Origin of the sequence: Thiohalocapsa marina, assembly GCF_008632335.1 — a bacterium.
Classification (GTDB): Bacteria; Pseudomonadota; Gammaproteobacteria; order Chromatiales; family Chromatiaceae; genus Thiohalocapsa; species Thiohalocapsa marina.
In genome coordinates this window covers 167,831-224,682 of the sequence record NZ_VWXX01000001.1, presented here as the reverse complement: position 1 = coordinate 224,682, position 56,852 = coordinate 167,831, and the positions used below count along the sequence as shown (strand labels likewise).

The window sequence follows — 56,852 nt, the reverse complement described above, 5'->3', positions numbered from 1 at the left end:
ACTGCGAAGAAACGCGTCGTCGCCCAGGTGAGCAACACATCGATGTTTACCGTCGGACTACGATAATCGGTAAAGGCGTCGCGCAGGCGCGTCCGAAACGCCCGCAAGGCACTCACCTGCCGAGCATTCGCCGCCCCCATCGCGCCTTCCAGCGCCAGCTTGGTGATCTGCGAGGCCAGGTCCCGCAGCAGACCGTGCTGCTCCTTCTCCGGCGGCCCATAGACCACATCGAAGCCTTCATTCAGCTTGGCCAGGAGTTTCGGAATCTCTTCGGGCGGATGCTGCAGGTCGTCATCGAGGGTGACGATGGTCTCGCCACGGGCCTCGCGAATGCCGCAGAGTAGCGCATTGTGCTGTCCGTAGTTGCGGCTCATGCGATACCCACGCACCCGCTGATCGACCGCAGCGAGCTGCTGTATGACCGGCCAGGAGGCATCCCCGCCACAGTCCTCGACGAAAATGATCTCAAGATCCTGATCACCATCGCCAAAGACGGCGGTGATGCGTCGATGCAGCTCCGGCAGGCTCTCGGCCGAGCGGTAGACTGGAACCACGAAGGAAATCATTGACGAAAGACTCCAAGCACCAAGGCGCCCCATGGAAACCGCAGCCAGTGCCCCAAGGGGGTCTCGGCGACAAAGAGTGCGGTCAGCGGCAGATTGATCGCCGTTGTCGCCAAACGGCTACTCCTCGCTCGGCGCGGCACCCAGTAGGTCCTCGACACCGGTCGCATCGAAGATGGCATCGAGCCAGGCGTCCACTTGCGCCTCGGCTGCCGTGTCGATGCGCTTCTCGGCCCAGGCCGGCAGGATGGCGAAGCGGCGCTTCAGCAGGCGCTTGAGGGTGATGGCCTTGCCCTCGGTCTTGCCCTCGGCTTTGCCCTCGGCCTTGCCCTCGGCCTTGCCTTCGATCCTGCCCTTCGCCTCACCCTCGATAAAGATCGACTGATACGCCTTCGTCTCTTCCAGCGGTGTGAGCATGTTCAGCATGGCCCAGATCTCCTTCGCGCTCAGAGCGCGAAACCGTTCGAAAAACCAAAACTCCAGAATCTCTGACAGCGTCTTGCGGATGCTTGGCTCCAGCGCGGCCGTCTGCACCGTCTGCCAGAGCACCGGTGCCTGTGCGGCCAGCTCGCGCTCGTCGTCGATCAGCAGCGGGGCGAAGACGGCGATGTAGGGATTGTCCGGCTCGCGCGCGAGCCACTCGGGCAGGAACGTATCCAGGCCGATGCCGCGCACGGGCGAATCCGCGCCGCCGAGCCAGCTCGGATTCGCCGGCGCATGGCTGGCCCGCAGAAACACGCCCATACCAATGACGTCGCGCTGCGGGTGCTGCTCGCCGTAGAGACCGATCTTGGTGAGTAGGTTATACCAGGCCGTGGGCACGGCCTGACCCTGGAACTCGATGATGTAGACCGGTCCGTCGTGCCCCTCGGGCTACAGAATGCCGTCGATGCGTCGCTCCACGGCCTTAAGCGTCAGCGAGCTGAAGCGGTAGTCGCCCGGCAGGTCCTGACCACCGCTCAACACCCGAAAGGCCTCGGCGCCGGTGGAGAGGAACAGATAGATCGGGTGATCGGTCTTCATCGCCGTTGCCTCGCTGCGCCCAGCCCGGACGTTGCCGGACTGTCGCCGTCATTTAGACAGATACTCGGCATCCTAGCATGCACGCAGCGCCAGAAGCCGCCGATTCGGCACGAGGGCGGGCCTCCTACGGATGTTCGCCGCACACTACGAGCCGCTCTCGCTCAGAACATCCGTCGGACACCTCGTAGCCTTCCTCCAGCTTCGCAAAAGCAATCATCTGCGAAAGACTCCAAGCACCGAGGTGCCCCAGGGAAACCGCAGCCAGTGGCCCAAGGGTGTCTCGGCCGCGAAGATGGCGGTCAAGGGCAGATTGAGCGGCGCGGGCGGCACCTGGTGGGTCTTGTGCATCAATGCCATCTTCTCGTCTTCGGTCATGCCCTCGATCCCTTTGCCCTGCCGCGCCAGCCAGTAGAGCGGGCTGAGCAGGAACATGAAGTAGCGTGCGTCCAGCAGTTGCAGGCCGGCTTGCTCGCCAAGGCGAGCGAAATCGGCGCGGCTGTAGCGGCGCAGGTGGTGGGCGAGCTCATCGTTGTAGCTCCAGAACTGCTGCAAGGCCGGGGTGGTGACGAACAGTAGCCCGCCGGGCTTGAGCGCGGCACGTGCCTGGCGCAGGGCCTCCCGGTCGTCCGGCAGGTGCTCGATGACGTCGAGCAGGAAGGCGACATCCCAGTGATCGCGCCAGCCCAGGTTCATCAGATCGATCTGATAACGCTCCACGCCTGCGGGCAGCATGGGGCCGGCCATGCGCAACGCCGTGCGCGAGGAATCGGCCAGGGCGAGCGGTTGATACTGCCCTGGGCGACGGTCGGCGAGGTAGCGCACCCATCCGCCTACTCCTCCCCCGAGGTCCACGGCAGACAGCGTGCCAACATCCGCAAGGCGATACCGGTCGAGGGCATGAAGTAGAAAGCGATGCCGGCCGCGATACCAGAAGTGGCGCTCCTGCATGGCCCAGAGAGTAGCGAAGCCGTCTTCGGGATACTCGACGTCACGGTGGCGGACAGAGCTGTTTACTCGCTGGATACCCGCGTCTTGTTTTAAGTCATGCATACTTTAGATTTTGATTCGTGATCTAAAATCTTTTACGTATCGAGTCCATTAAAGAGTTATTTGTCAAGTTTCGGTTGATAATACGGACGGTGATGAAACAACTCGGGGTGATCCCGATACAAGCTTTTTAGGCATTCGATGGGTTGCGAATGCTTGAGGGTTCGCTGCGGGATGTGCTGAATATAGAGTTTGACATAGCGCGTCAGTGTCGCTGGCTTTTTCGCGAGTATGGGTCGAAAGGGCTTGCCCCAATTAATACCAAGTACTGGTTTGTCCTCATCGAACGTTTCTATATCGACGAAGCCGGCGGTATGTAAATCCCGCATTAAACGTTCTCGATTAAATTGCTTAATCTCTAATGTTGAGCCAGGTCCTCCGTGAAATCGAGGCTTATAATCTGTGGCTTTATGGTCATGTTCAAACACCAGTTCTGCAACCCACTGACCTAGAGTGTCTTTCTTCGACTTGTAACGCACGAGGCCCGGATAATGCTCCAAGCTGTTCTCGTGATTAATGTAAGGAACAGTCAAAAGCAAAAATCCATGAGGTCTTAGCAGTCGATATGCCCCGTCATAGGCTGCCTGTGATGGACCAATAACGTGCTCGAAAACCTCGGATGCAATTACTAAATCTGCTGGTTCAATCCAGTGCGGGTATGGGCCCCGAATGTCTAGTAATGGTTCCTTGTGGTAGAAGGTGCTGGTATAGTCAAATGTCTCTTTGAGACGCACTGAGTAGACTGGTTCGTCAGACAAGCCAAGAATGCGAAGCTCTTTTCGTTGGATTTGTTCGCATATGGCGTTGATCACGCTCCCGGCCTAACACTGGTGAAACCGCTACGCATGTTCCACCCTCCTTTACAAGACTGTCCGAGCTTTTGATCAAGGCCTTCATGATCCCGGTCAGCGCTCTAGCATATCAGTGACTCTGAAGATTCTTTTGTTTTATCACTTCCCATCGCTCACGGACTTCAGGGGGGAACGCAAGTGCATAGTCGTCGTCAGCCTGGGAGAGGTCAAAGCAGATTTTTTCCAGTGTGTTTGCAGCTCTGGTTGGCAGGGAGTCCGAAATGGCACGAGATAACGTCAAGGGCTCGAGATTCGATGGTGGATAAGATCCTGTTAACTCAGTATCGAGGTCTTTTGAATGAAGGGCGGAACCCAATTGGGGATATTCGTCAATTAGCTTTCTATTCATTGACTGAAAACGCGTCATAAACTCCGCACTTTCGGCAGCGCTTAAACGGGCTGGGGGCCCCGGAAATCGATTCGCAACCAGATTTAGTACCGTCCTCCAGTGTGATAGTAACGCCGTATCGTTTCGTTTTGATGCTAGGGCGCCAATGAGGATGAGGGAGCGAAATGCCGCATTTGGCAGCGAGAGGTTTTGCCGAGCAGCTTGTGATATTACTGGTAAAGAGGTTAGCCTAAGAGTGTGTCTAAAATCGGCTAGTACATCGAAGTCTGGCGAATCGATGAAAGGTCGAAGGACGAACTCGCTCTTTGGGAAAGCGGATTGGATGTTTTCAACAATTTTCGCGTAGTTAAACCTGTAGGGAAGGACGTGGAATGTGTGAATTGGATCCTTTAGGTTGTGAACATGAAAGAGCGAGTTCTTCAACGCTTCGCTCTTCATGCTCATGTAAAGACGATCTTGCCGGCGCAAGTATAAGACAATCTTCGTTATAGTACCGATGTTCCTGAGCAGCGCATGCAGGCGCTCTAGTATTTCGAGCGTGCACAAATGAACGTTGATGTGTTCGTCGCTGATTATAATTTTATTAGAGGTGCTTGTTGCAACCTCATTAGTCAGCCGCTTGAGGACCCTTTCGCGATGGCGTTCAAGTTGGGCATCCGACGCGATACCTAATGCTTTCAGTAACGATGCATTGGGGGAGAAATCTAAACAGCACGCAGTCAATTGAATGTGTGGACCAGAGCCTAGGGAGCTTGGGTAAAGCCAGCCGGATTCTTCCAGAGCGGGGCGTACAGCCGACAGGTACTCCTGGATCGAGGTGGTTCCTGTTTTTTCAGTTCCTACGTGCAGGATGATTTGCTTGGCCATGAATAGATGGGGTCTTGGCTATTTGTCGCGATAGACATGCTGCGTCCAGCCTTCACCCCATTTCGCCTCGTAGCGGGCGCGATTGTCATCGAAGAGGCGTTTGCGAGCCTCGTCGGGTAGGGTCCCAAAGCTTGCGGACAGGTGATGGTGTATGAAGACATCCTCGGCAATGGCGACGCCATAGCCGGCTTCGCGCACGCGGCGGCAGTAGTCGTCGTCTTCAAAGAAGCCCAGCTCAAACTGCTCGTCGAGCAGGCCGACCTCTTCGAGCAGGGAGCGGCGCCAGGCCACACAGAAGAAGGCGACAACATCGTTGGGGATGAGGTGCCTCGCATGTGCGGCGGTGTAGGCGCGGGCGGCAACGGCCATCTCGCTCATGTTGCTGTAGTGGATGTCGATCTTGGCCTCGTTGCCGATGTTGTTGGTCACCGGACCCACAAGCCCGAGCTTCGGGTCCTTGGCTAGATGCCGGATTAGTCCGTAGAGCCAGCCCTGAGTGACATAGGTGTCGTTGTTGAGCAAGACGACATAATCGCCCTTGGCGACGCGCAGGCCGCAATTGTTGCCGCCGGCGAAGCCCAGGTTGTCATCGTTCAGGATCAAGCGAACGTGGGACCGGCCGCCTGCGTAGTCCTGCAAGAATGCCGGCGTGCCGTCGGTGGAGGCATTATCGACGATGATGAGCTCCCAATCCGGGTAATCGGTGAATTGCTCCAGGCTTTCCAGGCAGGCCTTGGTGTAGTCCAGGTTATTGTAGGTCAGCACGATGACGCTAGCCTTTGGCAACTGTGCGCTCATCACGGTTTCGAACTGGCGCGCCCGTCCGAGCCAGTCCTGATCCGTTGCCCATGCCTGGCGGTTGGTGCGCAGGATGGCGTCGTCGTGCTCGTCCATGGCCGTTGCCAGGGCGGTGATGAACGCCTCGTGCGAGTCGGTCACGTGCACCAGGTCGGTCAAAGGTCGTAGCTCGGGCAGATTGGTGGCGACCACCGGCTTGCGGGCGCTGAGGTACTCGTAGGCCTTCACCGGGTTGGTCGCCTGGATCAGCTCGGTAAGCTGGAACGGAATGATGCAGACATCGAAGGCGGCGACCCGTGCGGGAATGCTGTCGTAGGGTTGCTCGCCCAGCAGCTGTACGTTCGGGCGCTTTTCGAGTGGGCGCGTATCGCAGCCATGGGTCGCGCCAACCAGCACGAAGTCCCAGTCCGGATAGGCATCGGCCGCGGCGGCCACTAGGGCGGTGTCGAACCATTCCGCGATGGCGCCAACGTAGCCCACGACCGGACGCGAGCCAGGGCTGGTGTTGTTCGCCGCCGCGGCCTCCTTAAACCGCTGCACCTCGGCGCCATTGCGGATGAGCACGTTGGTCGGCGCCTTGTGGGCGATGCGTTTGGAAAGCCAGTCGGAGGTGGTTATCACCGCATCGGCGAGTTGGAACAATCGATCCTCTTCCCGTTGCATCTGTGCCGTATGCGTCGAAAATCCAGCATGATAGTCCATGCAGTCGTAGATGACAGGACCGCCGGGGATGGCGGCGGCCAGTGGTCCCCAGAACGGCAAGTGAACGACGGAGACCGGGCAGTGCAGCATCCACTCTGCCTGCAGTCGCTGCAGTGATGACAGCATCGCGTCCCGAACGGCCTCGTCCATGGGCCGGTCGTAAATCGAGACGGCGGCACCGCGATGGGTCAGGCGGCAGAGATACACGTTTGTCGCGGGATTCTCCAGTATCTCGTAGCCAGCCTGTTCGGTCTCGGGCAGCGGGGTGGTTGTGAAGTAGAACACCCGATGTCCGAGCTCGCCGAGGCAGCGGGCGATGTGCTGCGGGCGCTGGATGCGGAAATGCCAGTCGATGATCGGGAAGATCAGCACGTCTGGCTTGCCTTCCGCGGCATGTGGAAGACGCGGAGTGAGAGGTGTGGCTGAGGCGGATGCAGAAGACCGCGGCGTCTGGACCGGCACTGAGCCAAGGTTGGCGCCAACAGGAGGTCTCAGCTGGATCTTCCAGACGCGACCCCAGGCGCCGCCGTCTTGTCGCCAGCGTCGGAACTCGGCCAGGACGGCCTCGATATGGTCGGTGGCCAAGGCCGGCTTGGAGCGTCGCATCAGGCGCTCCACCGAGCGCACGGCGGAGTCGCCCAAGCGCCAGCGCCAAGACCCCATGGCGGCGCGGAAGCTGCTGTCGATGCCGTCGAGCCACCTGCCGAGCAGCATGGTCTCCTGGGCGAGTTGTTCGGCCAGGGCGGTTTTGCTGGCGTTGTCGGCAAGTGTGTGGTCGACCTGCTGAGCCAAGGCCTCAGAGCGCCGTTGGACGGTGGTCAGGTCGGTGCCGAGCGCGGCGATCTGAGTGTCCTTGGCGTCGATCTCGACCAGGCTAGCATCAAGGCGCTCTTGAAGCTCACCGGCGCGCCGTTGGACGGTGGTCAGGTCGGTGCCGAGCGCGGCGATCTCGCGGTCCTGCGAGGCCACCTGCTCGGCCGCTTGCACACTTCGCTCGAGCTCTGCGTGCGCATCGACCAGATCCGCCTGCAGGCGCTGAAGACTGGCATGGACTTGCTCAGCATTGACACGCTGGGAGCGAATCAGCGCCAGCGTTTCGACAGCCCCGGCGCTGGGCTGAGGCACCTCGGTCCAGCTCAACGCAGATCCGTCGGCCATGGCCAGCGCCAAACGCTGCTGAGCGAGGTTCAGATAGCCATCCATGGATTCGACCGTGGTCTCATGATGTCGCAGTCCGTTGTCGAGGAAGGCGGCGACCTCGCGCTCCGATGGCAGCCGCAAGCCGCCGACCTCCGCCTCGCGGAGGAACTCGTAAAGCTCGCCGACCGTCTCCATGGGCCGTTCTAGCAAATGCGCGTAGGACAGCACCCTGCGGGGCAGCCCTGCCGAGCCTTGTAACGCCGAAAGCGTGTATTGTTCCCAGAGGGCGATGCCGTGCGTTAGCGAAAATCCGTTGCGCGCCGAAAGGGACTGCGCCACCTCGATCGGTGAGCGATGCATCAAGATGCAGACCGGAACCTCCAGATGGCGACGCCAGACCGGCAGCGTCAGGCACAGCCGCGGATCCTTCAACACCCAAGGCCGATGGGTGTCGAGCTGAAATAGCACCTGCTGCAGCCGGTCGAGAAGGGGCTCTGGCCAGAGCCGATCGAAGTCCTGCGGCGACAGATGAGCAATATCGTCCCAACGGCAGTCAAGTTCCCGGAGCAGGTCATCATTTAGACCCGAGACATCGGTGCGCTCCCAGAATCCTTTCGGATTATCGGCCGCGGGACCGCCGACGAGATGCGCCGGCCCCAGGCTTGCACCCATCATGTTGATGATCCGGGTGAGCGCCGAGGTGCCGGATCGGTGCATGCCCAGGACGAAAATCTGCATCAGGACTCCTTGCTCGTAACCCTCATAGCGCGCGGATGGCGTGCTCATGGCGTTGTTGGCGTCGACTCACTTCCTCATGGTAGGCCTGGGTCACCTCGTCAACGTTGCCTACGGCGCGCGTGACGCCCTCTTCGATCCAGATCGCCCGGTCGCAAAGCTCGCGTATCATACCGGGTACGTGTGAGACAAGCACAATGGTCTTGTCCGAGCGAATCCGCTCACGCATGGCCTGTGTGGATTTTTCCTTGAACTCGGCATCGCCCACGCCCAGCGTTTCGTCGATCAGCAGGATATCGGGCTGCACCTGATAGGCCACGGCGAAGCCTAGTCGTGCCCGCATCCCTGATGAGTACGCGCTAAGTGGTTGATCGATAAAAGTACCAAGCTCCGAGAAGTCGATGATCGCCTCCATGCGCGCCTCGACTTCGGCGCGTCGCAAGCCCAGCAGGATACCGCTGAGCACGGCGTTCTGCCGTCCCGTGAGGTAAGGCACGAAGCCGGTCTGCAGGGTGAGCAGAGAGATGCTCTGCGCCCGGTTGATGAACTGTCCCCGATCGTGCCGGATGATGCCCGCGAGCACGCGCAGCAAGGTACTTTTGCCTGCCGCATTGCGCCCAATCACCCCCAGGGTCTCGCCGCGATGCAGATCGAAGCTGATGTCTTTCAGCACCCAGAACGGCGCTCGACGGCGCAGCGCGAGGCCGCCCTGGCGAAAGGCAAGCCCCATGTGCTTAAGTGGACGAAGGGTCAACGAACGAAGGGTCTTGCGATCCAACACCGTTAAACTGAAATCGCCGCGTTCCCACGCGCGCCGCGTGGAACCTTGGGTTCACCAGATTCAGTTAAGCCAGCACCAGCCCTGAGGGACCAAGCGGCGCTTGCATCCGGCGTGATCAGCTGGCCGTGCTGGTCGGCGAGCCGGGTCAGAGGATTTACGACGCCCTGAACAAGGATCTCCTCTGTCACCAGATCTGGCATTTAACTTATACTGTGGCAATTTGATGGTTTTATGGCAAAGGAGGCCTTTATGGCCACTCCAGGAAACGAGATCCAGATAGGGCCGCAGGGGCGCCTGGTGGTGCCGGCTGCGTTGCGTCGCAAGCTCGGGCTCCATCCCGGCGAACGGCTCCTGATCCGGGTGAAAGACGGCGCACTGATTCTGGAACCACGCCAAGTGGTCGAGCGGCGTCTGCGGGAGCGATTTCGCAAAGTCGATCCACACGTCAGCCTGGTGGATGCCTTGATAACGGAGCGCCGCGCGGAGGCCGCTCGAGAAGAGATCCCGGGAGAGGGAGCGGGGTGACTGCATCAGTCTACGTGGTCGATGCATCCGCCTTGTTGGCCTATCTGCACGATGAACCTGGCGGCTCGCGAGTGGGCGACTGTCTTGACGGTGCGCTGATGTCCAGCGTCAATCTCTGCGAGGTTCTTCAGAAGGCTAAGCAGTTTGGGGCGGATACAACGGGCCTTGATGAGGATCTGACTGAGCTTGGCATCCGGATTGAGCCATTCAGCACGCAGCAGGCCTTGATCGCCGCTGACCTCTGGCAAACCACCCGAGCCTGCGGACTATCGCTGGCCGATCGCGCATGCCTGGCGCTCGCCACTGAGCATGAAGCGCCGGTACTCACGGCCGACCGGGCATGGGGAGCGCTCGAGTTGCCGGTCATAGTCGAGGTCATTCGCTGACTTCACAGACTGGCGTCATCGTCACCGATGAGCTGATCGACCATTTGCGTGATGTCGAAGGGCTCTGACCGGGCGTTGCTTGAAGTGATCGGCGAGCCGCACGGCAGGAGTGTCACCGACAGCAGATCCTCGGTGCTTAAGGATGACGCGGTGCTCTGCGTCGCTTGGCGCAGGCGTTCGCGCCAACGGTGGAAGATGCGCACGGCGATCCTCATAGCGCGCGGATGGCGTGCTCGTGGCGTTGTTGGCGCCGACTCACCTCCTCATGGTAGGCCTGGGTGACCTCGTCGACGTCGCCTACGGCGCGCGTGACGCCCTCCTCGATCCAGACTGCGCGATCGCAGAGTTCGCGTATTGTACCGGGAACGTGTGAGACAAGCACAATGGTCTTGTCCGAGCGAATCCGCTCGTGCATGGCCTGTGCGGATTTTTCTTTGAACTCGGCATCGCCTACGCCCAGCGTTTCGTCGATCAGCAGGATATCGGGCTGCACCTGATAGGCCACGGCGAAGCCCAGTCGTGCCCGCATTCCTGATGAGTACGCGCTAAGTGGTTGATCGATAAAAGCACCAAGCTCCGAGAAGTCGATGATCGCCTCCATGCGCGCCTCGACCTCGGCGCGTCGCAAGCCAAGCAGGATGCCGCTGAGCACGGCGTTCTGCCGCCCCGTGAGGTAGGGCACGAAGCCGGTCTGCAGGGTGAGCAGAGAGATGCTCTGCGCCCGGTTGATGAAGCGCCCTCGGTCGTGCCGGATGATGCCCGCAAGCACGCGCAGCAAGGTACTTTTGCCTGCCGCATTGCGCCCAATCACCCCCAGGGTCTCGCCGCGATACAGATCGAAGCTGATGTCTTTCAGCACCCAGAACGGGGGCCGAGGACGCAGTGCGAGCCCGCCCTGGTGAAAGGCAAGCCCCACGTGCTCAAGCGATAACAACGGTTCTTGACTGGGAAAGCTCATGTCATGGCTCATCGTATCGCGCGGGGATACTCGCGGTCGCGGCCGTGCACGAAGCTTATCGCCACCGCGAGCAATACCGTCGACCCCAGCGCGATCAGTCCCAGTCGACCCCAGTGGGGCCAGGTCCCGTGCAGCAGCACGCCGCGATAGTCCTCTATCAGCCCCGCCATCGGATTGAGATAGAACCACCCCTGGTACTGGGCTGGGAGGTCCTTGACCGAGTAGAAGATACCAGAGCAAAAGAACTGCAGATGCAGCAGGTGGTCGACCAAGAAGCGCAGGTCAGGCACAAAAGGCACCAGACCGGCCAGACAAAACGCCAGACCCGCGATGAGTAGCAGTTGCACGACGAGGAGGACCGGTAATGCCAGATAGCTCGCATTGACTGGATAGCCGGAGATCCAGAGAAAGACCAACAGCAGCACAAGCACCAACGCGAATTTGGTCAGGTCCGTCAGCAGCGTCACGGTCGGGAACACGAGCTTCGGCACGTGGACCTGATTCATCAGTCCTTTGCCGTTGAGGATCGAGCCACCCGCGTGGGCCACCGATTGCCGGTACCAATTCCAGATGACGAGGCCGCTGAGCAAAAAGGCGACAAAGCCCTCTCCGCCGCGCTGGAACAGCAGGCCAAACACCAGATAAAACACCAGCATGCTGAGGATCGGGTCGATGACCCACCACAGGTAGTTGATGTAGGTCTTGGCTGCCTCGGCACGCAGGTCGGCGTAGGTCTTGTAGAGAATGAGATCGATCACCTGATGGTCGATCGGACGATTTGTACTGAAAAAAGAGGATATCATCCAAGTAGTTTTGAGGATGCAAAGAGCAGTAAGAGGAGATACCTTTGGTGAGGCCAATTTATCGGCCATCCCAGCTAAAGTCAGCGCGGGGCCTCCTGCCCCCTGCCAGACAATGCTAAATCGATCAGTATTCTCCTAAACCCTGCAAATTTCGCCGGTCATGGTGCCTATAGGTTTCGCCGATGCCTCAGCGACTGATCGCTTTCATCTGTGTTGTCAAAGCCTGAACCTGGTGCTCAAGCTATTCGATACGCTGGTCACGCTGTTTCAGCTCGTGGACTAAGCCCTGAATGGCAGCAAGGGCAATGCCGTTGCTGTCAGCAACCGAAATGCTCTGACTCGGGCCGTCGAGTTGGAAGACTTCAGCAAAGTCTTCAGCCATGGGGCCGATATGTACACGATTAGAATCGTCGCTTTTGAAGCGCCACTGAGTGATGGGCAAAGAAGCGACTCTATCGAGAACTTTGCTTGTGTCTATAGTCTCAAAATCCGTCTTCATTTCTCGCGAGGAACTAAAAAGAATATTACTCGCTTTTACGCTTCCAAATACTTCAAGGGTGGGGATTCCTCCAGCATCATCCTTGGCAGAAACCTCTAGCTCGGGTCCACCTGTGCCTTGCTTGGAAATCCGGAACACATTTGTCTTGCCAAACCCATCTTCAGCAACAACTGAATAGGCCCATGCATTGTCTATACTTTGCTCCAAACGCATTTTCAGTTCCCCTGTTGTCCCGCCAACGATGTGGAGCTGTTCTTGCGGAGTATCCGTCCCAATACCAACGCTGCCGGATTCATCAATATAAAGTGCGTCCTGAGCAAAGGTAGGTGCATTTGATAACGCGAGCAGGATGGATGCAAAGGTTGCATTTCGCAAGGTCTTTTCAAGTGGGTACATTTTGATCTCCAATTTCTATCAGGAATACGACACATCGTTTTGCGTAACTAAGGAATCACCAGTCCCTCGAAGGAGACCCATGTTCCTTACTTTTTCTGATCTATTGGACCAGGGGACAAGATTTCAGTCTCTTTATGCTGTGCAGTTAAGTCACCACTTGGGTTGGGAACGCAAGACCTATTTCACATCGCCTTCATGGCAGAACGCACGCCAAGGCTTTACGTCTACCTTCCAGTCTGTCTCGAGCTGATCCAGGCCAGCACCATAGAGCTTGCACAGCGCTGAGCGCAGGCTGGGGCGCACCGAGGCACTGGTTCCGAAGTTGCCGCCGAACACTGGCTGCCGCAGTCTTTCCGTTGGTAAACACTCGAAGTGTTCCGCATCGATGGCCAGGTGCTCAGCGACGCGTCTCAGCAAGCGTTTGGGATCGTGGCGCAGTTCGTCGAACGTAAGTAGCAGCATTGTACTAGTATTAAAATGCTGTGTCCAAAGCGACAACGTGCGCAGGTAATCGCTGCGCAGCCGCGAGCCATGTGAGTGGAGCACTTCGAGAAACCAGGCGTCGGAGGCCTCCTCAAGCGTCATTGACGCCTTGTCGAGGGCCATCAACGCGGCAGACCAGGCCCGCTCCATAGGATTACGCAAAATGAAGATCAGCTTCAGCGCAGGCAAAAGCGCCGCGACGCGCGCAACGGTCTCCGGCTGTAGCACAGCATAGGCCGGCGTGATATCGCCCATCCGGACATCGGGCCTTGCCGGGTGCGTGAACTGTTCTAAATACCAAGTGCTTGGCTCGCTGCGCCGGCCCGACTCCAGCAGATCCCAGTAATGCACCTCCTTGCCGGCGGGAAACGCTATCTGTGGATGTCGCGACAGGTGCTGATAGAGCCAGGTCGTGCCGGCCTTTTGCGCGCCGATGCCGAGAAAATCTGGTCCGGACGTCGTCCGTGTCCGTGACGGTGTCGGCGGCACCTGCGAGACCGCAGCGCGTCTTGCGATCCTGGGGCTTGGCGTCGCTCCTGCGTCCGCCGACAGGGCCGCATGCAGCTCCGCCGTCAGTCGATCACAGTGAAATCGCTGGCGGCAGTGCTCGGCCGCCGCCTGACCGAGGGCGCCGCGCCAGGTCGGTGCCTGCAACAGCAATTCCAGCTTCTGCCGCCAATCCTCCGGGGATGCGGCCAGCAGGCCATTGCGTCCTGGCTGAATCAACGCGCGATAGGTCGGATTGTCGACGGCGATGCTGGGCACCCCAAGCAGCGCCGCCTCGAAGTACTTCAGTGGGCTCTTGCCGTCGCAAAAGCGGCTGCGCTCCAGCGGAATCAGGTTGATGTCAAAGCGCGCGAGCTCCGCGCCCAGGTTGATGTGCGGCACCAGAGGCCGGCGTTCCAGTTGGCCCTTGGGCAGGGCATCGAGTGCCAGGTCCAATGTGCCGACAACGCACAGCCGCGCCTGCGGATGGCGCGATAAGACATCCCGTAGCACGGGCACTAAGGGGGCGAAGTCGGCATCGTGGGTCGCGGTCCCGCTGGCATAGCCGATGCGCACTGGCGTATCTTCAGCAAGACGGCTGTCATCGGTGTCTGGCAGCCGCCAACAGCCCCCGGCGAGGGCCAGATTCTCCGGGCTGAAGCCGTTGGGCACCAGGATCACCCGCTGGCAGACGCGACGCGCATGCCGCGCCAGCGTCTCTGTCGGCACCAGCATGAAATCCACCCGTCGCGCGGTCTCTTCCAGGGCGGCGACGAGCGTCTGCCAGAACGGCAGTTGCGACGGCTCCAGTGCGTTGACGAAGCTGATGTCTCCGGCGGCCAGCACCTCGCCATCGAAGACAAGATCATCGATATCGAAGCCAATCTGCGCACCGGCGCTGCGGGCCAGCGCGCAGAGCTGCTCGGCCGTGTCGCTCCAGGGCAGCCGGTGCAGGATCAGCGTGCTCGGGCGATGTCCCCCGTCCAGCGCCTGCAGCGCCTCCGTAGGGGGCAGCCAGGCCGCCCGCAGCCCCAGTCGATTGAGCGCGTCCACCGGATTCCTGACCCGATAGATATGGCTGCGGCTGCTCGGATTGGGGCTGACGAAGAGGTAGCCCAGCGTGTGCGCCTCGCCACCGGTCGCGGGCCAGGGAATCGGCTGGGGATGCGCGCCGAAGAGCGTCTTGCGCAGCCCCTCACAGGCGGCACGAATGCAGCGCGACTGGTCCGCGACAGGCGGTGGCCAGGGTCCCGGCGGCACCCGTACCTCGAGCGCCGCCGCGTCCGGACTCGCCAATCTCGCGTCCGGCATCGTGTTCGGTGGCGCGGCGAACCGGGTATATTCCGCCTGCAGAAAGGCCTGCCAGCCGATGTCGCGCCGCGCCGACGGCACATCGTCCGCGGCATGGCGGGCGGGTCTTGGCTCCGGGGGCGCATCCGCTGGTCCGACGGGACGGGGGAGGGGAGCCAGAAACTGCTGCAACGCCAGCCACTGACCCGCGGGGTCCTGCTGCACCAGCGCGTAGTCAAGCGCCAGCGTAGGCAAGCCCGCGGCGTTCAGCATCGCCTCGTGGTTGTGGCGCCACCAAAGCAGATCGCTGTGCAGGGCGTCTTCGATCCCGGCGCCGCCCATGACCGGGTGCCGGGTGCGCCGCCAGAGTGAGCGGTACACGTCATCCGGGCTGCGCACCACGCGCACCACCCGCACGCGCCTCGCCGTCGCCTCCAGCGCATCACGCCAGAGTGGCAAGAGGCGGCAAAGCCGCGGATCCTTCAGCAACAGCGTCTTCTGCCGCTGCGCCTGTCGGCCCAGCCAGTCGCCGATGGCGCCGCGCGCCTGCTCGGCGGCCTCGCCCTCAAAGGCGCCGGCGGGCAGGCCGCCGGGATCCTGCCAGTAACTGCCGATGGCGCGCAAAAAGGCCGTGTGCAGGGCCATCACCGGCTCCGGCTCGAAATAGCCGCCGGGATTGTCTTCTCGATGCGCCGGCAACACCGCGTCGGGCAGCGCAAAACCCAAGGCATGCACGAGTCCGGCGACCCGCGAGGTGCCGGAGCGATGCATGCCGAGTACGATGACCAGCTCGTCAAGCATCGGTCTTGGCGGCCGCGTACGCCTCTGCGGTGCCTATGAAGCGACGTGCCGTCGACGGCATGCGACCCAGGTACACCGGATCGACGCCGTCGGTCGGCTGCCACTCATGGCCGCGAATGGCCCGGTATTCGGCCTGATATCGCGGCCAGGGGTGTTCCGCGGCGGGCGCATTGCTGGCAACGCCGCCATGGATCTGATGGAAGCTGCCCTCCCCGAGCAGGCACACCGGCTGTATCCCGGCGATCGCCAAGGTGCGCGCAAACAGATCGTGATTGGCCAGCCCGCCCCCAGGGCTCGCGAAGCGCTCATCGAAGCCGCCCAGGGCGTGGAAGGTCGCGGTGCGCATGGCAAAGCAGTTGCTCTCGGCGGGCATGCCGAAAAAGCCATCTTCGCTTGAGCCGGCGAGGGTGGAGATCTCGAACAGCCGATAGCCGTCGGCACGCCAGTCCGCCTCGCGCAGTAGCCGGTCTTCCACCGTCTGGTCATACCCCTCGAGCATGGAACGGTTTTGCAGATCCGGACCCAGATGCCAGCCAAGCGTGTAGACCAGGGGATCGGCAAACAACAGGCTGGCGCGCCGCAACCAGCCCAGCAGGCCGGGGCTCAGGATGCGCGCCCCGTCGATATTGAGCATGAGCATAGGGCTCACAACCTCCGCGGCGGCTGCGTTGATCGCCGCCACGGGTGAGACCGCGTCGGTATCGACAAAACGGTACTCGATCTCAGCATCGAACTGTTGCGCAAGCCCCGCTGGCAGCGGCTCGCGCGAGCCGTGATCGAGTACCAGCACCCGGTAGCGCAAGCCGTCCAACGCCCGTTGGTAGGCCCGACTCAGCGAGTACAGGGTGCGCGGCGCCTCGCGCATCATATCGTGCATGACGACGATGGCCGTCAGCTCCGGCTCGCCGCGATCGGCCTGTTGCCTTGGGATCGGTGTCTGTGCCGCCTGGATCGGCTTTTCGTCCGACACCGCCGCTGCGATGGTCTCCGCCGGGCGCAAGGCCGTCGCTGCATCAGGCGCAGGCCGCGTCCCGGCCCCTCGGCTGCCGTCCGCCACCGACGGGTAGCACTGCAGAAACGGATACTGCGCCATGCGCCCCTCGATGAACCGCAGCGTCTCGGTGTCCCAGTCGATCTCGGCCGCGCGGCGCCGTGGCGACGCATACATCAGCCCGCGGCAGGCCTCGATGAAGTCCGGCGGTACCGTCAGCTCCAGGTGGGCCAGCAAGGCCGTCAGGGTCTGCTCCGGCGCGTTGATCAGGTGCTCGTGGTGCACATCCAGCCAGTGCTCCGGATGCCGTGCACGCAGCGCACTGGCGGCGTCGCAATGCATAAAGTACCAGCGCGCGCGATCGAGCAACGGTGCGCCGCTGCGCGCATGCATGGCGGCAATGGCATCGAACGGATTGCGGATGCTGTGCACTAGCCGCACCGGGCAACCGAGCAGCTGCCCCAGATGCGCCAGCAGATCGGGCTTGCCGTGCAGCATCAGCAGCGCCGGGTTCCAGATCTTGTCGCCCAGCACCCGCACGGCGGAGGGGGCCTTTTCCGAGCCTTCGATGCCGTATTGGTAGCCGGCCGACGGCCGTCCGGCGTCGCGCTGCCGCGCGGCGTTCTCCAACAGCTCCGCGCACAGGGCCTCGCGATCATAGCCGTGCCAGAATTGCTCGGAGGCCTGGCTCTCATTGGCGCAGGCGACCGCTGGGTGACGGTCCAGCAGCGCCCCGATCAGGGTCGAGCCGCTTCGCGCGTTGCCGATAACGAGGCAAAGACTGCTTAATGGATCGTGCATGGGCGAGCGTTAAGCCGGTTATGACCAACTATAGCTAGATGGCTAAACTTTGGCTTTGGGAGGGTGAGGGAATCCGACGGTGACAATGTATTCAGCTCTAGTGAGTGTCCGCTCGAGCGCGTGTCCTAATCTTGGTCTCGATAATAACCTGCGCACAGTGAATTTCATGACTGCAAAGATCGTTATCCAGAGCGTGGGTGTTCCTTGCGAACGACCCGAATGACTTGGGAGATGGTTTGGTAATGGTAATACCAATCGATCTCGGGTTGCTCAATAAACACCAGAAAATTGACCGTGCAGCACGTGATCCAGTTGCAGCCAAACTAGGTCGGCTGCCAACGAAATGGTGATTAAGGCGGGTAGGCCTCTGATTTGCGGATGCAAGCTTCCTAAGAGCAACCGCCTTTGCACGAGTGCTTTATCAAATACACGATCCTTCGACTACATGCTGCGCACCAAGACACCGAAGCGGCGGGCCTCCTTGTCGTAACTCTCGATCAGGCCCTGGGCCTTGCGCAGCAGATGCGCCCAGCAGCAGCGCAGGCGCTTCGGGTAGTCGCGGTAGGAGAACCATCTATCGCTCATCAGCCACCCTTGAAAGCCGGCCAACAGGGACGTGACGGTGACCTTGCCGCGCCCGGCGACGACATAGACGGTGGTCGTGGTGGTGAGAAACACCCACAGGCGCTGGTCGCGTTGTGGCCAGGAGGTCTCATCGGCATGCAGCAGGCCACCGACGCCCTGTGCCGCGACTTCGGCACAGAGCTCGGCGATCAGCTCCGCCTCGGCGGGCGCGACGATCGCCCTCGTCTGGTGCAGCGTCTGATGCAGGGTGCCGATACTGACCTGCACCCCGAACCATCTCGTGCAGGAGTTCCTGCATGCGCGCCCGCGAGAGGCGTAAACGCAGGTTCTAGACCACAATGAAGCCTGCCAGCCCCGGACCGACCAGACGCCATTCACCCAGGGCGAGGCCTTCCAGCGTCTCTTCGACCGCGCCCTGCGCCGGCTGCGCTCGGGTGCTGTGGCCACAGCCGCAGGTCACCTCGAGGTAGCGATGGTCCACCACCTCCAGTTGCAGACCCGGCACGCTCGGGTCGCCCCGACGCAGATCGATCGACTGGAATCCGGTGTAAACCGTCCCCGGCACCCTCGGCTGTTTGCCGGACTTGCGTTTGGCCCGACAGCTCGGCGGGCGCGAGCTGTTGCCAGGGTGCTGCTGTAGGCGCTCGCGCCCTTCCTTCAGATCGGCCAGCAATGTCACCGACAACCGACGCAGCGTCGCCTCCAGCAATCCCTGCAGGTGGCCTTCGTCGAGTTGCTGCAGATCGTGCTGGCTGAGCTTCATGTCCGGCGGCGAAGGAGCGGTTGCGTCATCAGGACGCCCAGGCTGCTATGCAGCTATGTTCGCACATCGACTGCAAGCTGTCTTCCCGGTCGCTGATACCGCAGCAATTCCCGCTCGCCGCCGCCTGATCGCGCCCGGACGGTCGGCAGCGCTCGGCACTGGGTTGAGGACACAACTAACCCCTGCACTGTGAGTGGCGCTGTGTTGGTTGGCTGTGTTTTCCCCCTCATGAATTCCCCTCGAGCACGTTCGCTCACGGCGCTGCCCTACGAGGTGTTGTCGACGAGCGGGAGCTGAGGCGGGTGATGATCGAACGGTAGAGCGTCTCCCAGTCGGGGATCAGGCAAAGATCGAAGCGGCTGCGCAGTTTCTGCCGCAGCTGCTCGCGAAACCGGCTGTCGCTCGGTGCGCGCGCGACCCAGTAGAGGGACTTGAGGTTGGCGCGGGTGGTGGTCTCCTGGCGGCAGTCGTGATCGAACTGCAGCAACGAGGGGTACTTCAGCCCAAACAGCGCCAGAGCCGATATCAGGTGGTCGACCAGCGCGATGTCGTGCCCGGGCGCATCGGGCAGCGTCGCAAACACGCCGCGCGCGGTGCGCAGCAGTCTCTCGGCGCTCAGCGCCTTGCGGCCAGACGGTGTCCTCATCGCAACCTGCCTTGCAACCTCAAGTTTGCGCAGCAGTATACTGAATCGGCGTCAAAAGTTTACGAAGACCTTTTTTCTCGCTCAGCCTAAGCCACTGTTTCAGATAGGAATGTTTTTTCGGTGGGAATTGCTGCTCCCAGTGCTCCAGCGTGGACAGCGGCGCTGCCGTGTCGTCGAGGAGCTCTGCTGTCGAGTCTGGCGTGACAGGGACCTGGGCCGCGCCCTGGTTCAAGGCGGCCAACGGGGCCAGCAGCGCGGCGGTAAACAGCAGTGCCGGGCGCGAGTGGCGTCCGCTACGGGTCGCCGAAGGGGAGGGTGACTTGCGCGACATCGACATTCTTCCGCCCGGGCGGACGCCCAGCTATGTTGACGTGACTGGAAAGTATACGCGCCATGCATGTGTATGGCAAATTTACCGGCGCTGTCTGTGCTTCGGTATATCGACATGCGGCGGGTCAAAATTGCGCAAAATTAAAAAACAAACATAGCATTAATGTCACTTCCTGAAGCCTTCACGCAGACTAATCGTTTTCGTGTAAAGTCTTCGTGAGGCATGTCCCGGGTCGGCATTGAACCGTGTAATATTGGATTTATCCGTCTATTTTTTCAGGGAAAGTTGGGTTTTTTTCACAGCCGTTTCCGCGCGATGGTGCAATACTTGACTGTGAGGGTGGCGTTTTAGCGCATCGCGGTTCGCGATTCGGGCGCCGGCGCTTGCGGAGGACGTACTGTGCGACGGGTCATGAGGGGCTTTAGCGGGGTTGCCATGCATGGGACCGGTCCGGGTCGCGGCATCGGTCGGCGATTGGCGCTGGTGGTGCTTGCCTGTGTGCTTGCGGCGTTTCCGCTCGCCGCCTCGGCGCTGGAGATTGTTCGGGCGGACTCTGCTGCGGGCGGTGGCGGCGCGCTGGGCCTGCCCTTCAGCGCCCGGCAAGCCCCAGCGCGCGGGCGGCTGCAACTGGGCCTGGATGTGCTTTCGCGGGAATTCCAGGACTATCAGCAGGCGGTGGCGACCAAGCGGGTGGCGCCGGGCGGCTTCGTGTCACAGCGAACGCTGGCGCGCGTAGTGGAGGAGAGCGTCGTGATCGATGCCGTTGCGGCCGCCGATGCGGAGTCGCTCGCCCTGGATATCGAGGCCCTGGGCGGTGAGGTCTACGCCATTGCCGGCCGTCTGGTGTCCGCCCGCATCCCGCTGGCGCGTCTGGCGGAACTGGAGTTTCAGCCTGGGCTGCGCCTTGCGCGACCCGCCCTGGCGCTGACGCAGACCGGTTCGGTCAGCAGTCAGGGCGACGCGGCGCAGTATTCCGATACCGCACGGGCCGACTTTGGCGTTGATGGCAGCGGCGAGACCGTTGGCGTGCTATCGGACAGCTTTAATTGCCTGGGGGGGTATGCGGGCGATCAGCTGAGCGGTGATCTACCCGGCGATGTCGCCATCCTCTCCGACATCACCAGCGGTTGCAGCGACGAGGGCCGGGCCATGGCGCAGATCGTGCACGACGTTGCGCCGGGGGCGGCCCTTGCCTTTCATACCGCCTGGAACGGCCAGGCGGACTTTGCCCAGGGCATTCTGGACCTGGCCGACGCGGGTGCCACGGTGATCGTGGATGACGTGATCTACTTTGCGGAGCCCATGTTCCAGGACGGGGTGATTGCCCAGGCGGCGGACCAGGTGGCGGCGAACGGGGTGGCGTACTTTTCATCGGCGGGCAACAGCGCGCGGCAGTCCTACGAGGCGCCGTTCAGGCCCAGCGGGCAATATGTCAATCTCGGCTGGGGCGACCAGGAGTTGCATGATTTCGATCCCGGGGCCGGCGTCGCACCCTGGCAGCGGCTGGTGACCACCGGTGGCACCTTCATTCTGCAATGGGATCAGCCCTTCTCTTCCGTGAGTGGCGGCAGCGGATCGGCAGCCGACGTGGATTTCTGCGTGTCCTCAACCGCCAGTGCAAGCGGCCTGTTGGGATGCAGCTACAGCGACAACATCGGCGGGGATCCCATCGAGGGGTTTTCGTTGGGCAGTGGCACCTACTACCTCGCGATTCCGCACTATGCCGGGCCGTTTCCGGGCGTGTTGAAATACGTCTGGTTCGGCAGCGTGTCGAGTCTGGAGTACGACACGGACAGCCCGACCAGCTACGGGCATGCGAATGCGGCGGGGGCGAACGCGGTGGGGGCCTCGGCATATTTTCTGACGCCGGAGTTCGGCGAGAATCCACCGGTGCTGAACTACTTCTCGTCCGCGGGCGGGATTCCCATCCTGTTCGACACCAGTGGCAATCCGGTGGATGAGCAGCGCCAGAAGCCCGAGTTCACCGCGCCGGATGGGGGCAACAACACCTTCTTTGGCGGTGATTATGAGCGTGACGGCTGGCCGAATTTCTTCGGCACCTCGGCCGCGGCGCCACACGCTGCGGGGGTTGCCGCGCTGATGCTGGAGGCAACCCCGAGCCTGACGCCAGTCTGGATAACCGTTCTGTTGCAGCAGATGGCGATCGACATCGAGCAGCAGGGTGTCGGCGGGTTCGGCGGTGCGCTCAGATCGGTGGGTACGGGCTTCGATGCGGACAGCGGCGCCGGCCTCATCGATGCGGGGTATTCGCTGGTGGCGGGTTCCTGTACGCAGAACGACAGAACGATCACCGGGGATCTGACCGGGTTCCAGGTCCGAACTGCCTGCCGAACGCTGACCACCGACTCATCGGTGGTCGTGCAGACAGGGGCGGAGGCCAGCCTCTATGCCGGGGAACGGATCACGCTGCAGCCCGGGTTTCAAGTGAAGTCGGGCGCGCGCCTGCGGGCGGTGATCAATCCGACGTTGGTGCCCTAGTCGGGACGCCTTGTGAGACGCTGATGTAGTGGCCTCCCTGATTCGATCCAAGCCGACAATCGGCATGCGATTTGAAAGCGCGGTTTGCGTACCGCTCAATTTCCTCTAGTGAAAGATGGTTTCCGGGGTCTCGGCGCTCAGAATGCGGATCGACCACTGCAGCAACTGCTCGGGTTCGGCGGCCGTGATGCGCTCGCGGTAAGCGTCGGCGGTGTCTGGCCCGAATTTTTCTTGTAGCAGCGTCAGCAACATCATGGCTTCGCCCTGCTTGACGCCCTGCTTGACGCCCTGCTTGAGACCCTTCTCGATCCCCGCTTGCTCAACCGTGGTGACATAGGGCATACGCTGTTGCTCCTCGTAGGCATAGAGTTCTTGGCGAAAGTCTGCTTCCAGTCCTGCAGGCAGACGAATCATCCAGTCGATGAGCCGAAACAGCTCCAGGATCAGCGCGCGCTCGTAGCCGCGCTCGTACATCAGGCGGATCAGGCGGAATTTCCAACCCTTGAGCGTTTCGCCATCGTCGGTAACTTTGGCCCGGATCTGCGCCATCACCACCAGGGCGAAGACGTTGTCGCTGGCTTCCAACTCGGCCCAGCGCTGTGGCTCGGCGGAATCGAGCAGTTTCACCATGGGAAAGCGGAAGTCAACTCGGCAGTCCCAGAGCGCTGCGCTGTAATGTTGGGGGCGAAAGCCATGATCCGTATCGGCGAGCACGGCCAGACTGGCCACGGGCACCTGATAGCGGTCGCGGATCTTGTAGTGGTAGGTGTACATCCGCTCAGCAAAGGCCGCTTCCGGCTCGCCTTGTACCTCCACATGGATCAGCACCCAGGCCGCCGTGCCATCGCACAGGGTGACGCCGACCAGCTTGTCGGCATAGCGCCGGGTGGTCTTGGCCTCGCGCACGATCTGCTGGAATTCCTTGTCAAGGAATTGAATCTCCTTGGACCAGTCGATCCCGGCATGGACGCGGGGGAACAGCAGCGCGAGAAACTCTGGGAAGAAGCGCTCCAAGGCCTCCTTCCAGGGGCTGTCGTAGTCGCTCTTGGCTGATCCGGATGAGGATCGGGTAGGGGTGCTGACCATGCGAGGAGTGTAGCCGGTTTCGCATCGGGTGTCGGCGTCACCGAACAACCGCGGCCTGTTCCGCAGAACGCAGTGCGCATGGACCAAGGCAAAAGCAAGATCTGAACCCCACTTCTGTAACCGACCACGGGCGGCACCCGCGGCACTGACGACCATTGCCAGCGACAGCTTCGTGGTTTCCAATAAGGCGCATGGAAGCCGCTGTCACCCGCGAACCCGCTGTAATGTTGCGTCCGATGCAGCAAGCCGACCTGCCGGCGGTACTGGCGGTGGAGCAGATGGCCTACAGCGCGCCCTGGAGCGAGGGGGTCTTTCGCGATTGCCTGCGGGTGCGTTATTGCTGCCTGGTGGCGGAGCGCGTTAGGGCGGATGGCGTGGTGGCCCACGGCATCATGTCGGTGGCGGCGGGGGAGTGTCATGTGCTGAATCTGTGCGTGCACCCGGCCTTTCAGGGGCGGGGCATCGGTCGGCTGCTGCTGCGACGGCTGCTGGCGCTGGCGCGCCGGCAGGATGCGGATACGGCCTTTCTCGAGGTGCGGGCGTCCAACCGGACCGCCATCGATCTGTACCGGCGGGAGGGGTTCGACGAGATCGGTGTGCGCAAGGGCTACTATCCGGCCGCAAACGAGGCGCCCAGTGCAGGACGCGAGGACGCGCTGGCCATGGCGCGGGCGCTGTGACCGACAAGCGGACGGGCGCCGGCGGTATCGCCCAGATCTGCCGCTATGGTACATTGTCTGGCTGATTCACGAGCCTCGCGGCTCAGAAACGCCAGACACTGCACTGCCCATGTCGCTGAATTCCACCGAAGAGATCATCGCCGATCTGCGCGCCGGTCGCATGGTCGTCATCATGGACGACGAGGATCGCGAGAACGAAGGCGACCTGCTGATGGCAGCCGATTGCGTGACGCCGGAGGCCATCAACTTCATGGCCACCCACGGCCGCGGGCTGATCTGCCTGACCCTGACCAAGGCGCGGTGCGAGCGGCTGCACCTGCCGCTGATGGTCAATGGCAACAACGCACCGCATTCCACCGCCTTCACCGTCTCCATCGAGGCCGCTGCCGGCGTCACCACCGGCATCTCCGCGGCGGACCGGGCCCGCACCGTGCAGGCGGCGGTGGCCCCGGACGCGAAATCCACCGATCTGGTGCAGCCCGGCCATGTGTTTCCGCTAATGGCCCAGCCCGGCGGCGTGCTGGTGCGGGCCGGCCATACCGAGGCCGGCTGCGACCTGGCGCGGCTGGCGGGGTTCGAGCCAGCCTCGGTGATCGTCGAGATCCTGAACGAAGACGGCACCATGGCGCGCCGCCCCGATCTGGAGAAGTTTGCTGCCGAACATGGTCTGAAGATCGGTACCATCGCCGACCTGATCCATTACCGGGTGGCGCACGAGAAGGCCGTGGTGCGCGAGCACCGGTGCGAGCTGCCGACCGAATTCGGCACCTTCCAGCTGTCCGCCTACCGCGACACCATCGACGGCGACGTGCACCTGGCACTGGTCATGGGCAGCGTCAGCCCGGAGCGGCCGGTGCGGGTGCGGGTGCATCTGCAGAATGCCATCTGCGACCTGTTCGGCACCCAGCATCCCGCCTGCGGCTGGCCGCTGCGCGATGTCATGCAGCAGATCGCGGAGGAAGGCGAGGGGGTGATCGTGGTGCTGCGCAACCGCGACGAGGCCGGCGATCTGCTGGCCAAGCTCGGCGAGATCTGCGAAAGCCGCCCGGAGGACCGGCCGCCGCCGCTGCGCACCGATCGCAACGAATTGCGCACCTACGGCATCGGCGCCCAGATCCTGGCCGACCTGGGGGTGCGCAAGATGCGCGTGATGAGCGCTCCCAAGTCGATGCACGGCATCTCCGGTTTCGACCTCGAGGTGGTCGAATACCTGGGACGCTGAGCCTGACCCGAACATTCTACGAACATTCTCCGAGCATTCGCCTCCGGAACACGCGACGGTAAGCAACGATGATCAAGAGCCTCGAGGGCGCCCTGCGCGCCGATAATGCCCGGTTCTGCCTGGTGGTCTCGCGCTGGAACAGTTTTGTGGTGGAGAGCCTGGAAAAGGGCGCCATCGACGCCCTCAGGCGGCACGGCGCCGCGGAGGACGACATCGTGGTGGTGCGTGTCCCCGGCGCCTTCGAGATGCCACTGGCCATCGAGCGTCTGGCGGCCAAGGGCGATTACGACGCCATCATCGCCCTGGGCGCGGTGATCCGCGGCGGCACCCCGCACTTCGAATATGTCGCCGGCGAATGCGTCAAGGGCATGGCCCAGGTCAGCCTGGCGCGCGGCATCCCGGTGGCCTTCGGCGTACTGACGGTAGACAGCATCGAGCAGGCCATCGAGCGCGCCGGCACCAAGGCTGGCAACAAGGGCGCCGAGGCGGCCATGTCGGCGCTGGAGATGGTCGACCTGCTGCGGCAGATCGGCTGAGGCGCCGGCACAGACCATGAGTGGCAGCCGCTCCGAGGCCCGACGCTACGCCGTATTGGCGCTTTATCAATGGCAGGTCAGCGGCCAGGCGCCGGCGGAGATCGGCCGGCAGTTCTTCGATGACCCGGCCTGGATCGAGGCCGTCGCCGAGGGCCTGATCGAGGACGCGACGCTGGACGCCAGACGCCGCAAGGGCAGGGCCGGCTACGACGCCCAGTTGTTCGACCGTCTGCTGTGCGGCGTCTCCGAGCACGCCGACGAGATCGACGACGCCCTGCGGCCGCTGCTGGATCGGGCGCTGAAGAGCATCGACCCGGTGGAGCGCGCCATCCTGCGGGTGGGGGCGTACGAGTTGCTGTTCAGCCCGGAACTGCCGGTGGCGGTGGTGATCAACGAGGCCGTCAATCTGGCCAAGGTGTTCGGCGCCGAGCAGGGTCATCGCTATGTCAACGGCGTGCTCGACAAACTGGCGCGCCAGGTCCGACGCGAGGAACTGGCCGCGCGACGCTGACGCCGGGCCGAGGCTTGATCTATGTCCGAGTTCGATCTGATCCGCAAGCATCTGACCGGTATTGGCGCCAGGCGCGACGATGTGGTTGTCGACCTGGGCGACGACTGCGCCGTGCTGCGCGTTCCCCATGGTCGGGAACTGGCCGTCAGCATCGACACCCTGGTGGCCGGGGTGCATTTTCTGCCAGACTGCGATGCCGAGTCCCTGGGCTGGAAGTCCCTGGCCGTGGGCCTGAGCGACCTGGCGGCCACAGGGGCCGAACCCGCCTGGGCCACGCTGGCGCTGACCTTGCCGGCGGCGGATGAGGCCTGGCTGGCGGCGTTCTGCCGCGGCTTTGCCGAACTGGCCGCGGCGCAGGATGTCCGCCTGGTCGGCGGCGATCTGACACGGGGACCCCTGACCATCTCGGTACAGGTGCATGGCTTCGTGCCCGCGGGGCATGCGCTGCGTCGCGCCGGCGCCCGGCCTGGGGACCTGGTCTGTGTCAGCGGCGCCCTGGGCGACGCCGGCCTGGCCTTGCGGCATCTGCAGCGCGGCGAGCCGCTGGACGACTACCTGCGCCGGCGCCTGGAGCGCCCGGTGCCGCGGGTGGAACTCGGAGAACTGCTGCGGGGGCTCGCGTCCGCGGCCATCGATCTCTCCGACGGTCTGGTGGCGGACCTTGGCCACATCCTCGCGGCCAGCGGCTGCGCTGCCTGGGTGGAACTCGACCGGCTGCCGCTGGCGGATCAGGTGGCCGGTGTCGTGGCGGGCCAGGCTGCAGGCGGCGCCGACTGGGGCCTGCCGCTGGCATCCGGCGACGACTACGAGCTGTGTTTTACGCTGCCGCCGGAGCATGCGGCTGAGCTGTCGGTGCTGGCGGCCGCGGCACGCTGCCCGATCACGCGCATCGGCGAGGTGGTGCCCGGCAGCGGGTTGCGCCTGCTTACCAGCGACGGTCACCCGTGGGCAGGCACGGTGGCCGGTTACGATCATTTTCACGGCTGATACACAAGGAGTCCCCATGAATCAATCGTCCACATCCACGCGCCCCGGCGGGTTCCAGCCGGGCAACATCCGTCACTGGCTGGCCTATGGCTTCGGCGCCGGCCTGTCACCGCAGGCGCCGGGCACCGTTGGCACGCTGGTGGCGGTGCCGATCTATCTGCTGCTGTCGCAGTTGCCGCTGCTGCTCTATCTGTTGGTGCTGGCGGTGATGATCGGCGTCGGTGTCTGGGCCTGCACCGAGACCGCGCGGGAGATCGGCAGCGATGATCCGCCGGCCATTGTCTGGGACGAGGTGGTGGGCTTCCTGGTGGCCATGATGGCAGCGCCGGCGGGCTGGGTCTGGGTCATCACGGGCTTTTTGCTGTTCCGGCTGTTCGACATCTACAAGCCCTGGCCGGTCAGCGCTGCCGATGGCGGTGCCCGGGGCGGGGTCGGCATCATGCTGGACGACATCATTGCCGGCCTGATGTCCTTTGCGGTGCTGCAGTGCCTGGCGATGATCGTCGAGTCGTCCCTGCGCGGCACCGTGCACTGAGCCGATCCCGTCATGGGACGGGGCGGGCCATCTGCCCCACGTCCTGTCCCATCTGCGACACTTTCTGATTCAACGCCCGGAAGCGCAAGGCCATGGCGGCGACGCTGTGGTTGATGCTTTCGGTGCGTTCTTCCATCGACGTCAGGCTGCCGCTCATGGTGGCCATGTCGGTGTCGAGCCGCCCCACCTCGCCCTCCAGGGCAATCATCTGCTCCGTGAGCACCGGCATCAGGCGGATCTGCTGCTCCATGCTGTGCATATGCTGACGGATGTCGGACATGCGCTCGGACACGGTGGCCAGATGGCCGTACATCTGGTTCATGTTGCCGATGATGCTGCGGATCTCCATGGTCAGCTGGCTGACGAACCACAGGTTGGCCAGGGCCAGCAGGCCGATCAGGCCGAAGAACAGGCGCGGGGCCAGGGCCTTGCGTCCGGCCTGCTTGTGCCGGCGCACCTGGGCGGTGAGGCCGGTCTCGGTCTCTTTCAGGATGTCGAGAATGCGTTCCATCTGCGCCTGGTCAAGCATGGTGTGGCTCCGCGGCCGCAGGTCAGCGGAAGGGGTTCATCTGGTTGAACATGCGCATGGGCCGGGACATGTGGTGCATGTCCTGCATCATGCGCAGGATGTGGGCGTCCATGACCGTCAGCGACAGGCTCAGGTCGTCCACCTGGGCGGTCATCAGGCCCAGGGTGGCGTTCATGTCCTGCACGCGGCCGGTCATGTTGCCGACGTTGTCCCCCATGCTGCCGACGTGGCCCTGCATGCCGTCGACCTGGGCGACGATGGCTGACAGGCTGGCGACGTCGTCGGTCATGTTCGACAGGCTGCGCCGGATGCTGAACATGTCGTCGGCGATGTCGCCGAAGTGCCGGTTCATGGTGGCCACGGCGGCGCGCAGCTCCGGTGCCTGCACGGACAGGACCACCACCAGCAATGAGATGGACAGCACGACGGCGAACAGGTCGAACAAGGCCAGCGTCGAGAGCTGGGACACGCGCCGGTCGGTCAGCGCCTGTCGCTCGCCCAGGAGTTGCACCACGCGGTGCAGGCGGTCGATCACCTCGTCCAGATGGTCATCGGTTGACATGAGCGTAATCTGGTCATCAGTTGGTCAGCTGGTCGGTTGACGTGTTACGCAAGCCTGGCGCTTTGCGTGTGGTGCCTGTCACCAGGTTCAAGGGTTCGCGCTGACCGGGGTGCCGTCCCAGTCGTCCGGCAGGTCGTCCGGGTCGGCGAGCTGCAGCTGCTCGCAGCGCGCGATCAGCAGGTTGCAGGCCGGGTCATCCGGCACCAGGGTCAGCGCCCGGCAAAAGCTGGCGATGGCATCTTCCCAGGCCCGTCGCCGGTAGCGCTGCAGGCCCTCGGCGCACAGGGCGATGAAGCGCAGTTCGTCCGTGTCGGCGCTGGCGGGGGCATCGCTGCGCAGTTCGTAGATCAGGTCGCCGCGGTCTTCGCCGGGTAGCCGCAGGATGTCCAGCGGGCGGCACAGGAACCGGTCGGCGATCTCGTCATGCAGGGCCTGGCTGATGATGATGCGGGTGCCGTAGCGGGCATTGGCATCGCGCAGGCGGGCGGCCACCGCCACCAGGCGGCCCATGGCGGTGTAGCGCATGCGTCCGGCCACGTTGAGATTGCCCACCAGTCCGCGGCCGCAGTGCAGGCCGGTATGGCGCACCACCTGGCCGCCGTGGCGGGCGGCGTCGCGGTCACAGGCGCGGGTGAAGGCCAGGGCGGCCCGGCAGGCATGGCGCGCGGCCTGGTCCGGGGCGGCGGGCAAATCCCAAAAGGCATGGATGCGGTCGCCACGAAAGGTCTCCAGCGTGCCGTCCTCGCGGCGGATGATGCTGTTGCCGTGCTCCACCTGGGTGGCGAGGAATTCGATCACCTGTTCCGGTTGCAGGCGTTCGATCATGCCGTCCAGCCCGGCCATGGCGGAGGTCATCACCGTCAGGTCCTTGTATTCGGCCCGCAGTCTTGGCCGGGTGGCGCCGCTGGCCAGCTGGCGGATGGCCTCGGCCGGTATCTGGCTGCCGAGGAAGTCCATGGTGTCGCCCATCTTCGCCAGGGCATGGTCCATGTCGCGGATCTCGCGGAAGACGGATTTCACCGGCACCACCTCGGTCGGACGGAACCGCCGCAGCAGTTCTGTGTTGCGCGCCAGTTGCTGCACCGAGTTGGCAAAGTTTGCGGCCAGCGGGTAGATGATGAACAGCACCATGCTGACGATGATGGCGGAGACCACGATGGCTTCGCGCAGGGTGCGTTCCGACTCGCTCAGCAGGTCCGCCTCGTCCAGCACGATGGCCAGCCGCCAGGGCAGTCCGGTGTCGCCACCTAAAGCGGCGATGTGGGTGAGATAGCTCCGGCCGCCGGTGACCGAGCGGTGGATGGGTCCGACGCCGGCGGCGGTGCCGGTTCCAGCGTCAGAATCGGCGCCGGAGCCTGTCGCGGATTGCGTGCTGGCCAAAAGCGCGTTCCTGATCCAGGGCCGGGCGATGTCGTCGATCCGCAGCAGCGTCCCGGTTTCGGCTCCGAAGTCCGCCCGGACGTCCGCTGTGCGATTTGTCCCGGGATCGGCCGAAACGGTGGTGAGGTCCAGCCGGCGGGGGTAGGCGATCAGCCGATCCTGGTCGTCCAGGATCAGCACGGCGCTGTTGGGGCCGATGTCCTGTCGCGACAACAGCTCGGAAATGCCGTCCAGGGTGGCGTCGGCGCCGAGTACGGCGCGAATCCGGTGATGCTGGTCCAGCAGCGGATAGACGGCGGTGATGCCGAGATGCCCACCGCTGTGAAAGCGGTAGACGTCGGTCCATTGGACCCGGGGCTCTGCCGTGGCGTTGCGGTACCAGGGGCGCTGACGCGGATCGAACTGGGCGTCTCCGGTTAGATGCGCGATGGGCTGGAAGTCCGGCCGGCGCACGATGATGCGTTCGCTGGCCGGCGTGCTGGTGCGGTCAAGGATCCGTGTGGACAGCTCCGGTTGGTTGCGCGCCTGCACGAAGTTGCCGTCGCGGTCGCCGATGTACATGCTGGTCAGCTCGGGGGTGAAGGCCACCTGCCGCCAGAACAGTTTCGACAGCAGGGCCTGATCCGCGATGGGGTGCGTGGCATCCGCTACGGCGGCATTCGACAGCAGCTGCGCCTTGGTAAGGTGCACGATGCCGTCGGTGCGGGCGACGACCTTCTGGCTGATCTCCGCGACGAAGCGGCTGGAGAGCTGGTAGACCACCTGTTCCGCACGCTCGGACATCCGGGCGACAATGATCAGGACGGTGATCAGCATCGGCGCCAGGAACAGGGCCAGGATGGCCAGGCGGAACGACGGGCGTCGTCCGCTGCGCAGGCGGGAGGAGAGGCTTGGGCGTGCCACAGGCGCTGCCACTGAGACCGAGCATCCGTGGGTGATTGGGGCGACTGCTGACTGACCGGGGCCGGAACGGGCGGCTGAGTGGACAGCAGCTCCGGGCGGCCTGGCGGTGCGCGTCAGTTCAGCACATTGTGGCCACGGCGGCGCATGCAGTTGCTGTAGGCGCGCTTGAACTCGGCCTCGGTCTGCGAGGCGGTGCCGAGCCCGCCGGCCAGGGCGCCGGTGGCCACGCCGACGGCAGCGCCCTGGCGTGCCCCGCGCCAGCTGTCGCCGGCCAGCACGGCGCCGACCCCGGCGCCCACGGCGGCGCCGATGGCCCCCTTGGTGGCGGCGCTGCGTGCGGCCTGCTCGTTTGCATCGCCGCCGGAGGCCTGCATGGCCAGGGCGCGGCACTCTGCCAGGTCGCGGCTGAGATACTGTGCCCGGTCATTGCCGTAGGTGTCGACGGTGGGCGTCCAGGTGGATTGGGTGCTGGAGCAGCCGCCGGCAGTCAGGGCAGCGGCCAGGACCAGGCTCGGAACCAGAATTGGGAATGCGTGTTTCATGGGTGATCTCTCTGTCCGCCGGCAACGGCGGCGTGCATCAGGGGCCCCGACGGGCCTGACCAACTTGGTCGGATTATGACATACCACCGCCCGCGTTTGCCGATCCGGGATTGCGCTGCTACGCTTCCCGACCGTTTCAACTGTCCGCAGTCCGAGTCGTCCACGCATGAGCGAAACGCCGATCTACAATCCCGAGGGCCTGGAGCGTCTGCCGCTGCACCTGTTCAGCGAAAAGGCCTACCTTGACTACTCCATGTACGTGATCCTGGACCGGGCCCTGCCGCATGTGGCGGACGGGCTGAAACCGGTGCAGCGGCGCATCCTGTATGCCATGTCCGAACTTGGACTCTCGGCGGCGGCAAAGTTCAAGAAGTCCGCCCGCACCGTCGGCGACGTGCTGGGCAAGTTCCATCCCCACGGCGACACCGCCTGCTACGAGGCCATGGTGCTGATGGCGCAGGCGTTCAGCTACCGCTATCCGCTGGTGGACGGGCAGGGCAACTGGGGCTCGCCGGATGATCCCAAGTCCTTCGCCGCCATGCGCTACACCGAGGCGCGGCTGGCACCCTATGCCGAGACCCTGCTGGGCGAGGTGGCCCAGGGCACCGTCGACTGGCAGCCCAATTTCGACGGCACCCTGGAAGAGCCGAAGCTGCTGCCGGCACGGCTGCCCAACCTGCTGCTGAACGGCGCCACCGGCATCGCCGTGGGCATGGCCACCGACATCCCGTCGCACAACCTGCGTGAGGTGGCCAGGGCCTGCATCCATCTGCTGCGGCATCCGGACGCCGACATCGACGCGCTGATGCGCCATGTGCCGGGGCCGGACTTTCCCACCGCGGCGGAGATCATCACCCCCGCCTCGGAACTGGCCCGCATGTACCAGACCGGCTACGGCTCGGTGCGACAACGCGCCCGCTACGAGATGGAGGAGGGCGACATCGTCATCACGGCGCTGCCCTACCAGGTCTCCGGCAACCGCATCATGGAGCAGGTGGCGGCGCAGATGCAGGCGCGCAAGCTGCCGATGATCGAAGACCTGCGCGATGAGTCCGACCATGCCTGTCCCACACGGCTAGTGATCGTGCCCCGCTCCAACCGGGTGGATCTGGCGCGGCTGATGTCGCACCTGTTCGCCACCACGGACCTGGAGAAGAGCTATCGCGTCAACATGAACATGATCGCGCTGGACGGCCGGCCGCGGGTCATGAACCTGCGCGAGATCCTCAGCCAGTGGCTGGGCTACCGCACCGCCACCGTGCGCCGGCGCCTGCAGCACCGGCTGGACAAGGTGCTGGAGCGGTTGCACCTGCTGGAAGGCCTGCTGATCGCGTTCCTCAACATCGACGAGGTCATCCGCATCATCCGCACCGAAGATGAGCCGAAGCCGGTGCTGATGCAGCGCTTCGGCCTCAGTGAGGCCCAGGCGGAGTATGTGCTGAACACCCGGCTGCGGCAGCTGGCGCGGCTGGAAGAGATGAAGATCCGCGCGGAGCAGGCCGAGCTGGCAGCGGAGCGCGATACCTTGCAGCAGACCCTGGGGGACGAGGGCCGGCTGCGGGACCTGATCATCGAGGAGATCGAGCGCGACGCCGACAAGTACGGCGACGAGCGCCGTTCGCCGCTGACCGAGCGTCCGGCGGCCCTGGCACTGGACGACACCGAGCTGGCGCCGAGCGAACCGATGACCGTGGTGCTGTCGGACAAGGGCTGGGTGCGCGCGGCCAAGGGCCACGACATCGATCCGGCGGGGTTGTCGTACAAGTCCGGCGATGGCTTTCTCGCCGCCGCCCGGGTGCGCAGCAATCAGCCGGTGGTGTTCCTGGACAGCAGCGGGCGCAGCTACAGCCTGCAGACGCATACCCTGCCGTCGGCCCGTGGCCAGGGTGAACCGCTCACCGGTCGGCTGGATCCGCCCAAGGGTGCGGCCTTCCGGGCCGTGCTCGGCGAGACGGAGCCGGGCTGCCGCTGGTTGCTGGCATCGGATGCGGGCTACGGCTTTGTCTGCCCGTTCCAGGCGCTGCTGGCCAAGCCCAAGGGCGGCAAGTCGGTGCTGACCCTGCCAGAAGGCGCCCGGGTGCTGCCGCCGGTGCTGCTGCCCGGCAGCCCGCTGGACCGGGTGGCCGCCGTCACCAGCAGCGGCCATCTGCTGGTGTTTCCCATCGGCGAGCTGCCGGAGCTGAATCGCGGCAAGGGCAACAAGATCATCGGCATCCCGGCGGCCCGGGCCAAGGCCCGCGAGGAGCTGATGCTGGCCATCACCATCGTGCCGGACGGCGGTAGTCTGCTGCTGACGTCCGGCAAGCGTACCCTGACCCTGAAGCCGGCGGACCTGGATCGCTACCAGGGCGAGCGGGGGCGCCGGGGGGCGATGCTGCCCCGCGGCTTCCAGCACGTCGATGCCCTGAGTGGTTAGTAGCCTCGGCGCCCGCCTCCCGGCTCGGGATCAGTCGGCGTCAGTCGATATTGCCCTTCTGGTGCTGGTCGTACAGGAAGCCCCCCAGGGCGCCGACGCCGGCACCGATGAGGGCCCCGGCGCCGGCGCTGGCGCTCAGGGAGCCGATGGCGGCGCCGCCGGCGGCACCCAGCAGCGCGGCGCTGCCGGCGCGGCTGGTGGTGGTGGTGCCGCAACCGGACACGGTGACGGCGCAAGCCAGGGCGAGGGGAACGGCAAACTTGATCATGGGATAGGTGTCCTTCGGCCGTCGATGCGGCCTGTGATGAGGTCTGGATTCGAGTCTCCGGCGGCGATCATACCCCGCAGCCGGCCGGTGTCCAATATCCGGCACGCCAATACCAGGCACCCGTCTCAGGCAGCTCTCAGGCATCAGGCGCATGGGCCAGGGTCACCTGCATCACGTCCACCCGCCGGTCCAGGAAACCGGCCTCGCAGTAGCTCAGGTAGTAGCGCCACAGGCGGATGAAGCGCTGGTCGTAGCCCAGTGCGAGCACTGCGTCCAGCTTGGCCTCGAAGCGCTGCCGCCAGGCGGCGAGGGTATGGGCATAGTCCTGGCCGTGGAAGCTGCGCCGGACCACCTGCAGGCCCGCTGCTGCGGCAGCGGCGTCGAAGCGGCCCACGGTGGGCAGCATACCCCCCGGAAAGACGTAGTGCTGGATGAAGTCCGGGCTGGCGCGGTAGTCGTCGAAGAAGGCGTCGTCGATGGTGATCACCTGCAGAGCGGCGCGGCCGCCGCGACGCAGACAGCGCGCCAGGGTCTGCATGTAGGTCGGCCAGTAGGCCTCGCCCACGGCCTCGAACATCTCGATGGAGACGATGTGGTCGAACTGCCCCTGCACGTCGCGGTAGTCCTGCAGCCGCAGGTCGATGCGCTCGGCCAGTGGGGTGTCGCGCACCGCATCCTGCGCCCAGGCCAGTTGCTGCTCTGACAGCGTCAATCCGGTGACCCGCAGGCCCGACTGCGCCGCCTGCCGTGCGAGCCCGCCCCAGCCGCAGCCGATCTCCAGCAGGTGCTGGCCGGGCCGGGCCGACAGGCTGTCGAGCAGGCGTCGGTACTTGTTGTGCTGGCTTTGCTCCAGATCGTCGTCGTCCTGCGCGCGGATGCCGCAGGAGTAGGTCATGCTGGGGTCGAGCCACAGGCGGTAGAAGTCGTTGCCCAGGTCGTAGTGGTAGGCGATGTTGCGCCGGCTGCCGGTGCGGGTGTTGGAGCGCCGGCGATGTCGCCAGGGCGACAGCAGCCGGTGCATCCAGCCGCCGGCCACCACCCGGCTGAAGGCGGCCTCGTTGACTCCCAGGGTGCGCAGCAGCGCGGTGAGGTCCGGGCTGTCCCAGTGTCCGGCCATGTAGGACTCGCCCAGGCCCACATGGCCGCGGGTGGCGATGCGCCGCGCAAAGGCCCAGGGCCTGAGCAGCCGGATCTCGCCGCTGGGGCCTGGGTCGGTACCGCGCAGCAGGCGGTGATGTGTGCCGATGCGGACGCACAGTTGTCCGCAGGCAATACCCTGGAAAAGCCTGTGGTACGGCCTGAGCACGGCCGGACTGCCGGCCGGGAGTGCCGCCTCGGCGGCGTTGTCGCTTGCCATCAGGTCACCTCGTTGCGGGGCGGTTCGGGTTTGGGGTGAAAGCGCGCGCCGCCGAGCCAGATCTTCAGCGCGTGCCAGTGGATGGCCGCCATCACCTTGAACGTCATCAGTGGCATGCGCCGCAGCGCCCGCCACAGCGCGCGCTCGGTCAGGGGCTCGCCGGGGCCTGTCTGTGACGCTACCATGCGTAGTTGTCGCCGGTCGTCGAACTGGCGGATGAGCACGGCCACATGGTCGTCGGGTCGCGACAGGCGGAAGCGATAACCGCCTTCCATGTCCATCAGCGGCGACACGTGGAAGCACTTGACTGCCTCGGCCCGCAGCGGCCAGTCCAGCGGGCGTCCGGCGTCTGCCAGCAGGTAGCTGTGGTGCTCGCCGAAGGTGTTGTTGACCTCGGCGATCACCGCCCGCAGGCGCCCGTCGCGGTGCTCGCAGTACCACACGCTCAGCGGGTTGAAGCCGTAGCCGAGCACCCGCGGAAAGCACAGCAGGCGGATCCGGCCGCCCTCCAGGTCGATGCCGTGCCGGGCCAGCAGCTGCTCGGCCCAGGGACGCAGCGGCGAGCCGTCGCGCGGGCCGTGGTCCCGGGGGTCGAAGCGCACCAGCCGCAGGCGCCGGCCCGACATGAGCCGCGGCACCCGGTCCAATGCATCGATGTCCAGCAGCAGGCTGAACACCCGGTAGACGAAACGGTACTGCACCGGGTGCAGGCGCCGGTGCATCACCCGGGTGAAGTAGATTCGATGCGGATTGTCTGCCGCGCTGCTGTCCGCGCCGGCGCCATTGTCGGCGCTGTGGTGCGTCCTGCTCATGGCCGTTCCCTCATGCGTGCGTCGGGTCCGTGTCAGCGGTGTTTGTGGTCAGCCAGCGGGTGTCGATGCCGAGCTGGTCAGCGACGTCCACCGCGGATTTGAGGGCGTCCTCGTGAAAACCGTAGCCGAAGTAGCTGCCGCAGTAGTGCACGCGGTCGCGGCCCTGCAGCCGGTGCAGCTGACGCTGGGCGTCCATGGCCGCCTGGTCGAACACCGGGTGTTCGTAGTCCATCGCGGCGATGACCCGTTCCGGCTCCGGCTCCTGCAGCGGGTTCAGCGACACCAGGTAGTCGGTGGTTCCCGGCAGGCCCTGCAGCCGGTTCATCCAGTAGGTGACGGACACCGCTCGCTCGCCGTCCTGGCGTTGCTCGGCCAGGTAGTTCCACGACGCCCACACGGCCCGGCGCCGGGGCATCAGTTGCGCATCGGTGTGTAGCCAGGTGCGGTTGGTCTGATAGCGGAAGGCCCCCAGCAGCCGCGCCGTGTCGTCGTCGGGGCGCTCCAGCAGGGCCAGTGCCTGGTCGGCATGGCAGGCCAGCACCACGCGGTCGAAGCGGCGCTCGGCACCAGAGCCAAGGCGCACTTCGACCTCGTCGCCGCGGGTGCGCACCTGTTGCGCGGCGTCGAACAGGACGTGTTGCTCGCCCAGATCCGACAGGATACGTTTTACATAGCTATGGCTGCCGCCCACCACGGTGCGCCATTCCGGCCGGCGCAGGATGTTCAGCAGCCCGTGGTTGTTGAAGAAGCGCGCCAGGCTCTCGGCGGGGAAATCCATCATGGTGCCTGTGGGACAGGACCAGATCGCAGCCGCCATGGGCAACAGGTAGTGGTGCTGGAACTCGGTTCCGAGCCCCTGGCGCTGCAGAAAGTCCCCCAGGCTCAGGCCGTCGAAGCCGCCGTCGGCCAGCAATGCCTTGCAGCGGCGGTTGAAACGCAGCATATCCCGAAGCATGCGCAGAAAACCCGGGCTTAGCAGGTTGCCGCGCTGCGCAAACAGGGTATTCAGGGTGTCGCCGGAATATTCCAGCCGGCCAGGGCCGATGGAAGCGGAGAAGGACATGGTGCTCTCGCGGCTGGCCACGCCCAGACGCCGGAAGAGTCGCGTCAGCAGCGGATAGTTAGGCTCGTTGAAGACGATGAAGCCGGTATCCACCGGCAGCGGGCCGTCGGCCGTCGGCACCTCGATGGTGTGGGTGTGGCCGCCTATATAATCATTGGCCTCGATCAGGGTGACCTGGTGCTGACGCGCAAGCAGCCAGGCGCTGGCAAGACCGGCGATGCCGCTTCCGATGACGGCGATGCGTTCTGACATGGAACCGTTTCCCAAGAGTGTATGCATTCAGGCTGTGGCACAGCCGTACCAGGCGCCGATTGTATAAGACCAACGGTAAGAAAACATGCGCCGACACTGTACCACCAAGGTCCGTTGCAGGAGGAGAAGACGATGACCCAGGTCCGCATCAAGCACGATCCGCCGCGGCTGATTCCGGAGGCATCGCCGTCGCGGTCGCGCAAGTCGACCACCCCGCTGACACACCATGAGATCCTGACACTGATGGCGCCCTTCAGCCGGCGTGGTCTGCACGCGGACCTGGGCGCCAGCCGACGCGAGGACCGGCTGTTGCGCTTCAGGCCGGTGCCGCTGGCGCCAACGGATGCCCTGCCCATCGCCCTGGAGTCGGTACTGACGCTGGAGCTGGATCAGGATAACCGCCACCGACTGGTGCGCCGGGTCACGGACGCGAGCGGTCTGGCCGCCATGGCGGTGGTCGAGGGCGGCGATGTCGAGCAGCTGCTGGCGCTGATGGAGGCGATTCCGCCGCGGCGCCAGTTCGGTGTCCATGGCGGTGTGCCCCTGGCCCGCAGCTATGTCATCCTTGCTGGTGACGAGGAGGATGGCGGCCCCCGCGCCGTCTTCACCGAGGCCGAGGCCGTGGTGGAGGGCGTGCGCATCGCGTTCAAGGCGGATCGGTTCCGGGGCGCGCCGGTGGAGCTGAAGCTGACCGCGCCGCCGGGGTTGCTGCTGGACGTGCCGGAGGATCTGATCGCGGTCATCGGCTGGCGCTGGCGTCCGTTGCGGCGCATCGTCAGCTACTGGCGCGGCGCCATCCGCGTGGCCACCCGCGAGCCGGAACGCACAGCGGACATCGAGCGCCGGCTGGGGCCGACCATCGAGCATCTGGCGGCGACCTTGCGGCGTGCACCGGCGCAGTTCCATGGCCGGCATCTGCGCAGCCGCTGGCGGGTGACCTTCCAGCGCGCCATCCCGCTGCTCACCGGGCTGTTCATCCTGGCCATCACGCCGGGCATCCAGTGGCTGGAGATGGACGATGACTCCATTCTGCGCATGCTCATCTTCCATGCGCCGCCGTTCCTGCTGGTGGGCTTCTTCCTGATGCGCGAAATGCCGCGGCTGGAGATCCCGCCGCTGCCGCGACCGCTGCGGCAGCAAGACTGGTTCAAGCCCCTGGACAGCAAGGCGCCGCGGCCAGCCGGCGCCGGCAAGGCGATGGCGGAGGCCGAGACCTGAGCGCATCACGACACTCCAGGCCAGCCCGGCAAAACACCTGGCGACCTGATGTGCTGATGTCAAACAGATCTCACCGACCAGCAGCAATTCCAGATTCAAACCACAGAGCTCTGGAGAACGCAGAGACCAGCCAGCGTGTTCCTAAGCGTCTCTGCGCGCGCTTTGCGTTCTCTGTGTCTTTGCGGTTAATCGAACTGCGGCAAAGCGGCAAAATTTGAAATTGCTGCACCGACCAGTGAACGCAAGAACAACAGGGGAAGCCCTTGCATACTGATCCAATGAACATTCCGCCGGTGTCGATCGCAGCGGTCCGGCAGGCGCTGATCGAGCAATTTGCCGACCCGACGCTGCGCCGGCGCGCCTCCATGCTCTGGGGCACGCGCGGCGTCGGCAAGTCGTCCGTGGTACGACAGGTGGCCGAGCACTTCGGCGCGCCCCTGGTGGACCTGCGCCTGACCACCATCGAGCCGGTGGACATCCGCGGCGCCATCTATGCCGACGACAGCCGCGAGCAGACGGTCTGGTTTCCGCCGGAGTTCCTGCCGGGCCCTGAGCAGCCCGAGGGGATCCTGTTTCTGGACGAGCTGACCGCCGCTGACCAGCGGCTGCAGATCTCCGCCTACTCGCTGATCCTGGACCGTCGGGTGGGCAAGTACCAGTTGCCGGACGGCTGGCTGGTGGTGGCGGCCGGCAACGCGGCCTACCACGGCGCGGTGAGCCACGACATGGGCACGGCGCTGGCGGATCGCATGTTCCACTTCAATGTGCAGACGGTCATCGACGCATTCCTCGACCACGCCCTGGCCAATGATTTTGCGCCCGAGGTGATGGCCTATCTGAAGGTGCGCCCGGACAAGCTCGACGACACCCACAGTCAGCTCGCCAATGATCACCTGGTGGGCGCCAGCCCGCGGGGCTGGGAGGACGTGTCCAACGTACTCAGGTCCGACCTGTCCGACAGCGCCCGGCGCATCTTCGTGCAGGGCCGCATCGGCGCGGCCAATGCCGCCGAGTTCTTCGGCGTGCTGCGCGAGATCCAGGCCGGCACCGATGTGTTGCAGCTGCTGCAGGCAGAGCCCGGGGAGGCCACCGCGGCGCTGCTGCCGAAGACGCTCGATGGGCTCTACGGCATGCTCTATGCGCTGCTCGCCGTCACCACCGATGAGCCGCGCATGACACGCGCGCTGGAGATCATCGACCAGCTGCCCGATGCCGACAGCACCGAGCCCCTGCCCATCCGCGAGGCACAGACGCTGGCCATGGAACTGCTGTTCCAGAAGGCGCTGGAGCGCGGACTGGAGGGCGCCGTGCTGCAGAGCCCGGTCTATCTGCGCTACGCCGAGCAGCGCGCCCAGGACGAGGCGGGCTAGTCCGCCGTGGCCATCCACAGCCATCGCGGCACCCGGGCCATCCAGCGCATGGTCGAATATGCACCGTCCACCGGCGGGCTGGCGCTCTGGATCCGGCATCGCGACCTCAGCCTGGATGCGACCGAGGCGCAGCCGCACGAACCGGACGCCCTGTTCGCCGCCAATGACGGCAGCACGATCTTCTACGGCGCCGCCTTCGAGACGTTGCCCCTGCCGGTGCAGACCGGTCTGGTGGCGCACCAGGTGCTGCATGTGGCGTTGCAGCATCCACAGCGGCGCGCGGCCCTGCGGCGGTTGCGCGGCGACGTCGACGACGCGCTGTTCAACATCTGCGCCGATGCCATCGTCAACAGCACCCTGAGCCATCTGAGCTGGCTGGAGCTGCCCCAGGGCTCGGTGCTGCTCGAGGAGCTTCTGGCCTCCGTGCTGGACATCCGCCAAGGGGTGGAGAAGTCGTTGCTGGAGTGGGATCTGGAGCGGCTCTATCGCGCCATCGATGATCGCCGCTCCGGCGCCCGGGGGCCCATGGCCGGACGGCGCGCCGGCAGTGGTGCCGGGCGTGATTCTGGGCAGGGCGGGGATGGCGACGGACAGGCTGACCAGCGCCGGAGCGGGCAGGGCGGTGCGGCACAACGCCAGCAAGGGCAATCCCAAGGTTCTGCGAAGTCGGCCGACGAGACCATCGAGGAGGCGTCTGCCCGCTTCCGGGAGGGCCTCCGCGAGGATGGACCGCGGGCGGCCCGGGCCCGGCGCATGGGATCCAGCATCCTGCGTGACCTGCTGCCGGCGCCGGATGACGGGCAGCAACCCGAGCAGCAGGCGGAGCAGGCCCGGGAGTGGCGCGAGCGTATCGTCCGCGGGCACGCCGGCGATGGCGCCCATTCGATGCTGCGTGCGCTGATCGCCGATCTGCCCAAGGTCCGCACGCCCTGGGAGCAGCTGTTGCGGACGCAGCTCGCGCGGGGATTGTCGCATCAGCCGGACCGCTCCTGGTCGCGGCCGGCGCGCTCCTATGTGGCCAATCAGGGGCGCTGCGGGCGCCTGCGAATGCCCTGGGAGCCCGGCACCAGCGCCAGTCGGGCCGTGGCGCGGCTGGTGGTCATGGTGGATGTCTCCGGCTCCGTCGAGGACCCGTTGCTGGGTCGCTTCGCCACCGAGATCGAGGCCATCAGCCGCCGGCTGGAGGCCGGGCTGGTGGTCATCGTCGGCGACCAGCGGGTCAGCGCCGTGGAGCACTTCGCCCCGGGCCGCTCGAACCTGCGCGAGATCCGCTTTCAGGGTGGCGGCGGCACCGACTTCTCGCCCCTGCTGCGCGAGGCCGAGCGCCATGCGCCGGACATCGGCGTCTTTCTCACCGACCTGGACGGTCCGGCCCAGTATCGTCCGCGCTTCCCGGTGCTCTGGGCCGTGCCGGCGGTGCAGGCGGAGAGGCCGCACCCCTTTGGCCGCAAGCTGGTGCTTGATTGACGCTGGCGAGCGGATCCCAGGCCATCAGGGAAGCGCTGATTTATTCGGCGCTTCCCGTGCGGGGCAGGAAACCCGGCCATCTCCTTAGGCCGAGCTACAAAACAGGGCTCGGCCTTATCCGCCCACCAGCGCGTCGCGCATCTGCATGAACGCGATCAGATACCTCGGCCGGCAGAACAGACGCCTGCAGGCGGGATGGGATGGCAAGAATCGGGGTACAGACCTGCCCATGCGGGTCGGTAGGGCGTGGGAACAGCACCCCTGTGGCCAAGACGGCCTGGAGGTCTTCGTAGACGAGACGCAGACGAGACGCACCTGGGCTTGCTGGAGGGAGTATTGGCGCCCTCGGCAGGAATTGAACCTGCGACCTACCGCTTAGGAGGCGGTTGCTCTATCCCCTGAGCTACGAGGGCGGGTTCTGCGCAGCCGCCGATTATATACCGGTTGACACGGGCGTGCGCGCTGGGTTTGGACGGCTGCTTTCCGCCGCTACCGGGCTGCTTCGACCCCAGTCCGAGTTTTTGCGTCGGTTGGCGCTGGCCCATCGTGTTGTGCGCTGTCCTCGGTGCCGACGACCCGCGCCGGCAGCAGGATGTAGCCGGGCGCGTCGTTGCTGTCGTTGCCGCTACCGGCGAGGTCGGCGGCGGGGTCCGTTGTGGCGCGGACGCCTTCTCGTGGCTGGGCCTGATCCTGATTCTGGTCCTGGTCCTGGTCCCAATCCGCGCGTTGCTCTGGAGCCGCAACCGAACGCGGAGTCGGGGTTGCTCCGGTGTCAGCTGTGGCCGGGGCTGCAACCGGCACCGGTGTTGAAGCCGGGGTCGGTGCCGGCGCCGACGATGAGGCCGCAGTGCGTTGCTGGCCGCCGGCAGTCGTGCCGGACGAACGGCTGGATGTGCTGGCCGCCGTGTTGCCGTTGGATCGGGTCTTTGCCGTCGCCCGCTGTCGGGCGATGCGCTCGGCATAGTTGCCATAGTCCGGGCCGTTGCCGACCACGGTCACGCGGGTGCCGGTGCTGGCATGGTTGAACACCGCCTCGGCCACGGTCTTGGGCATGCGGATGCAGCCGTGGGAGGCCGGGTATCCGGGGCGGGGAATAGGGCCGGCGTGCATGCCGATGCCGTCGTAGGTCATGCGCATGAAATGCGGCATGCTGGCGCCGATGAAGCGACCGCCCTCGGGCACCGGATCGCGATTCGACGCACTGTGCTTGACCACCTTGCCGTTGCTGTCCACGATCTTGCCGTAGAGGTTGGAGCGCTTCTTGCTAACCTTTTCAAGGATCGCGAATTCGCCCCGGGGCGTCGCATGGCGGGCAACGCCCGAGGCGATGGTGGTCCAGCCGACCTGCTCGACGCCGTCGTAGAAGCGCGCCTTCTGCTCGTTGGTGTCGATGACAATGTGGCTGATCGCGCGGCCGTGTCCGCTCCAGTCGTACAACTGGCCAGGCTCGGGCGGGTCCTCTTGCGGCTCCGGGATGGACCGGCTGTCGGCAACGGACGCATCCGTCACCGCCGCGGCGGGCCGTCCCTGGTATTGCCGCTGTGCACAGCCGCCTGGGAGGATCAGCGCAACGCACAGCATGCCCGCAACGGCGGCGCGAATCGGAGAAACGCGTTTCGCCGTCCACCGGAGATCGGACCGGGTCGGGCTGTGGGGCATGATGAGATGCTGGAATCGCGGCGGCCGATGGCCAGTCATCCACGGACCTTACCCGATGCCGCGGCTGCGACGCAAACGGTGCCAGCGACGGCCAGCGATTTCAAATTCGACGCTCTGCCGCAGCTCGATCAACCGCAAAGACACAGAGTACGCAAAGCGCACGCAGAGAAGCTTAGGAAAACGCTGGATGGTCTCTGCGTGCGCTGGGCCTCTGCGGTTTGAATCTGGAAATTGTCGAGCGTCGGCGCCGAGGTCGCCGCAGGTTGGGCGGGTGCGGTATCCTAGATCCCTGTCGTCGCCAAACGTCGTCGCTAGACGCACACCGCAGCCGATGCTGCGGTCTCCTCTCAGCCTTTTCAGAGACCCATTCCGATGCAGACCGAGTACGATCCGCGTGCCATCGAGGACGCGGCCCAGGCGCACTGGGAGCAGCAGCAGACATTCCGCGCCGTCGAGGATCCCGAGCGGGAGAAATTCTACTGCCTGTCGATGTTTCCGTACCCGTCCGGTCGGTTGCACATGGGGCATGTGCGCAACTACACCATCGGTGACGTCATTGCCCGGTATCAGCGGATGCTGGGCAAGAACGTGCTGCAGCCCATGGGCTGGGACGCCTTTGGCCTGCCGGCGGAGAATGCCGCCATCCAGAAGGGCATTCCGCCGTCGCAGTGGACCCGGTCCAACATCGCCTACATGAAGGAGCAGCTGAAACGCCTGGGGTTCGGCTACGACTGGTCGCGCGAGCTGGCCACCTGCGATCCGGACTATTACCGCTGGGAACAGTGGCTGTTCACGCGCCTGATGCAGAAGGGCCTGGCCTACCGCGCCACAGCAACGGTGAACTGGGACCCGGTGGATCAGACGGTGCTGGCCAACGAACAGGTCATCGACGGCCGTGGCTGGCGCTCCGGCGCCCCGGTGGAGAAGCGCGAGATCGAACAATGGGCGGTGCGCATCACCGACTATGCCCAGGAGCTGCTCGACGCCATCGACGGCCTGGACGGCTGGCCGGAACAGGTGCGCACCATGCAGCGCAACTGGATCGGGCGCTCCGAGGGCGTCTACATGGAGTTCGGTATCGAGGGCTCGGAAGAGACGCTGGGCATCTACACCACGCGCCCGGACACCGTCATGGGCGTGACCTACGTGGCGGTGGCCGCGGAGCATCCGCTGGCGCGGCGGGCCGCCGCCGGCAATGCGTCGCTGGCGGCCTTCATCGATGACTGTCGCCAGGGCGGCATCTCCGAGGCCGAGCTCGAGACCATGGAGAAGAAGGGCCACCCACTGGGGCTGAATGCGCGGCATCCGATCACCGGCGAGGCGGTGCCGGTGTTCGCGGCCAACTTCGTGCTGATGGGCTACGGCACCGGCGCGGTGATGGCGGTACCGGCCCACGACCAACGTGACTGGGAGTTCGCCGAGCGCTACGGCATCCCCAAGCGGCCGGTCATCGTCTCCGCCGACGACAGCCCCTGCGGCATCGATACCGCGGCCTTCGTCGACAAGGGCGTGCTGGTGAACTCCGGCCCGTTCGACGGCCTGACCTCGGCGCAGGCCTTCGATGCCGTCGCCGACTGGCTCGAGACCCACGGCAAGGGCCGGAAACGGGTCAATTTCCGCCTGCGCGACTGGGGTGTCTCGCGCCAGCGCTACTGGGGCTGTCCGATTCCGGTGGTGCGCACCGCCGACGGTGATGTGCGGGCCGAGACGGACCTGCCGGTGCGCCTGCCGGAGGACGTCATCGTCGACGGTTCCGGCTCGCCTTTGAAGAAGATGGAGGCGTTCGCCATGCTGCCCGGGGGCGAGACCCGGGAGACGGACACCTTCGACACCTTCTTCGAGTCCAGCTGGTACTACGCCCGCTACTGCTCGCCGGACTGCGACAGCGCCATGCTCGACAAGCGGGCGCGTTACTGGCTGCCGGTGGACCAGTACGTCGGCGGCATCGAGCACGCGGTGCTGCATCTGCTGTATGCGCGCTTCTTCCACAAGCTGATGCGCGACGAGGGCCTGGTGGACTGCGATGAGCCGTTCGCCAACCTGCTCACCCAGGGCATGGTGGTGGCCGAGACCTGGTACCGCGAGGATGCCGACGGTCGCAAGCAGTGGTTCAACCCCGCCGATGTGGAAGTCGAACGCGACGACAAGGGCAAGTTGATCAGCGCGGTGCTGCGGGACGATGGCCAGCCGGTGACCTTCGGCGGCATCGAGAAGATGTCCAAATCCAAGAACAACGGCGTCGACCCGGAGGCGCTGATCGCCCGCTACGGCGCCGATACCGTGCGCTTGTACACCATGTTCACATCGCCGCCGGACCAGTCGCTGGAGTGGAACGACGAGGGCGTGGAGGGCGCCTCCCGGTTTCTGAAGCGGCTCTGGGCCCTTGCCGTGGGCAGGGCGGGGGAGATTGCCGATGTCGACGCAGCGGTCCGGGCCGAAGCCCTGGACGAGGCCGCGGCGGCGGCGCGCCGCGAACTGCACATGGCGCTGAAGAAGGCGTTATTCGACTTCCAGCGACACCAGTTCAACACCGTCGTGTCGGCCTGCATGACCATGGTCAACGTGCTCTACCGGCTCGACACCGATGCCGAAACCGGCGGCGGACGGGCCGTGTTGCGCGAGGGGCTGTCCATCGTGCTGCGGCTGCTGGCCCCCATCGCGCCCCATGTCACGCATCACCTGTGGCGGGAGCTCGGTTTTGGCGACGATATCCTCGCCTCGGCCTGGCCGGCGGTGGACGAGGGCGCGCTGCAGCAGGACACGGTGGACTATGTGGTGCAGGTCAACGGCAAGGTCCGCGGCAAGGTGCAGGTGCCCGCCGAGGCGGACAAGGCCGCCATCGAGCAGGCCGCGCTGGCCAATGCCAACGTGCAGCGCTTCATCGAAGGGGCCACGGTGCGCAAGGTCATCGTCGTGCCGAACAAGCTGGTGAACGTGGTGGCGAAATGACCAGGGTTCGATCCAGGACAGCGGCATCCGGCGCCCGTCACAGCAACCGGCTGGTGCCGGCATTGGTGCTGATACTGGGCCTGACGCTGACGCTGGGTGGCTGCGGCTTCCAGTTGCGCGGCGCGGTCGACATCCCGCCGGACCTGTCGCCGCTGTATGTGCAGTCCGGCGGGCTGGTGGGCTGGGCCATCGAGAGTCGGCTGCCGGGCAGCGGCGTACAGACCACCCGCGATGCCACCAAGGCAGGCATGGTCCTGCGCATCCTGTCCGAATCGCGCGATTCGCGCGTGGTGGCGCTGGATCGTAACGGCCGCGCGCTGGCCTATGTGCTCACCTATCGGGTGCGGTTCGACGCCCGCGACGACCAGGGCAATGTGCTGATGCCGCCGCAGTCCATCGTGCTGGAGCGCACCTTCGACGACAATCCGGACGTGTCCGTGCTCGGCAAGCAGGAAGAGTCCGATATCATCTACCAGGATCTGGCCAACGACGCGGCGGACCAGGTCCTGTTGCGCCTGCGTGCGGCCCTGACCGCCCGGGGAGCGGCGTCCGGCAGGACGCCGTCGAAGGCCCCCGGCGGCGGCGTACCGGCTAGTTAGCGGCACCGCCGGCCATGCGCTGCGCGCCAGCCCAACTGGAGCAGGCCCTGACCCAGGGACTGGCCCCGGTGTACCTGCTGTTCGGCGACGAGCCCCTGCAACTGGGTGAGGCGGCGGATGCGATCCGCCGCGCTGCTCGGGATCGGGGCTTCAGCGAACGGACTCGCCTCGAGCACGGGCAGCAGTTCGACTGGTCATCGCTGGCGGCGGAGGCCGGAGCCTTGTCGCTGTTCGCCGAGCGGCGTCTGATCGAACTGCGCATCAGCGGCGACGGCGTCGGGCGCGAGGGCTCCGATGCCCTGCGCCGGTACTGCGAGCGGGTCAGCGACGATGTGCTGCTGCTGATCCTGGCCCCGGGGCTGGACTGGAAGACGCTCAAGTCGAAATGGGCCGAGGCGCTGGAGCGGGTGGGCGTCATCGTGCAGGTCCGGCTGCTGCAGGGTCAGCAACTGCACCAGTGGTTGCGCGCACGGCTGCAGGCGGCCGGCTTCCAGCCCACACCGGAGGCGGTGGCGCTGCTGGCCGAGCGGGTCGAGGGCCATCTGCTGGCCGGTGCGCAGGAGATCGAGAAGCTCCGCCTGCTATGCCAGCCGGGGCCGCTGGATGCCGAGTCGCTGCTCGCGGCGGTGACCGACAGCGCCCGCTACAGCCTGTTCGATCTCACCGACGCCGCGCTGGCGGGCGACCGGGTCCGCGCCGACCGGGTGCTGCGCGGGCTGGCCACGGAAGGCACCGCAGAGCCGCTGGTGCTGTGGGTGCTGGCGCGGGAGATCCGCAAGCTGGCGGCGGTGGCCTTTGCGTTGGCGCAGCGTCAGGATCTGGCGCCGGTGCTGCGGGCGCATCAGGTGTTCGATTCGCGCCGGCAGGCGGTGATCACGGCCGCCCGACGCTATCCGCTGCCGCACCTGTGGTCGTTGCTGGAGCGCTGTGCCGAGGCCGATCTGGCCATCAAGGGGCAGCATCCCGCCGACCCCTGGACGCTGCTGACCGGCATCGCCGAGGGCCTTGCCGCGGCGCCTGGTCGCTGATTTCGTCACGAAAACCGAAAACATCCCACCGATCACTGTTCAAGAGACCTGTTATGGCCAGTTCTGAAATCACCGCCGTCGACACCTACATGACCGAGGTCGGTCAGCGCGCCCGGGCGGCATCGCGACAGATGGCCCGCGCCGAGACCGCGGCCAAGAATGCTGCCCTGACGGCCATTGCCGAGGATCTGGACCGGCAGCGCGCTGACCTGGTGCAGGCCAACGCCGCAGACCTGAAGGCCGGTGCCGACAAGGGCCTGGATGCGGCGCTGCTCGACCGGCTGGAACTGACCCCGCCGCGCATCGACGCCATGATCGAGGGCCTGGCCCAGATCGCCGGCCTGCCGGACCCCATCGGCGCCATCACCGATCTCAATTATCGCCCCTCGGGCATCCAGGTCGGGCGCATGCGGGTGCCGCTGGGGGTGGTCGGCATCATCTACGAGTCAAGGCCCAATGTCACCGCCGATGCCGCGGCACTGTGCCTCAAGTCCGGCAACGCCACCGTGCTGCGCGGGGGCTCCGAGGCATTCCAGTCCAACCAGGCCATCGCCGGCTGCATCCAGCGAGGACTCGAGCGCGCCGGCCTGCCCGCCGACGCGGTGCAGGTGCTGCAGACCACGGACCGCGCCGCGGTGGGCCAGATGATCACCCGTCCGGAGCACATCGACGTCATCATTCCCCGTGGCGGCAAGGGCCTGATCGAACGCATCAGCCGTGATGCCCGGGTGCCGGTGATCAAGCACCTGGACGGCATCTGCCATGTCTACATCGACGACCGCGCCGATCCGGACAAGGCCTTCGCGGTGGCAATGAACGCCAAGACCCAGCGCTACGGCACCTGCAACACCATGGAGACCCTGCTGGTAGCGCAAGGGATTGCTGACGCCGTGCTGCCGCGACTGGCGGTGGCGCTGATGGAGAAGGGCGTGGAGCTGCGCGGCTGCCCGCGCACCCGGGCCCTGGTGGAGGGCGTCGCGCCGGCGAGCGATGCAGACTGGGACACCGAATACCTGGCGCCGATCCTGGCGATCCGGGTGGTGGCCGACATGGATGCCGCCATCGATCACATCGAGCACCACGGCTCGCACCATACCGACAGCATCGTCACCGAGGACTATGGCCGCGCCCGGCGCTTTCTGCGCGAGGTGGATTCAAGCTCGGTCATGGTCAACGCCTCCACGCGCTTCGCCGATGGCTTCGAGTACGGGCTCGGCGCCGAGATCGGCATCAGCACCGACAAGTTCCATGCGCGCGGCCCGGTGGGACTGGACGGGCTCACATCGGTGAAGTTCGTGGTGCTGGGCGACGGGCACGTGCGGACCTGAGTCGGCGCGGTGCGCAGACGATGCAGCCGGAGGGTATTTTCTGCTATGGTCCGATCCATGGAAACCCGATCCGGTTGTCGTTCGCACCACGCGTGACTCTGCCGCTGCCTTCGTCGCCGTCTGTCCTGTCGCCCGCGGTCATGGGCCGCCCTCGCGCCGCCGCATGATCGGCGTCTTTGGCGGCACCTTCGATCCGATCCACTTCGGCCATCTGCGGCCGGCCCTGGATGTGCATCAGGCACTGGGGCTGGACGAGCTGCGCTTTCTGCCGTTGAACTCGGCGGTGCATCGGGCGCAGCCCGTGGCCAGCGCGGCGCAGCGGCTCGCCATGGTCCAGGCCGCCCTGGCAGGCGAGCCGGGGCTGCGGGCGGATGACCGTGAACTGGCCCGGGCCGGCCCCTCGTACACGGTCGATACCCTGCACTCGCTGCGCCAAGAGCTGGGCCCCCGCCGTTCCATCTGCCTGCTGGTTGGCGGCGACACCTTCAACGCCTTCCTCGACTGGCATCGCCCGTTCGATATCCTGGCCCTGGCGCATCTGGTGGTGATGCAGCGGCCCGGTGCCGCGGCACCGGATGATCCGGCGTTGCGCGCGGAGCTTGCATGCCGGGGCACCCGGCAGCTGGCAGCGCTGCGGCAGGCCCCGGCGGGGCGCATCTGGATCGAGTCCGTGACGCAACTGGACATCTCGGCCACCCGCATTCGCGGCCTGTTTGCCGCCGGCCGCAGTCCACGTTACCTGTTGCCCGACGCCGTGCTCGAGCTGGCGCGGCGGGAGGCCTGTTATTCCGCCCAGAGGGGACATGATGCAGCTTGAACAATTGAAGGATCTGGTCATCGAGACACTCAACGACATGAAGGCCCGCGATGTGCAGGTGGTCGACGTGCGCGGCAAGACCGCCGTGACCGACTACATGGTGGTCGCGTCTGGCACCTCGGACCGGCATGTCAAGTCCATCGCCGAGACCGTGGCCTATCGCGCCAAGGAGGCCGGCGAACCGCCGCTGGGCACCGAGGGTGTCGCCGACGGCGAATGGGCACTGGTGGACCTGAACGGCGTGGTGGTGCACGTGATGTTGCCGAAGGTGCGTGACTTCTACAACCTGGAGCGGCTCTGGTCGGCGCCGGCGCTGGTCGCCGAGGCGGTGTCCCGACCCCCGCTGGCCGCCGGCTCCGCCTGATCGCCGCTGCAACCGTCCGGGGCTGAGCGTCGGTGGACCGGTTCGACCGCATCTTCGAGCTCAACCGCATCCTCCAGGGGGCGCGCCATCCGGTGTCTCGACGGCGGCTGGAGCAGGAGCTGGAGTGCTCCCGGGCCACCATCAAGCGCATCATCGAGGACATGCGGCTCTACCTCAACGCCCCCATCGTCTACGACCGTGAGCACCACGGCTACCGCTACGACGATACCGGCAGCGGGATGTACGAGCTGCCGGGGCTCTGGTTCAACGCCTCCGAACTGCAGGCCCTGCTGGCGGTGCAACAGTTGCTGTCAGGGGTTCAGCCGGGTCTGCTGGAGCCCATGCTCAAGCCGTTGCAGCAGCGCATCGACGCCATGCTGGAACTGCAGCAGGCCGGCTCCGAGGGCCTGCAGGGCCGCATCCGCATGCTGCAGATGGCCGCCCGGCTGGGTGCCGACCAAGCGGCCGCCTTTCAGACTGTGGCCGGCGCCTTGGCCCGGCGTCGACGGCTGCGCCTGCACTACTACATCCGATCGCGGGAGAGCCGCGAGACCCGCGATGTCTCGCCGCAGCGCCTGGTGCATTATCGGGACAACTGGTACCTGGACGCCTGGTGCCACCTGCGTCAGGCCCTGCGGACCTTTTCCATCGATGCCGTGGAGCAGGCCAGGGTGCTGGACGACCCCGCTGTGGACTTGGAACCTGCCGAGCTGGATGCCCATTTTGCCCAGTCGTACGGGATCTTCGCCGGTGCCCCGCAGCACATGGCGGTGCTGCTTTTCAGCCCCGCCCGGGCGCGTTACGTGGCCACCGAGCAATGGCACCCTGACCAGCAGGGGCGCACGCTGAACGATGGCCGTTACGAGCTGTGCGTGCCCTACAGCAACCCGGCGGAACTCATCATGGACGTGCTGAAATACGGCCCCGACGTGGAAGTGGCCGACCCACCGGAACTGCGCGCGGCGGTGGCCGCGCGCCTGTGCCAGGCCTGCGCCCGTTATCAGACCGATATCCCGGAGGAATCCGTCGAGCGATGAGTCAGGTCGAGACCATTCCCCATCCTCAGGTGTCAGATCGCCCGACACCGCAGCGCAAGCCGCTCATCGTGCTGGTCGCGGCCATGGCCCATCAGCGAGTGATCGGCCGGGACAACAGGCTGCCCTGGCACCTGCCGGCGGACCTGGCGCACTTCAAGCGGCTGACCCTGGACAGGCCCATCCTCATGGGGCGACGCACCTTCGACTCGCTGCCCGGGCTGCTGCCCCGGCGCCGGCACATCGTCATCTCGCGGGATCCGGGATTCTGTCCCCCCGGCTGCGAGGTGGTGGGCTCCCCCGATGCCGCGCTGGCGGCCGTCGCCGGGGAGCCGGAGGTGATGGTGGTCGGCGGCGCCAGCATCTATCGGGCCATGCTGCCGCTGGCCCAGCGCATGGAACTCACACTGATCGATGCCGACATCCCCGGCGACACCCAGTTTCCGCACTGGGATGCGTCCGCCTGGCGTGAAGTCACGCGGGAGCATCGCCTGGGCGACGACCGAAATGCCTACGCCATGGACTTCGTGCGTCTCGAACGGTTGTCTGCTTGAGCGACTCTAGCGTCGCCGAAACCGCCCCAGTTGCAATGGCTCGGCGTTCTGGCGCCAGAAATTGCGCGCCAGTGTCTGCAGCGGGATCTGCAGTTGCAGGCCCATGTCCTGGGCCTGCTGGAAAAAGGCCTCGCGTTGCAGCACCGGCAGGCCGCCGGCAAAGCCGAAGGCGATGGTGTTGCCGCCCTGCACATGCAGGTACAGGATGCTGTCGCCGAAGACCCGGGTCAGGGCCGCATGGGCGCGCCGGCTGTCGCGGAACTCGCTGCACCAGTGGTTGGCGATCAGGAGGCCCCGGTCATCCAGCCGCTGCCGGCAGGCCGCGAGGAACTCCAGTTCCGTCTGCGCGGGGTGGACGCCATCCGCCAGGTACAGATCCAGCATGATCAGGCGGTGGGTGCGCTCGCCTTGGCCCACGAACGCCTCGGCGGACGCGCGATGCAGCTGCAGCCGCCTGTCCGGTACCAGGCCGAAGTGGCGGGTTGCGGCGTCGATCACGGCCTGACGCTGATCCACGGCATCGATCCGCATCCGCGGACGGAGATGTCGCAGGGCATGCACCAGGCTGCCGCCGCCGAGGCCGAGCAGCATGGCATCGGGCGCGTCCGGTGACAGCACCAGCCCCAGCAGCATGGCCTGGATGTAGACGTGGACCGGTTGCTGGGGCAGGGCGATGCGCTGACAGCTTTGCTCCACCGCATTTCCGAAGCTAAGGTAGCGGCGGCCATCGCGCTCGTAGACGGTGACAGGCCCCTGTTCATCCTCGAGCCTCGCAATCAGCGTGCCCAGGGGATGGGTGTCCACGCTATCGCGCACTGTTTGAGCGCAAAGCCGCAGAGAAAAGACAGGGTTTCAATGTGAGCGGACTGGCTGCATGCAAGGCATCAGTGCTGGTCGAGTGACAGCCGCTGCCGCCCGGCCCAGTCCCGCGCGAACTGCCAGGCGGTGCGGCCGCTGCGTGATCCACGGCGCAGGGCCCATTGCAGCGCTGCACGCTCGATCTGCGCCGCGTCGCCCGCGTCCGCCTGCAACTGCCCCAGCCAGTGGTGGCAGACGCTCAGGTAGTCCTGCTGGCTGAAGGGTCGGAACGACAGCCAGAGTCCGAAGCGGTCGGACAGCGAGATCTTTTCCTCAATGCCCTCGCCATGGTGGATCTCGCCGTCCACCAGCCGGGACGCCTGGTTCTCCCGCTGGAATTCCGGCAGCAGATGCCGGCGGTTGGAGGTGGCGTAGATCAGCAGATTGTCCGGCGGTGCGCTGATGGAGCCGTCGAGCACGGCCTTCAGCGCCTTGTAGCCGGACTCCCCGGCCTCGAACGACAGGTCGTCGCAGTAGAGGATGAAGCGCTCCGGGCGGCCATGGATCAGGTCCAGCACCGAGGGCAGGTCGATCAGGTCGTCCTTGTCGATCTCGATCAGGCGCAGGCCCCGGTTCTGGTAGGTATTGAACAGCGCCTTGATCAGCGACGACTTGCCGGTGCCACGCGAACCCCACAGCAGCACGTTGTTGGCGCCGGCACCCGCCAGGAACTGACGGGTATTGCGGTCGATCTCGTCGCGCTGGGCATCGATGCAGCAGAGATCGGACAGCTGGAGCCGGTGCGGCCGGTGCACCGCCTCCAGCCAGCCCTGTGCACCCCGGCCCTGTGAACCGTTGCGCCGCCAGCGCCATGCCCGCGCGCTCCAGTCCGGCTCCGTTGCGACCGGCAGCAGCAGCTCCAGCCGCCCGAGCAGCCCCTCGGCCCGCGTCAGCACGGTGTCCAGCTCGGTCATCCCCAGTCACCCTTCAAACTTCACCCTTTTATCATGCCGTCAGCGGGCGATAGCGCAGCCGGTGTGGCTGGTCCGCCTCGTCGCCCAGGCGACGGTGGCGGTCGGCCTCGTAGTCCTGGTAGTTGCCCTCGAACCAGGTCACCTGCGAGTCGCCCTCGAAGGCCAGGATATGGGTCGCGATGCGGTCCAGGAACCAGCGGTCATGGCTGATCACCACCACGCAGCCCGGGAAGGCAAGGATGGCCTCTTCCAGCGCACGCAGGGTTTCCACATCCAGGTCGTTGGTGGGCTCGTCCAGCAGCAGCACGTTGCCGCCGCTCTTCAGCAGCTTGGCCAGGTGCACGCGGTTGCGCTCGCCGCCGGACAGGTCGCCGATGCGCTTCTGCTGATCCGAGCCACGGAAGTTGAAGCGACCGACATAGGCCCTTGACGGCATCTCGAAGCGGCCGACGATGATGTTGTCCGCCCCGCCGGAGATCTCCTCCCAGACCGTCTTGCTGTCATCCAGGGCGTCGCGGCTCTGGTCGACATAGGCGATGTCCACGGTCTCGCCGATGCGCAGTGTGCCGGCGTCGGGCTGCTCCTGGCCGGTGATCATGCGGAACAGCGTGGTCTTGCCGGCGCCGTTGGGGCCGATGATGCCGACGATGCCGCCCTTGGGCAGGTTGAACGAGACGTTGTCGTACAGCAGGTTGTCGCCGAAGGCCTTGCGCAGGCCCTCGGCCTCCACCACCAGGTCGCCCAAGCGGGGCCCTGGCGGGATGTAGAGCTCGTTGGTCTCGTTGCGGGACTGGAACTCCTGCGAGCTCAGTTCCTCGAAGCGGGCCAGGCGGGCCTTGCTCTTGGCATGTCGGCCCTTGGGGTTTGAGCGCACCCACTCCAGCTCGTGCTTCATGGCCTTGATGCGGGCCTGTTCGGACTTCTCTTCCTGCTCCAGGCGCTTCTCCTTCTGCTCCAGCCAGCTGGAGTAGTTGCCCTCCCACGGGATGCCGTGGCCGCGGTCCAGTTCCAGGATCCAGCCGGCCACGTTGTCCAGGAAGTAGCGGTCATGGGTCACCGCCACCACGGTGCCGGGGTAGTCGTGCAGGAAGCGCTCCAGCCAGGCGACGGATTCGGCATCGAGATGGTTGGTGGGCTCGTCCAGCAGCAGCATGTCCGGCTTCGACAGCAGCAGCCGGCAGAGCGCCACGCGACGGCGCTCACCACCGGAGAGCTTGGTCACATCGGCCTCCCAGGGGGGCAGGCGCAGGGCGTCGGCGGCCACCTCCAGGGTACGATCCAGATTGTGACCGTCGGTGGCCTGGATCAGGTCCTCGAGCTCCGCCTGCTCCTTGGCCAAGGCGTCGAAGTCGGCGTCGGCCTCGGCGTAGGCGGCATAGACCTGGTCCAGCCGCTCCAGGGCCTGCTTGATGTGGCCGACCGCTTCCTCGACATTGCCGCGCACGTCCTTGGCCGGGTCGAGCTGCGGCTCCTGGGACAGAAAGCCCACATGGATGCCCGGCTGCGGCCGCGCCTCGCCCTCGATGTCGGTATCCAGTCCGGCCATGATCCGCAGCAGCGTCGACTTGCCTGCGCCGTTCAGGCCGAGCACGCCGATCTTGGCGCCCGGAAAGAACGACAGCGAGATGTCCCGCAGGATGACGCGCTTGGGCGGCACGACCTTGCCGACCCGGTTCATGGTGTAGATGTATTGAGCCATAGAAAATCAGATCCTCTTCTCGCCGCTGTGGGAATGGCCGGCGGGATGTGGGCAAATGCCATCGCCGGGCAAATGCCCGGGAGGGGGTGTCAGGGGGATCGCGACAGTATACCGTCATTCGACGGTCAGGGTGGGTGGCTTGGATTTCCTATCCGTTGGATTTTCTATCCGTCAACACGGGAATTTGCCGCAGCTTGTCCAGCAGGTGTCTGGTGGCCAGCCACGGGTGGCGCAGCGGCATGCGCGGGCCGGCATGGCGCATCACCTCGCGGACCCGGGCGCGCATGGTCCGGCTGTAACAATGCACCTGGCAGCGATTGCAGACCGGTTTCCGTTCCTGGAACGGACAGGTCTCCAGCCGCGCCATGGCATATTGCCGCAGCCGTTCGCAGTCTTCGCACAGGGTCTGACCTCCGCCATGCAGATCGTGGCAGTAGATGCCGAGCATGGCCGAGATGGTGCGTTGCTCGTGACGGATTCTTGGTCCCGGGCGTGGCGTCTGATGCCCGTTGCCGGAGCGGGGCGCGGAAGGCTGCATTTTGGGTGACATCTCGGGCCGCGGTTGGGGATTGTCCGCGCTGGCCTGGTCGAATTGCCGCCGCACTTGCCGGTGACGCACGGCGGCGCGTGCAAGGAGCGCACCCAGAAGCGTTGCGGCAAGCACCAGTGCGCCGCCACCCGCCTGCGTGAGCGCCGTGCCCAGCCCTGTGGTCAGCGATGGCGCGAGGCTCGGAAGGGCCGCGGCGGAGCCCAGACAGAGCAGCGCCAGCAGGTAGAGACCAAACTGGACGCGTGCCTGGATCTCGGGGATGAAGGCATGCATGTGCGGGATGCGCAGATCGAAGCGTCGCGTCGCCAGTTGACGGTGCTGCAGGTGAAACCAGCTCAGGAAAGGCACGATCTTGAACAACATGCCGCTGGGCAGGCCAATGCCAACGCCCAGCAGCGCCAGGACACCCACCAGCTCCGCGCGGCCACCCGATAGCCAGACGCCGGCCGCCAGGATCGCGCTGATCATCGCAGACCACCAGTACAGCAGGGTGGCGTCGACGCGGCGGCGTTCGCGCCGACGCTGGCGATCGAGGGTGACGAGCGCGAACACCCCGAGGGCGAGCGCCCCGACACCCGCGCTCCAGCCAGCCAGATCCGCCCGCCCGGCCAGGGTGAGCAGGGTGGCCGCAAGCAGCGCGGCGGCGGTCACCGGCGCCGCCCATCGCGTCTGCCAGCGGGGGTAGGCCGGCGTCACATGGAACA

The 56,852-nt window shown here is 65.3% G+C and carries 52 protein-coding genes, 1 tRNA gene and 1 pseudogene (2 of these 54 running past the window's edge); 21 read left to right on the top strand and 33 right to left on the bottom strand.

Going from position 1 to position 56,852, the window contains the following annotated elements; genetic code table 11:
* From F2Q65_RS01065 to F2Q65_RS01035, 8 genes and pseudogenes are all read right to left on the bottom strand, one after another.
* Positions 1–566, bottom strand: the 5' portion of a protein-coding gene (locus tag F2Q65_RS01065) for a glycosyltransferase family 2 protein (RefSeq protein WP_150089515.1). Its footprint begins 361 nt before the window's first position; 566 of the gene's 927 nt are visible here — the first part of the coding sequence; the start codon lies at positions 564–566; its stop codon lies off the left edge, out of view.
* A 117-nt stretch (positions 567–683) separates the two neighbouring features.
* Complete coding sequence (locus F2Q65_RS20290; protein WP_342782206.1) at positions 684–980, bottom strand: DUF4351 domain-containing protein; 297 nt, start codon at positions 978–980, stop codon at positions 684–686.
* Between the two features lie 63 nt (positions 981–1,043).
* Positions 1,044–1,586, bottom strand: a pseudogene (locus F2Q65_RS01060) (DUF2887 domain-containing protein); the annotation flags it as partial.
* 213 nt (positions 1,587–1,799) lie between these two features.
* Positions 1,800–2,534 (bottom strand): class I SAM-dependent methyltransferase, encoded by a 735-nt coding sequence (locus tag F2Q65_RS01055; RefSeq protein ID WP_281290966.1) that lies wholly within the window; start codon positions 2,532–2,534, stop codon positions 1,800–1,802.
* Positions 2,535–2,692: 158 nt separating this feature from the next.
* Positions 2,693–3,445 carry a class I SAM-dependent methyltransferase gene (locus F2Q65_RS01050; RefSeq protein ID WP_150089511.1) on the bottom strand — a complete coding sequence of 251 codons (753 nt, stop codon included), beginning with the start codon at positions 3,443–3,445 and terminating at the stop codon, positions 2,693–2,695.
* Between the two features lie 109 nt (positions 3,446–3,554).
* The gene (locus F2Q65_RS01045) at positions 3,555–4,700 is read right to left on the bottom strand and encodes a hypothetical protein (RefSeq protein ID WP_150089509.1); all 1,146 of its coding nucleotides are present in this window, start codon (positions 4,698–4,700) and stop codon (positions 3,555–3,557) included.
* Positions 4,701–4,718: 18 nt separating this feature from the next.
* On the bottom strand, positions 4,719–8,078 hold the full coding sequence (locus F2Q65_RS01040; protein ID WP_211353912.1) for a glycosyltransferase: 3,360 nt from the start codon (positions 8,076–8,078) through the stop codon (positions 4,719–4,721).
* Between the two features lie 22 nt (positions 8,079–8,100).
* Entirely contained in the window at positions 8,101–8,853 is a 753-nt protein-coding gene (locus F2Q65_RS01035) for an ABC transporter ATP-binding protein (protein ID WP_246155816.1), read from the bottom strand.
* Positions 8,854–9,105: 252 nt separating this feature from the next.
* Between F2Q65_RS01035 and F2Q65_RS01030 the strand changes: the two genes are divergently transcribed.
* Entirely contained in the window at positions 9,106–9,381 is a 276-nt protein-coding gene (locus tag F2Q65_RS01030) for an AbrB/MazE/SpoVT family DNA-binding domain-containing protein (protein WP_150089505.1), read from the top strand.
* Entirely contained in the window at positions 9,378–9,767 is a 390-nt protein-coding gene (locus tag F2Q65_RS01025) for a type II toxin-antitoxin system VapC family toxin (protein WP_246155814.1), read from the top strand. The genes F2Q65_RS01030 and F2Q65_RS01025 overlap by 4 nt, the downstream gene beginning before the upstream one ends.
* Before the next feature lie 2 nt (positions 9,768–9,769).
* Here the strand turns inward: F2Q65_RS01025 and F2Q65_RS01020 are convergent, their stop codons facing one another.
* The 10 genes from F2Q65_RS01020 to F2Q65_RS00975 all read right to left on the bottom strand — a co-directional run bounded on the left by F2Q65_RS01020 (position 9,770) and on the right by F2Q65_RS00975 (position 19,600).
* On the bottom strand, positions 9,770–9,970 hold the full coding sequence (locus F2Q65_RS01020; protein ID WP_150089503.1) for a hypothetical protein: 201 nt from the start codon (positions 9,968–9,970) through the stop codon (positions 9,770–9,772).
* Positions 9,971–9,978: 8 nt separating this feature from the next.
* Entirely contained in the window at positions 9,979–10,737 is a 759-nt protein-coding gene (locus F2Q65_RS01015) for an ABC transporter ATP-binding protein (protein ID WP_246155812.1), read from the bottom strand.
* Positions 10,734–11,483 (bottom strand): ABC transporter permease, encoded by a 750-nt coding sequence (locus F2Q65_RS01010; protein WP_170265431.1) that lies wholly within the window; start codon positions 11,481–11,483, stop codon positions 10,734–10,736. The genes F2Q65_RS01015 and F2Q65_RS01010 overlap by 4 nt, the downstream gene beginning before the upstream one ends.
* A gap of 286 nt (positions 11,484–11,769) precedes the next feature.
* Positions 11,770–12,423, bottom strand: coding sequence for a tail fiber domain-containing protein (locus tag F2Q65_RS01005; RefSeq protein WP_150089499.1), 654 nt, complete (start codon positions 12,421–12,423; stop codon positions 11,770–11,772).
* A gap of 177 nt (positions 12,424–12,600) precedes the next feature.
* Positions 12,601–15,483 (bottom strand): sulfotransferase, encoded by a 2,883-nt coding sequence (locus F2Q65_RS01000; protein ID WP_150089497.1) that lies wholly within the window; start codon positions 15,481–15,483, stop codon positions 12,601–12,603.
* On the bottom strand, positions 15,476–17,275 hold the full coding sequence (locus F2Q65_RS00995; protein ID WP_150089495.1) for a sulfotransferase family protein: 1,800 nt from the start codon (positions 17,273–17,275) through the stop codon (positions 15,476–15,478). The genes F2Q65_RS01000 and F2Q65_RS00995 overlap by 8 nt, the downstream gene beginning before the upstream one ends.
* A gap of 441 nt (positions 17,276–17,716) precedes the next feature.
* Positions 17,717–18,127 (bottom strand): IS66 family transposase, encoded by a 411-nt coding sequence (locus tag F2Q65_RS00990; RefSeq protein WP_170265430.1) that lies wholly within the window; start codon positions 18,125–18,127, stop codon positions 17,717–17,719.
* Positions 18,128–18,188: 61 nt separating this feature from the next.
* Positions 18,189–18,623 carry a hypothetical protein gene (locus F2Q65_RS00985; RefSeq protein WP_150089491.1) on the bottom strand — a complete coding sequence of 145 codons (435 nt, stop codon included), beginning with the start codon at positions 18,621–18,623 and terminating at the stop codon, positions 18,189–18,191.
* A gap of 253 nt (positions 18,624–18,876) precedes the next feature.
* Entirely contained in the window at positions 18,877–19,269 is a 393-nt protein-coding gene (locus tag F2Q65_RS00980; protein ID WP_150089489.1) for a hypothetical protein, read from the bottom strand.
* A gap of 19 nt (positions 19,270–19,288) precedes the next feature.
* Complete coding sequence (locus F2Q65_RS00975; RefSeq protein ID WP_150089487.1) at positions 19,289–19,600, bottom strand: hypothetical protein; 312 nt, start codon at positions 19,598–19,600, stop codon at positions 19,289–19,291.
* Between the two features lie 435 nt (positions 19,601–20,035).
* Between F2Q65_RS00975 and F2Q65_RS00970 the strand changes: the two genes are divergently transcribed.
* Complete coding sequence (locus F2Q65_RS00970; RefSeq protein ID WP_170265429.1) at positions 20,036–22,099, top strand: S8 family peptidase; 2,064 nt, start codon at positions 20,036–20,038, stop codon at positions 22,097–22,099.
* A gap of 105 nt (positions 22,100–22,204) precedes the next feature.
* Here F2Q65_RS00970 and F2Q65_RS00965 read toward each other — a convergent pair whose 3' ends face one another.
* The gene (locus F2Q65_RS00965; protein WP_150089483.1) at positions 22,205–23,185 is read right to left on the bottom strand and encodes an RpnC/YadD family protein; all 981 of its coding nucleotides are present in this window, start codon (positions 23,183–23,185) and stop codon (positions 22,205–22,207) included.
* A gap of 236 nt (positions 23,186–23,421) precedes the next feature.
* Between F2Q65_RS00965 and rimI the strand changes: the two genes are divergently transcribed.
* From rimI to F2Q65_RS00935, 6 genes are all read left to right on the top strand, one after another.
* Positions 23,422–23,865: a ribosomal protein S18-alanine N-acetyltransferase gene (rimI, locus tag F2Q65_RS00960; protein ID WP_246155811.1), complete on the top strand. Its 444-nt coding sequence runs from the start codon at positions 23,422–23,424 to the stop codon at positions 23,863–23,865.
* 109 nt (positions 23,866–23,974) lie between these two features.
* The gene (gene ribBA / locus F2Q65_RS00955; RefSeq protein ID WP_150089479.1) at positions 23,975–25,087 is read left to right on the top strand and encodes a bifunctional 3,4-dihydroxy-2-butanone-4-phosphate synthase/GTP cyclohydrolase II; all 1,113 of its coding nucleotides are present in this window, start codon (positions 23,975–23,977) and stop codon (positions 25,085–25,087) included.
* A gap of 68 nt (positions 25,088–25,155) precedes the next feature.
* Positions 25,156–25,623, top strand: a complete 468-nt coding sequence (gene ribH, locus F2Q65_RS00950; RefSeq protein ID WP_150089477.1) for a 6,7-dimethyl-8-ribityllumazine synthase — start codon at positions 25,156–25,158, stop codon at positions 25,621–25,623.
* Between the two features lie 16 nt (positions 25,624–25,639).
* Entirely contained in the window at positions 25,640–26,134 is a 495-nt protein-coding gene (gene nusB, locus F2Q65_RS00945; protein ID WP_150089475.1) for a transcription antitermination factor NusB, read from the top strand.
* 21 nt (positions 26,135–26,155) lie between these two features.
* Positions 26,156–27,121 (top strand): thiamine-phosphate kinase, encoded by a 966-nt coding sequence (gene thiL, locus F2Q65_RS00940; RefSeq protein WP_150089473.1) that lies wholly within the window; start codon positions 26,156–26,158, stop codon positions 27,119–27,121.
* A gap of 16 nt (positions 27,122–27,137) precedes the next feature.
* Entirely contained in the window at positions 27,138–27,656 is a 519-nt protein-coding gene (locus tag F2Q65_RS00935; protein ID WP_150089471.1) for a phosphatidylglycerophosphatase A family protein, read from the top strand.
* Positions 27,657–27,666: 10 nt separating this feature from the next.
* Here F2Q65_RS00935 and F2Q65_RS00930 read toward each other — a convergent pair whose 3' ends face one another.
* The 4 genes from F2Q65_RS00930 to F2Q65_RS00915 all read right to left on the bottom strand — a co-directional run bounded on the left by F2Q65_RS00930 (position 27,667) and on the right by F2Q65_RS00915 (position 31,572).
* The gene (locus F2Q65_RS00930) at positions 27,667–28,185 is read right to left on the bottom strand and encodes a hypothetical protein (protein ID WP_150089469.1); all 519 of its coding nucleotides are present in this window, start codon (positions 28,183–28,185) and stop codon (positions 27,667–27,669) included.
* A gap of 22 nt (positions 28,186–28,207) precedes the next feature.
* Positions 28,208–28,747 carry a hypothetical protein gene (locus F2Q65_RS19355; protein WP_170265428.1) on the bottom strand — a complete coding sequence of 180 codons (540 nt, stop codon included), beginning with the start codon at positions 28,745–28,747 and terminating at the stop codon, positions 28,208–28,210.
* A gap of 87 nt (positions 28,748–28,834) precedes the next feature.
* On the bottom strand, positions 28,835–31,030 hold the full coding sequence (locus F2Q65_RS00920; protein WP_150089467.1) for an adenylate/guanylate cyclase domain-containing protein: 2,196 nt from the start codon (positions 31,028–31,030) through the stop codon (positions 28,835–28,837).
* A 113-nt stretch (positions 31,031–31,143) separates the two neighbouring features.
* The gene (locus tag F2Q65_RS00915; RefSeq protein ID WP_211353911.1) at positions 31,144–31,572 is read right to left on the bottom strand and encodes a hypothetical protein; all 429 of its coding nucleotides are present in this window, start codon (positions 31,570–31,572) and stop codon (positions 31,144–31,146) included.
* Between the two features lie 166 nt (positions 31,573–31,738).
* On the opposite strand from F2Q65_RS00915, the gene parC reads away from it, so the two are divergent.
* On the top strand, positions 31,739–33,988 hold the full coding sequence (parC, locus tag F2Q65_RS00910) for a DNA topoisomerase IV subunit A (protein WP_150089465.1): 2,250 nt from the start codon (positions 31,739–31,741) through the stop codon (positions 33,986–33,988).
* Between the two features lie 40 nt (positions 33,989–34,028).
* Here the strand turns inward: parC and F2Q65_RS00905 are convergent, their stop codons facing one another.
* The 4 genes from F2Q65_RS00905 to F2Q65_RS00890 all read right to left on the bottom strand — a co-directional run bounded on the left by F2Q65_RS00905 (position 34,029) and on the right by F2Q65_RS00890 (position 37,740).
* Complete coding sequence (locus F2Q65_RS00905) at positions 34,029–34,256, bottom strand: glycine zipper family protein (protein WP_150089463.1); 228 nt, start codon at positions 34,254–34,256, stop codon at positions 34,029–34,031.
* Positions 34,257–34,392: 136 nt separating this feature from the next.
* Entirely contained in the window at positions 34,393–35,613 is a 1,221-nt protein-coding gene (locus tag F2Q65_RS00900; RefSeq protein ID WP_150089461.1) for an SAM-dependent methyltransferase, read from the bottom strand.
* A complete protein-coding gene (locus tag F2Q65_RS00895) occupies positions 35,613–36,425 on the bottom strand; it encodes a DUF1365 domain-containing protein (protein WP_150089459.1) in 813 nt (270 codons plus the stop codon). Before F2Q65_RS00895 ends, F2Q65_RS00900 begins: the two co-directional genes overlap by 1 nt.
* A 10-nt stretch (positions 36,426–36,435) precedes the next feature.
* Entirely contained in the window at positions 36,436–37,740 is a 1,305-nt protein-coding gene (locus F2Q65_RS00890; RefSeq protein ID WP_150089458.1) for an NAD(P)/FAD-dependent oxidoreductase, read from the bottom strand.
* 132 nt (positions 37,741–37,872) lie between these two features.
* On the opposite strand from F2Q65_RS00890, the gene F2Q65_RS00885 reads away from it, so the two are divergent.
* From F2Q65_RS00885 to F2Q65_RS00875, 3 genes are all read left to right on the top strand, one after another.
* Complete coding sequence (locus tag F2Q65_RS00885) at positions 37,873–38,958, top strand: hypothetical protein (protein ID WP_150089456.1); 1,086 nt, start codon at positions 37,873–37,875, stop codon at positions 38,956–38,958.
* 263 nt (positions 38,959–39,221) lie between these two features.
* Positions 39,222–40,328, top strand: a complete 1,107-nt coding sequence (locus F2Q65_RS00880) for an AAA family ATPase (RefSeq protein WP_150089454.1) — start codon at positions 39,222–39,224, stop codon at positions 40,326–40,328.
* Between the two features lie 6 nt (positions 40,329–40,334).
* Positions 40,335–41,795, top strand: a complete 1,461-nt coding sequence (locus F2Q65_RS00875) for a vWA domain-containing protein (protein WP_211353910.1) — start codon at positions 40,335–40,337, stop codon at positions 41,793–41,795.
* Positions 41,796–42,132: 337 nt separating this feature from the next.
* On the opposite strand, the gene F2Q65_RS00870 is transcribed toward F2Q65_RS00875, so the two are convergent.
* Positions 42,133–42,208 (bottom strand) — tRNA-Arg (locus F2Q65_RS00870).
* Between the two features lie 76 nt (positions 42,209–42,284).
* The gene (locus F2Q65_RS00865) at positions 42,285–43,376 is read right to left on the bottom strand and encodes a L,D-transpeptidase family protein (protein WP_170265427.1); all 1,092 of its coding nucleotides are present in this window, start codon (positions 43,374–43,376) and stop codon (positions 42,285–42,287) included.
* A gap of 450 nt (positions 43,377–43,826) precedes the next feature.
* Between F2Q65_RS00865 and leuS the strand changes: the two genes are divergently transcribed.
* From leuS to F2Q65_RS00825, 8 genes are all read left to right on the top strand, one after another.
* The gene (gene leuS, locus F2Q65_RS00860; protein WP_150089450.1) at positions 43,827–46,403 is read left to right on the top strand and encodes a leucine--tRNA ligase; all 2,577 of its coding nucleotides are present in this window, start codon (positions 43,827–43,829) and stop codon (positions 46,401–46,403) included.
* Positions 46,400–47,002, top strand: a complete 603-nt coding sequence (locus tag F2Q65_RS00855) for an LPS-assembly lipoprotein LptE (protein ID WP_150089448.1) — start codon at positions 46,400–46,402, stop codon at positions 47,000–47,002. Before leuS ends, F2Q65_RS00855 begins: the two co-directional genes overlap by 4 nt.
* 14 nt (positions 47,003–47,016) lie before the next feature.
* Positions 47,017–48,030: a DNA polymerase III subunit delta gene (holA, locus tag F2Q65_RS00850; RefSeq protein WP_150089446.1), complete on the top strand. Its 1,014-nt coding sequence runs from the start codon at positions 47,017–47,019 to the stop codon at positions 48,028–48,030.
* A gap of 53 nt (positions 48,031–48,083) precedes the next feature.
* Positions 48,084–49,358, top strand: coding sequence for a glutamate-5-semialdehyde dehydrogenase (locus F2Q65_RS00845; protein WP_150089444.1), 1,275 nt, complete (start codon positions 48,084–48,086; stop codon positions 49,356–49,358).
* A gap of 163 nt (positions 49,359–49,521) precedes the next feature.
* Positions 49,522–50,175, top strand: a complete 654-nt coding sequence (nadD, locus tag F2Q65_RS00840) for a nicotinate-nucleotide adenylyltransferase (protein ID WP_150089442.1) — start codon at positions 49,522–49,524, stop codon at positions 50,173–50,175.
* Positions 50,165–50,539: a ribosome silencing factor gene (gene rsfS, locus F2Q65_RS00835; RefSeq protein ID WP_150089699.1), complete on the top strand. Its 375-nt coding sequence runs from the start codon at positions 50,165–50,167 to the stop codon at positions 50,537–50,539. The genes nadD and rsfS overlap by 11 nt, the downstream gene beginning before the upstream one ends.
* Positions 50,540–50,571: 32 nt before the next feature.
* Complete coding sequence (locus F2Q65_RS00830; protein WP_150089440.1) at positions 50,572–51,576, top strand: helix-turn-helix transcriptional regulator; 1,005 nt, start codon at positions 50,572–50,574, stop codon at positions 51,574–51,576.
* Positions 51,573–52,127, top strand: coding sequence for a dihydrofolate reductase (locus tag F2Q65_RS00825; RefSeq protein ID WP_150089438.1), 555 nt, complete (start codon positions 51,573–51,575; stop codon positions 52,125–52,127). Before F2Q65_RS00830 ends, F2Q65_RS00825 begins: the two co-directional genes overlap by 4 nt.
* Positions 52,128–52,133: 6 nt before the next feature.
* Here the strand turns inward: F2Q65_RS00825 and F2Q65_RS00820 are convergent, their stop codons facing one another.
* The 4 genes from F2Q65_RS00820 to F2Q65_RS19835 all read right to left on the bottom strand — a co-directional run.
* The gene (locus tag F2Q65_RS00820; RefSeq protein WP_150089436.1) at positions 52,134–52,931 is read right to left on the bottom strand and encodes a spermidine synthase; all 798 of its coding nucleotides are present in this window, start codon (positions 52,929–52,931) and stop codon (positions 52,134–52,136) included.
* An 80-nt stretch (positions 52,932–53,011) separates the two neighbouring features.
* Complete coding sequence (locus F2Q65_RS00815) at positions 53,012–53,899, bottom strand: ATP-binding protein (RefSeq protein ID WP_150089434.1); 888 nt, start codon at positions 53,897–53,899, stop codon at positions 53,012–53,014.
* A 31-nt stretch (positions 53,900–53,930) separates the two neighbouring features.
* Complete coding sequence (gene ettA / locus F2Q65_RS00810) at positions 53,931–55,598, bottom strand: energy-dependent translational throttle protein EttA (protein ID WP_150089432.1); 1,668 nt, start codon at positions 55,596–55,598, stop codon at positions 53,931–53,933.
* 148 nt (positions 55,599–55,746) lie between these two features.
* Positions 55,747–56,852, bottom strand: the 3' portion of a protein-coding gene (locus F2Q65_RS19835) for a nitrous oxide-stimulated promoter family protein (protein WP_150089430.1). The gene runs 634 nt beyond the window's last position; only the last 1,106 of its 1,740 coding nucleotides appear in the window; the start codon falls outside the window, past its right edge; the stop codon is at positions 55,747–55,749.

Excerpts from the sequence above, each read along its gene's own strand:
- F2Q65_RS20290 (WP_342782206.1), bottom strand. The coding sequence starts at position 980 with ATGCTCACACCGCTGGAAGAGACGAAGGCGTATCAGTCGATCTTTATC.
- F2Q65_RS01055 (WP_281290966.1), bottom strand. The coding sequence starts at position 2,534 with ATGCAGGAGCGCCACTTCTGGTATCGCGGCCGGCATCGCTTTCTACTT.
- F2Q65_RS01045 (WP_150089509.1), bottom strand. The coding sequence starts at position 4,700 with ATGGCCAAGCAAATCATCCTGCACGTAGGAACTGAAAAAACAGGAACC.
- F2Q65_RS01040 (WP_211353912.1), bottom strand. The coding sequence starts at position 8,078 with ATGCAGATTTTCGTCCTGGGCATGCACCGATCCGGCACCTCGGCGCTC.
- F2Q65_RS01030 (WP_150089505.1), top strand. The coding sequence starts at position 9,106 with ATGGCCACTCCAGGAAACGAGATCCAGATAGGGCCGCAGGGGCGCCTG.
- F2Q65_RS01015 (WP_246155812.1), bottom strand. The coding sequence starts at position 10,737 with ATGAGCCATGACATGAGCTTTCCCAGTCAAGAACCGTTGTTATCGCTT.
- F2Q65_RS01005 (WP_150089499.1), bottom strand. The coding sequence starts at position 12,423 with ATGTACCCACTTGAAAAGACCTTGCGAAATGCAACCTTTGCATCCATC.
- F2Q65_RS01000 (WP_150089497.1), bottom strand. The coding sequence starts at position 15,483 with ATGCTTGACGAGCTGGTCATCGTACTCGGCATGCATCGCTCCGGCACC.
- F2Q65_RS00995 (WP_150089495.1), bottom strand. The coding sequence starts at position 17,275 with ATGCACGATCCATTAAGCAGTCTTTGCCTCGTTATCGGCAACGCGCGA.
- F2Q65_RS00985 (WP_150089491.1), bottom strand. The coding sequence starts at position 18,623 with ATGAAGCTCAGCCAGCACGATCTGCAGCAACTCGACGAAGGCCACCTG.
- F2Q65_RS00980 (WP_150089489.1), bottom strand. The coding sequence starts at position 19,269 with ATGAGGACACCGTCTGGCCGCAAGGCGCTGAGCGCCGAGAGACTGCTG.
- F2Q65_RS00975 (WP_150089487.1), bottom strand. The coding sequence starts at position 19,600 with ATGTCGCGCAAGTCACCCTCCCCTTCGGCGACCCGTAGCGGACGCCAC.
- F2Q65_RS00970 (WP_170265429.1), top strand. The coding sequence starts at position 20,036 with ATGCATGGGACCGGTCCGGGTCGCGGCATCGGTCGGCGATTGGCGCTG.
- F2Q65_RS00965 (WP_150089483.1), bottom strand. The coding sequence starts at position 23,185 with ATGGTCAGCACCCCTACCCGATCCTCATCCGGATCAGCCAAGAGCGAC.
- rimI (WP_246155811.1), top strand. The coding sequence starts at position 23,422 with ATGCAGCAAGCCGACCTGCCGGCGGTACTGGCGGTGGAGCAGATGGCC.
- ribBA (WP_150089479.1), top strand. The coding sequence starts at position 23,975 with ATGTCGCTGAATTCCACCGAAGAGATCATCGCCGATCTGCGCGCCGGT.
- ribH (WP_150089477.1), top strand. The coding sequence starts at position 25,156 with ATGATCAAGAGCCTCGAGGGCGCCCTGCGCGCCGATAATGCCCGGTTC.
- nusB (WP_150089475.1), top strand. The coding sequence starts at position 25,640 with ATGAGTGGCAGCCGCTCCGAGGCCCGACGCTACGCCGTATTGGCGCTT.
- thiL (WP_150089473.1), top strand. The coding sequence starts at position 26,156 with ATGTCCGAGTTCGATCTGATCCGCAAGCATCTGACCGGTATTGGCGCC.
- F2Q65_RS00935 (WP_150089471.1), top strand. The coding sequence starts at position 27,138 with ATGAATCAATCGTCCACATCCACGCGCCCCGGCGGGTTCCAGCCGGGC.
- F2Q65_RS00930 (WP_150089469.1), bottom strand. The coding sequence starts at position 28,185 with ATGCTTGACCAGGCGCAGATGGAACGCATTCTCGACATCCTGAAAGAG.
- F2Q65_RS19355 (WP_170265428.1), bottom strand. The coding sequence starts at position 28,747 with ATGTCAACCGATGACCATCTGGACGAGGTGATCGACCGCCTGCACCGC.
- F2Q65_RS00915 (WP_211353911.1), bottom strand. The coding sequence starts at position 31,572 with ATGAAACACGCATTCCCAATTCTGGTTCCGAGCCTGGTCCTGGCCGCT.
- parC (WP_150089465.1), top strand. The coding sequence starts at position 31,739 with ATGAGCGAAACGCCGATCTACAATCCCGAGGGCCTGGAGCGTCTGCCG.
- F2Q65_RS00905 (WP_150089463.1), bottom strand. The coding sequence starts at position 34,256 with ATGATCAAGTTTGCCGTTCCCCTCGCCCTGGCTTGCGCCGTCACCGTG.
- F2Q65_RS00900 (WP_150089461.1), bottom strand. The coding sequence starts at position 35,613 with ATGGCAAGCGACAACGCCGCCGAGGCGGCACTCCCGGCCGGCAGTCCG.
- F2Q65_RS00895 (WP_150089459.1), bottom strand. The coding sequence starts at position 36,425 with ATGAGCAGGACGCACCACAGCGCCGACAATGGCGCCGGCGCGGACAGC.
- F2Q65_RS00890 (WP_150089458.1), bottom strand. The coding sequence starts at position 37,740 with ATGTCAGAACGCATCGCCGTCATCGGAAGCGGCATCGCCGGTCTTGCC.
- F2Q65_RS00885 (WP_150089456.1), top strand. The coding sequence starts at position 37,873 with ATGACCCAGGTCCGCATCAAGCACGATCCGCCGCGGCTGATTCCGGAG.
- F2Q65_RS00865 (WP_170265427.1), bottom strand. The coding sequence starts at position 43,376 with ATGCTGTGCGTTGCGCTGATCCTCCCAGGCGGCTGTGCACAGCGGCAA.
- leuS (WP_150089450.1), top strand. The coding sequence starts at position 43,827 with ATGCAGACCGAGTACGATCCGCGTGCCATCGAGGACGCGGCCCAGGCG.
- F2Q65_RS00855 (WP_150089448.1), top strand. The coding sequence starts at position 46,400 with ATGACCAGGGTTCGATCCAGGACAGCGGCATCCGGCGCCCGTCACAGC.
- holA (WP_150089446.1), top strand. The coding sequence starts at position 47,017 with ATGCGCTGCGCGCCAGCCCAACTGGAGCAGGCCCTGACCCAGGGACTG.
- F2Q65_RS00845 (WP_150089444.1), top strand. The coding sequence starts at position 48,084 with ATGGCCAGTTCTGAAATCACCGCCGTCGACACCTACATGACCGAGGTC.
- nadD (WP_150089442.1), top strand. The coding sequence starts at position 49,522 with ATGATCGGCGTCTTTGGCGGCACCTTCGATCCGATCCACTTCGGCCAT.
- rsfS (WP_150089699.1), top strand. The coding sequence starts at position 50,165 with ATGCAGCTTGAACAATTGAAGGATCTGGTCATCGAGACACTCAACGAC.
- F2Q65_RS00825 (WP_150089438.1), top strand. The coding sequence starts at position 51,573 with ATGAGTCAGGTCGAGACCATTCCCCATCCTCAGGTGTCAGATCGCCCG.
- F2Q65_RS00815 (WP_150089434.1), bottom strand. The coding sequence starts at position 53,899 with ATGACCGAGCTGGACACCGTGCTGACGCGGGCCGAGGGGCTGCTCGGG.
- ettA (WP_150089432.1), bottom strand. The coding sequence starts at position 55,598 with ATGGCTCAATACATCTACACCATGAACCGGGTCGGCAAGGTCGTGCCG.